The 44,129-nt window shown below is 41.7% G+C and carries 34 protein-coding genes; 12 read left to right on the top strand and 22 right to left on the bottom strand.

Annotated features, from left to right (window positions below):
* Positions 1 to 242 precede the first annotated feature (242 nt).
* The 9 genes from rtxA to QQK21_RS16340 all read right to left on the bottom strand — a co-directional run bounded on the left by rtxA (position 243) and on the right by QQK21_RS16340 (position 17,613).
* Entirely contained in the window at positions 243 to 10,997 is a 10,755-nt protein-coding gene (rtxA, locus tag QQK21_RS16380; RefSeq protein WP_284193263.1) for an MARTX multifunctional-autoprocessing repeats-in-toxin holotoxin RtxA, read from the bottom strand.
* A 22-nt stretch (positions 10,998 to 11,019) separates the two neighbouring features.
* Entirely contained in the window at positions 11,020 to 11,481 is a 462-nt protein-coding gene (gene rtxC, locus QQK21_RS16375; protein WP_284193265.1) for an RTX toxin-activating lysine-acyltransferase RtxC, read from the bottom strand.
* Positions 11,482 to 11,505: 24 nt separating this feature from the next.
* Positions 11,506 to 11,853 (bottom strand): protein RtxH, encoded by a 348-nt coding sequence (rtxH, locus tag QQK21_RS16370; RefSeq protein ID WP_284193262.1) that lies wholly within the window; start codon positions 11,851 to 11,853, stop codon positions 11,506 to 11,508.
* Positions 11,854 to 12,736: 883 nt separating this feature from the next.
* Positions 12,737 to 12,931 (bottom strand): hypothetical protein, encoded by a 195-nt coding sequence (locus tag QQK21_RS16365; protein WP_284193261.1) that lies wholly within the window; start codon positions 12,929 to 12,931, stop codon positions 12,737 to 12,739.
* Between the two features lie 182 nt (positions 12,932 to 13,113).
* Positions 13,114 to 13,590, bottom strand: coding sequence for a DUF2127 domain-containing protein (locus tag QQK21_RS16360; protein ID WP_284193260.1), 477 nt, complete (start codon positions 13,588 to 13,590; stop codon positions 13,114 to 13,116).
* Between the two features lie 129 nt (positions 13,591 to 13,719).
* Entirely contained in the window at positions 13,720 to 14,640 is a 921-nt protein-coding gene (locus QQK21_RS16355) for a VirK/YbjX family protein (protein WP_431313132.1), read from the bottom strand.
* Between the two features lie 75 nt (positions 14,641 to 14,715).
* Positions 14,716 to 15,489 carry an outer membrane protein OmpV gene (gene ompV, locus QQK21_RS16350; protein ID WP_284193259.1) on the bottom strand — a complete coding sequence of 258 codons (774 nt, stop codon included), beginning with the start codon at positions 15,487 to 15,489 and terminating at the stop codon, positions 14,716 to 14,718.
* An 83-nt stretch (positions 15,490 to 15,572) separates the two neighbouring features.
* Positions 15,573 to 16,880, bottom strand: a complete 1,308-nt coding sequence (locus QQK21_RS16345; protein ID WP_284193258.1) for an ATP-binding protein — start codon at positions 16,878 to 16,880, stop codon at positions 15,573 to 15,575.
* 16 nt (positions 16,881 to 16,896) lie between these two features.
* Positions 16,897 to 17,613, bottom strand: coding sequence for a response regulator (locus QQK21_RS16340; RefSeq protein WP_284193257.1), 717 nt, complete (start codon positions 17,611 to 17,613; stop codon positions 16,897 to 16,899).
* A 272-nt stretch (positions 17,614 to 17,885) separates the two neighbouring features.
* On the opposite strand from QQK21_RS16340, the gene QQK21_RS16335 reads away from it, so the two are divergent.
* The gene (locus QQK21_RS16335; RefSeq protein ID WP_284193256.1) at positions 17,886 to 18,062 is read left to right on the top strand and encodes a DUF2986 domain-containing protein; all 177 of its coding nucleotides are present in this window, start codon (positions 17,886 to 17,888) and stop codon (positions 18,060 to 18,062) included.
* Here the strand turns inward: QQK21_RS16335 and QQK21_RS16330 are convergent.
* Positions 18,045 to 18,527, bottom strand: a complete 483-nt coding sequence (locus QQK21_RS16330; protein WP_284193255.1) for a LabA-like NYN domain-containing protein — start codon at positions 18,525 to 18,527, stop codon at positions 18,045 to 18,047. The genes QQK21_RS16335 and QQK21_RS16330 overlap by 18 nt on opposite strands.
* Before the next feature lie 343 nt (positions 18,528 to 18,870).
* On the opposite strand from QQK21_RS16330, the gene QQK21_RS16325 reads away from it, so the two are divergent.
* Positions 18,871 to 19,914 carry a GGDEF domain-containing protein gene (locus QQK21_RS16325; RefSeq protein WP_284193254.1) on the top strand — a complete coding sequence of 348 codons (1,044 nt, stop codon included), beginning with the start codon at positions 18,871 to 18,873 and terminating at the stop codon, positions 19,912 to 19,914.
* Here QQK21_RS16325 and QQK21_RS16320 read toward each other — a convergent pair.
* The 4 genes from QQK21_RS16320 to QQK21_RS16305 form a co-directional block, all read right to left on the bottom strand.
* Positions 19,911 to 20,576, bottom strand: coding sequence for a DUF2726 domain-containing protein (locus tag QQK21_RS16320; RefSeq protein ID WP_284193253.1), 666 nt, complete (start codon positions 20,574 to 20,576; stop codon positions 19,911 to 19,913). The genes QQK21_RS16325 and QQK21_RS16320 overlap by 4 nt on opposite strands.
* Before the next feature lie 100 nt (positions 20,577 to 20,676).
* Complete coding sequence (locus QQK21_RS16315; RefSeq protein WP_284193252.1) at positions 20,677 to 21,480, bottom strand: hypothetical protein; 804 nt, start codon at positions 21,478 to 21,480, stop codon at positions 20,677 to 20,679.
* A 33-nt stretch (positions 21,481 to 21,513) separates the two neighbouring features.
* Positions 21,514 to 22,275 carry a substrate-binding periplasmic protein gene (locus QQK21_RS16310; RefSeq protein WP_284193251.1) on the bottom strand — a complete coding sequence of 254 codons (762 nt, stop codon included), beginning with the start codon at positions 22,273 to 22,275 and terminating at the stop codon, positions 21,514 to 21,516.
* Positions 22,276 to 22,410: 135 nt separating this feature from the next.
* Positions 22,411 to 28,002, bottom strand: a complete 5,592-nt coding sequence (locus tag QQK21_RS16305; protein ID WP_284193250.1) for an Ig-like domain-containing protein — start codon at positions 28,000 to 28,002, stop codon at positions 22,411 to 22,413.
* A 465-nt stretch (positions 28,003 to 28,467) separates the two neighbouring features.
* Here QQK21_RS16305 and QQK21_RS16300 point away from each other — a divergent pair, with 465 nt between their 5' ends.
* The gene (locus QQK21_RS16300) at positions 28,468 to 28,695 is read left to right on the top strand and encodes a hypothetical protein (RefSeq protein WP_284193249.1); all 228 of its coding nucleotides are present in this window, start codon (positions 28,468 to 28,470) and stop codon (positions 28,693 to 28,695) included.
* 31 nt (positions 28,696 to 28,726) lie between these two features.
* Here the strand turns inward: QQK21_RS16300 and QQK21_RS16295 are convergent, their stop codons facing one another.
* The 7 genes from QQK21_RS16295 to QQK21_RS16265 form a co-directional block, all read right to left on the bottom strand.
* A complete protein-coding gene (locus tag QQK21_RS16295; RefSeq protein WP_284193248.1) occupies positions 28,727 to 29,899 on the bottom strand; it encodes a tetratricopeptide repeat protein in 1,173 nt (390 codons plus the stop codon).
* Positions 29,892 to 30,509, bottom strand: a complete 618-nt coding sequence (locus QQK21_RS16290) for an energy transducer TonB (protein WP_284193247.1) — start codon at positions 30,507 to 30,509, stop codon at positions 29,892 to 29,894. The genes QQK21_RS16295 and QQK21_RS16290 overlap by 8 nt, the downstream gene beginning before the upstream one ends.
* Positions 30,509 to 30,913 carry an ExbD/TolR family protein gene (locus tag QQK21_RS16285; RefSeq protein WP_284193246.1) on the bottom strand — a complete coding sequence of 135 codons (405 nt, stop codon included), beginning with the start codon at positions 30,911 to 30,913 and terminating at the stop codon, positions 30,509 to 30,511. Before QQK21_RS16285 ends, QQK21_RS16290 begins: the two co-directional genes overlap by 1 nt.
* The gene (locus QQK21_RS16280) at positions 30,910 to 31,467 is read right to left on the bottom strand and encodes a MotA/TolQ/ExbB proton channel family protein (RefSeq protein ID WP_284193245.1); all 558 of its coding nucleotides are present in this window, start codon (positions 31,465 to 31,467) and stop codon (positions 30,910 to 30,912) included. The genes QQK21_RS16285 and QQK21_RS16280 overlap by 4 nt, the downstream gene beginning before the upstream one ends.
* On the bottom strand, positions 31,467 to 32,816 hold the full coding sequence (locus QQK21_RS16275; RefSeq protein WP_284193244.1) for a MotA/TolQ/ExbB proton channel family protein: 1,350 nt from the start codon (positions 32,814 to 32,816) through the stop codon (positions 31,467 to 31,469). The genes QQK21_RS16280 and QQK21_RS16275 overlap by 1 nt, the downstream gene beginning before the upstream one ends.
* Entirely contained in the window at positions 32,817 to 33,581 is a 765-nt protein-coding gene (locus QQK21_RS16270; protein ID WP_284193243.1) for a DUF3450 domain-containing protein, read from the bottom strand.
* A 220-nt stretch (positions 33,582 to 33,801) separates the two neighbouring features.
* Complete coding sequence (locus QQK21_RS16265) at positions 33,802 to 34,575, bottom strand: MBL fold metallo-hydrolase (protein ID WP_284193242.1); 774 nt, start codon at positions 34,573 to 34,575, stop codon at positions 33,802 to 33,804.
* A gap of 214 nt (positions 34,576 to 34,789) precedes the next feature.
* Here QQK21_RS16265 and QQK21_RS16260 point away from each other — a divergent pair, with 214 nt between their 5' ends.
* From QQK21_RS16260 to QQK21_RS16240, 5 genes are all read left to right on the top strand, one after another.
* On the top strand, positions 34,790 to 35,494 hold the full coding sequence (locus tag QQK21_RS16260; RefSeq protein WP_284193241.1) for a glycerophosphodiester phosphodiesterase family protein: 705 nt from the start codon (positions 34,790 to 34,792) through the stop codon (positions 35,492 to 35,494).
* Positions 35,495 to 35,726: 232 nt separating this feature from the next.
* The gene (locus QQK21_RS16255; RefSeq protein ID WP_284193240.1) at positions 35,727 to 36,101 is read left to right on the top strand and encodes a hypothetical protein; all 375 of its coding nucleotides are present in this window, start codon (positions 35,727 to 35,729) and stop codon (positions 36,099 to 36,101) included.
* 173 nt (positions 36,102 to 36,274) lie between these two features.
* Entirely contained in the window at positions 36,275 to 37,378 is a 1,104-nt protein-coding gene (locus QQK21_RS16250) for a phosphoribosylaminoimidazolesuccinocarboxamide synthase (protein ID WP_284193239.1), read from the top strand.
* Between the two features lie 198 nt (positions 37,379 to 37,576).
* Positions 37,577 to 38,242: a helix-turn-helix transcriptional regulator gene (locus QQK21_RS16245; RefSeq protein ID WP_284193238.1), complete on the top strand. Its 666-nt coding sequence runs from the start codon at positions 37,577 to 37,579 to the stop codon at positions 38,240 to 38,242.
* A 728-nt stretch (positions 38,243 to 38,970) separates the two neighbouring features.
* Positions 38,971 to 39,873, top strand: coding sequence for a hypothetical protein (locus QQK21_RS16240; RefSeq protein WP_284193237.1), 903 nt, complete (start codon positions 38,971 to 38,973; stop codon positions 39,871 to 39,873).
* 90 nt (positions 39,874 to 39,963) lie between these two features.
* Here the strand turns inward: QQK21_RS16240 and QQK21_RS16235 are convergent, their stop codons facing one another.
* Positions 39,964 to 40,620, bottom strand: a complete 657-nt coding sequence (locus QQK21_RS16235) for a hypothetical protein (RefSeq protein WP_284193236.1) — start codon at positions 40,618 to 40,620, stop codon at positions 39,964 to 39,966.
* 438 nt (positions 40,621 to 41,058) lie between these two features.
* Here QQK21_RS16235 and hxsD point away from each other — a divergent pair, with 438 nt between their 5' ends.
* From hxsD to QQK21_RS16215, 4 genes are read left to right on the top strand one after another with little or no spacing between them, the layout of a single operon-like run.
* Complete coding sequence (hxsD, locus tag QQK21_RS16230; protein WP_284193235.1) at positions 41,059 to 41,331, top strand: His-Xaa-Ser system protein HxsD; 273 nt, start codon at positions 41,059 to 41,061, stop codon at positions 41,329 to 41,331.
* Complete coding sequence (gene hxsB / locus QQK21_RS16225; protein WP_284193234.1) at positions 41,331 to 42,728, top strand: His-Xaa-Ser system radical SAM maturase HxsB; 1,398 nt, start codon at positions 41,331 to 41,333, stop codon at positions 42,726 to 42,728. Before hxsD ends, hxsB begins: the two co-directional genes overlap by 1 nt.
* Positions 42,721 to 43,839 (top strand): His-Xaa-Ser system radical SAM maturase HxsC, encoded by a 1,119-nt coding sequence (hxsC, locus tag QQK21_RS16220; protein ID WP_284193233.1) that lies wholly within the window; start codon positions 42,721 to 42,723, stop codon positions 43,837 to 43,839. Before hxsB ends, hxsC begins: the two co-directional genes overlap by 8 nt.
* Positions 43,836 to 44,072: a hypothetical protein gene (locus tag QQK21_RS16215; RefSeq protein ID WP_284193232.1), complete on the top strand. Its 237-nt coding sequence runs from the start codon at positions 43,836 to 43,838 to the stop codon at positions 44,070 to 44,072. Before hxsC ends, QQK21_RS16215 begins: the two co-directional genes overlap by 4 nt.
* Positions 44,073 to 44,129 lie beyond the last annotated feature (57 nt).

Below are 44,129 nucleotides of genomic sequence, written 5' to 3'. Positions count from 1 at the left end.
TTAAACCGAAATGGGTGATCGGATAATCCCGAAATAACTGATCGGAATGCTCCGAAATATGCATCTACGACGTTGAATATATCGAAACATATTTTCCTCTCATCGAATACTTATTTAGCCCGGTTGCTTTTCTTTCAAACACACTACAGCAGTTAGAAAAAGTAAGTCAAATAATGGCCCTTACATACACCCAAAGGCCGCCCAATTATGTGGGGCGGCTTTCGTTTATATGTTGGCAATGTTTACACTATGGTTCCTTTTTTGTGATTAACGCCCATCCAAGCCGTAGCTATCGTAACCTGTGACTGGCTGTCTAGACCATCAATAAAGCCATTCTCACCCACCTGAGGTTCAAAGCCACTCATGGCTTGGACCAGCACGTCAATCGAACCCTCTGACAATGCCGTATACTCTCGCTCACCGACCTCGTCTTTTTCCCCCATCGCAACCACAATCTCAGCACGGTTGCTATTGAAGTAGTCATTAAAGGTAACCGAGCCAATCTGCTCAAACTTGGATTGGTCGCTCTGCCCTACAGAATCACGTAAGATAGACAATTTAAGATCGTAGCCACTGCGCTCGAACCACAGTTTCTGCCAGTCGACGCCATCGAAAACAATATTGTCTTCGCTGCGAATATCTTGTACAAGGTTATCAATGATGTCCCCACTCACCATAAAAGTGTCCACACCTGTACCGCCTTTAAAAGTGTTTTGGTAGCCGCCAAGTACCAGTACGTCGTGAGCAGCACCTCCATCAAACTGGCTGAACTTAGAGATAGCAGCAGCAATGAGGTGATCGTCGCCATCATCTCCGTTCAATACGGCGTGATACCCCATGAGTTTGACAACATCATTGCCCCTGCTGGCATTAATACGGTTAGCATTGCCAAACACATTCGCAAAGTCGTTTCCAGCCCCCAGCTCCACTTGGTTATTGTTGCCAATGGTAACGGAATAATCTTGATCACTCCCCGTATCCACGCGATTAAAATTGCCTGTGGTGACAACATAATCAAGACCTGAGCCAGTTTCAATATCACCACCTTCGCCAAACACAAATGACTGATCATCACCCGCACCAAGGAAAACATGGTTGATGCGGCCTGCAACGACTGCCGTGTCGTGACCATCACCACCAAACATCATGTTTTCACGTCCCATTAGAACGCCTGTATCATTACCATTTCCACCCGTAAAGATATTTGACGTGCCCATGGCGTAGAAAACATCATCGCCTCGTCCAGCCCAAAAATTGTTATTGTCTCCTAGATATGCTCCCAAGTCTTTACCATCCCCACCCCAATTGAAGTTGTAATTACCAAGGGATACATTGATGTCACCATCATCTTGCAGATGTCCACTGCTACGAAAGAAGTCAAACGTTTTCTCCTCCATATTGAGAAGATCAGCAGTAAGGTTATTTTTAAGATCCGCCACCAACGATTGCATCTCGTTCTGCTTGTCAGAGCTAAAAATAGTCGCAAATACGTTCGGTAAATTAAGTGAATGGAAACCAAAAGCACGATCTTGTGTTGTTGGCGATTCAGTGACTTTGGTATCTGTACTGCCTTGCGCACTATCTGTGTTATCACCATTGATGAAAACTGAGGAGATGTTTTCATCTTCTGCTGATTTCTCTCTTAGTCCGAGAGTTTGGGCGAAAGACTTCATACCATCGGCGCCCATATCCAGACCCGATTTGAGACTATCTAGCAACTTGGCTGGATCAAAAAAAGCTTGCAGCTGATCGCCGCTGAACTCACCAATGACTTCCAACATTTCTTTGAGTATCGATACACCATCAACATCTTCCCCACTGCGAGAAACTATTTGGCCTGATGCGGTGTAATCGACATCGAAAATGTCGCCAAGTGTCGTCTCTGCACCCACACCAGACCATTTCCCCAACAACTTATTCTTGATCTGACGGGGCAAATCTTGGAGGTTATAAGTGAAGGTTGTTCTTGCTTGGCCTGTGGATGAGAACTGCTGCGTCATTAAGCCAAATAGCGAGCCAAGATTGGTATCCAAAATAGACTGAACATTGTCGCCGAACATAAAGTTCCAGTTCCCAGTGGTCACTTGAATGTCTGACCCTTGGCCTCCTACGGCAAAATTAAACGAAAGCTGCTGATTGGCATTACGAAACTTATCTGCACGAGTATGGTTCGCAGTGCTGTTATTGCCACTTAACCATTGATTATATCGCTTATTTAACGCAGCTTCCGTGTCATATTTCAAACCACGGCTACTAGGTTGGTTCTGGGAATCTAATTCGACCAAAGTGGTGTAATCCACACTACTGCTTAGGTCCAACCCCGACATATCTTTAACAAATTTCTTTGCTCCCGAGAGTGTCCATTGCTTTTGTTGGGCACTCAGCCAGTCATGGCCTTCTCCTGAGATTGCAATACTTTTCAGCACATCTGAAATACGCACAGCACCATCAAATGGATTGACTAGCGGCGGAGTAGGCATTGACTTTTCCATCATCACAACTAAATCATTGCTTTGGCCCAAGTTAAAGCTTACGTTGCGATTACCAATGAACATCTGCGCACCTTCTAGAGCTTTGTAGCCACCAATATCGACGCTGTGCTTACTCTCACCGTTACCTATGTGGAGCATGACATTATTATCACCAAACGCTAATGACTTAAAGCCACCAGTACCGACCTTAATGCCTAAATTGGAGGTCCCCCAGTTGACTGCCGTATACTCGCCATCGCCCACGTTGACTTGAATGTTACCTGAGTAGCTGAGTTTATTTTCGCCTTCGGAGCTGACCGGAGCTTTAGTGTTAACCTTGTGTCCCTTGGGCGCTTCAAATACTTGAATATTACTGCCAATGGCACCTCGCGCTGGCTGTTCAAGATGACTCGCTCCGATATGGGAAAGGTTGATGTCTCCTTCGGCGACGCCGCTGCGAATAAGCTCATCACTAGCGATAGCTTCACCTTGCTCATTCCAACGCAATACCACTTTGTGGTGCTTAGCTTTCCTCACCCATTTTTTATTCTCGGCCAGAGTGTGTTTTCTACCCGAGTCATCAACGGCAAGATCTGAACTACGTAAAGAGATATCGCTTTGAATACCATTGGTATCCATGGCCTTAATAAAGCGATGACCGAAACTTCTCTGACTGTCTTCTTCAACCAAGGAACAGCCCACTACGCTGATATAACTTGGCGTGACATTCAGATTTTCAGAACGGCCAAATTCTTGATTGAACTTGATCAGTGCACTAGCCAAAGCCTCGGGATTATAACCACTTAAGTGAGTATTCTGACTCCCTGAACGATTGCGGCCATGACCCACGAGTTGCCAACGTAGGTTGCCAGAAAGCTGTGAAACATCGCCATAGACGACGCGGTACCGACCCTCATCATCGAGTTGAACAATCACACTATTGTCAGGATGTTTGGCAGCAAGATTGGCTGCCGCATTACCCACAACGCGATCATTTTCCAACTGGATGATAAGTTGGGCCTCAAAACGTGTCGAACCACCCTCTGGTGCCGGCGTGACAGTATGCCTGCTCCATGTACTAACATCCTCGGTTTTTGCTGAAGCTGGATTGATGCCATCTCGGTCTTGCTGTGCCAGTTTCTGAAGACTTTTCTCGAACATAACGGCATCGGCTTGGTGATTCTTAAGCTGCTCGCCCGAACTCAGATCAACCGCACTCTCAAAGTCAATTGGCCAAAAACGCTGGCTCGCGGCATCATACATCACATTACCAAGATGAAGATCCTTGTGATAGATATTGGCTTCAGTCAGATCTGAGACCATTTTTAGGAACATTTCTCTCGCATTGTGAGGAATATCCTCAGGGGCAAGATCCGCGACCGGAACTCCTGGAACTTTCAACATTCGGAGAAAGACATCGCCATTTGCATCTCGGTAGACCTGTGAACTGTCCTCGCCATAGAATTGATTGAAATATTGGGATTCGGCTTGCGCGCCTTCCAACCCTTGTCCAACGTCTTTAATGAGAACACTGGCATCCTCTGGGTCTCGAATCACCAACCCAAATGATCCAGACGCGACAAGAAGTCCTTGTCTTTCATACTCAAACTTGCGCCTTTCAAGGGGAGTCATCGAACTATCAATATTGAGTTTTAGCTTAGGCCGACGTTTTGGACCCAGTGCTTCAAGGCGTTGCGATGTCTCCTTTGATAGCCGCCTAATTAGCTCATCTCTGGCATTGAGAAATTCATGGGACAATTTGCGTTTGGTCGTAAATAATGGCTCTTCCAAGCCATGATTCCACTTATCGTTGAATGAGGCTCGATAGCTTGCATTAATTGCGACCTGTTGGAAATTGGAAAACTCCTGCGGACTGCGAATAACGACCGCCCCCCACTCATTGACATGGAAGTAGTGTTGGATCGAGCCTTTACCTTCACCTAAGCCGTCCTGAGCAAAAAAACTTTTTGGGACAAAAAATGTCGCAGGGAAGTTGTCTGCCATAACCGCATAAGGATTTGAATCATCGGCTCCATGATGAACCATTTCTAGACCATTGGTTCTTTCCAACCCGGCATTGATTACGCTCTTGAGCCTTTTTAGGCGATTACTGACATTGCCAAGGCTTGGCCCATCTTTTTTGTTGTACAAGGCTTCATTATCGTATAGTTCTTTGTACTTGGGCGTTAAATCTTCGTATGTAACAGACTCTTTCCACTGTTCCCAATTTAATGGCTGTTTGACCTTATCCTGTGGACCTAAATCCCCATAAGGATACATCACAGTCAGCAAGTCGTAGTCTGCTGTCATTGGCTGTTTAGACACGGGATCGCCCATGACCTTAAATGGCGCTAACTCACCCTCTTTCATGTAGTGAACATGCCATAGGTCATCGCCATTTACCGTCACTTTATTCAACAAGAAAGTGACGACTTGTTCACCATTGATTGCGGTTGTTTTATACATACCGCTGTTTGGATCCAACTCCAATGGCGTTAAAGACTGGTATTTTGAAATCAACTCATCAACTCGTCCCTGATTGAGGTACAAATCGGCACTTACTGCATTGCCCGATTGAATAGATTGCTCAGCGTGTCGATTAAATTTCTCAATGTCTCTTCTTGCTGAAGCTTTGGCAAACGCCTGATCCACTGGAATAAATCCCGACATTGGCCCCCAATCAGAACTTTTTGCCTTAACAAATAGACCTTTACTGCTATACATCTTTGAAGCGATCAGCGATTTAGACTTGCCGTCAATAGGACGCACCCCAATGATCACATTTTCACGCTCTGCAACATCAGCTAGTGCTTTTTGGTCAATTTCTGGCATGCCTAATTCGATGGTTTCTGATTGCGAAATTGGCTCTAGAACGAGGTCTCGGGATTGGTAGTTCTTAGTGTGTGTTTGCGTACCATCACTTGCAATATCGCCATTTTCTCTCTGTTTGCCTCTCTCTGCGTACTGCTTTTCACCTAAGGCTTGCAGTTCCTTGTTTTCACTCGCTGACAAAATGGGAGTATCGGTCTTCACGCCTGACAAGTGGATATATTTGCGATTCTCACCCTGAGAGGCGCTAGTTGGCAGAACAATACTATCTGTGTTTATCTCAGTGAACATTGAGGTGATCGTACGACTACTGTATTTTTGGCGAATACCTGCGCTAATTTGCAAGCGATTAACAGCATTCATCGCCTCTTCAAAAGCGCCTTGTTCATCCTCGTTCAACCCCTCACTGAACCTGCCGTCTCCATAAACTTTGCTTTGTCCGTCAACATGACTGCCTGTTTCATTGCCTGCTTCTACGGTATAACCGTTAGCCGAAAGACCACTACCAATTGCGCCCTCGCGGTCAGGACGATCACCTTCGTTTTGTTTGGCTTGTTTCGCATCTGTCTGCGCTTGGGTCGCTTTATTTTCTGCATTCAAGACGTCTCGCTCACCACGAGACTGCGCCGCGTTTGATGCCTTGTACGCATCAGATTCGGCCTGTTTCGCTTCGTTACTTTTCGCAAAAGCATCAACTTTACGTCTTTCTATATCGTCTTTAGCATCAGCAATGTCTTGATCTGCTCCTGTTCGATTTTGCTCACCTTTTGCTACACCCGCTTCAGACTTTGCAACGGTAGCTTTGACTTTGCTGTTATTGTTCGCCTGAATCTGCTTCGCCCCAGCAATCTTGTCATTGGCTAACTGCTTAGCACCATCAAGCTTGCTTTGAATATTACCGAGTAGGCCGTCTGCGAAGAGATCGCGCCATTGGTCACCCGACTCGCCTGTGTATATAGCTTGACCATCGAGGGTATTGAGACCTTTCGCGACTTTTGTCAGCTCGGCAATCACCTCTTCCGATTCATCTTTCATCGCGTCGTATTGAACTTGGCCATTGCTTGCCAAAGCTTGTTGATCGGTTGATTCTAACTGACTTTGCGAACCCACAACGACATCGAGCTGCGCCTTCTTTTCTTGCTCTAGACGTTGGCTATCCGCTTGTGCGTGATCCCTATCCAACAGAGCATTTTGTGACGCCTCATTTTGTGCTGCATGTTTGCTTATTGCATTGGCTTGTGGCGATGATTTTATTGCTAATTCTGATTGCCGACCATAATCGCCTTGCTCAACATCGCCGTTAACAATTCGGTTAGATGTTTGACTTGATGATACATCAAGGTCTAGATCATGCTGCATCTTGTTAAGATCAGGCGTATCTACCTTTGTCACGCTGCCAGTTAAACGACGACCTAAGTCAGAACTCACTTCCTCAATGGCAGCCATTTGGAAGCCATCCAGTTTGGTAATTTCTGGTGTTGCAATAGCACCACGACCTTTGCGCGTACCAGAAGATGAGCCTTCGTCACCTTGCACTAAGTAATTAATTGCCTGACTACCACCAACTCCCAAGACCGTTTGTTTGATATTGTCAAACAAGCTAGCAAGTTTGTTACTGCTGGTATTACTTGATGCCACCGCCAAGCTGTAGAAATCACCATTACCGATTTTGATTGCTACATTATTTTGCGCATAAGAGGCATTAATGCTTAAGCCATCCCCAACATGAATATTGGCGTTCGCTTTCCCCTTCATCACTGTGACATTCAGACCATCACCCACTTTATTGGTAATGTTGTACTTGCCCCAGACAACATTAGCCGAAACACCGTCACCGACTTTGGTGTTGATATTGGTATCACCAGAGGCAACAATCACACCCAAACCATGGCCTACTGTGGTCGTAATATTGGCTTTGCCTTGTGCTGCGGTCACCTGTATACCATCACCAACTTTGGTAACAATATTGCCTTTACTCCATAGTGCGTTATAACTATCACCGTCTCCTACTTGAGTAACAACGTTAGCCTCACCTTTTGCTAGTAAAACATTGCGACCGTCACCCACTTTAGTAATAACGTTTGCCTTCCCCCAAGCGCCAGTGTAATCATCACCATCACCCACATGGGTAATAATATTAGCTTTACCTTGTACAACAGTGATTTCTTCGCCGTCACCCACTTTGGTAATAATGTTCGCATCACCTTTAGCAAAGTTGTAGCGATCGCCACTACCAATCTGAGTAAACACGTTGGCTTGCCCCCAACCGACATTAACACCTAAGCCATCGCCCACTTTAGTAATGATGTTAGCCTTACCTTTACTAATGCCAATAGTTTTACCATCCCCGACATGAGTCATCACGTTACCCACATCGGAAATCAGCAAACCCACAGTGGTGCCTTGACCAACTTTGGTCAGGATATTGCCTTTACCCGCTAACAAAGCGGCTGTTGTCGCATCACCAACATGAGTGACCACATTCGCTTTTGCAGCTGCCACAACACCCATGAAATCATCGCCTATCTTAGTGACAATATTGGCTTCGCCCAGTGCCAAAACACCGGTTAAGCCATCTCCAACATGAGTCATGATGTTGGATTTACCAAACATCGCTGCCAAGGTTGTACCGTTACCGACCTTGGTCATCACATTTGCTTCACCCGCAAATAATCCTATACTGGTACCATCACCGACATGGGTGTAGATATTTGCTTTACCGAGCATTAAGGCCGCCGTGAGATCATTACCCACTTTAGTCATGACATTCGCCTGACCAATCATGGCTCCGAATGTACTCCCACGGCCCACATGTGTATAGATATTCGCGTTACCGACCATTGCCGCGAGTGCAGGTCCGTTACCCACCTTTGTTGCGATGTTGCCTTTGGCTAACATTAAGGCCACCGACGTACCATCACCAATATGAGTAAACACATTGGCCTCTGCCACCATCAAGGCAAGAGCGTCGCCATCGCCGATTTTAGTAAAGACGTTACCAAAACCTCCCATCACAGCCAATGCATTGCCTTCCCCGACATGGGTAAAGATATTACCTGCACCAATCATGGCTGCAATTGAAGTACCATCGCCGATTTTAGTAAAAATATTTCCTGCGGCGCCCATAACTCCATGTGTTTGGCCACTACCGATATGGGTTAGAACGTTACCTATGCCAAACATAATACCAGTCGTATCACCATTGCCCACTTTGGTCAGAATATTCGCACCACCGACCATTACGCCAGTTGCAGTGCCATCACCAACGTGTGTAAGGACGTTTGCGCCACCACCCATGACAGCAAGGACATTCCCTTTTCCTGTTTTAGTCAGAAGATTAGCACCGCCCAACACCACAGCCGCAGTGTTAGACTCTACTTCATCACTACCAACATGAGTAATCACATTCGCGCCACCTAGTGCAGCTGCCGTTAGAGCACCATTACCCAATTTAGTAACCACATTTGCCCCCCCTGTAGCTACCGACGTCACATCACCTTTGCCCATTTGTGTCATGACGTTGAAGCCACCGGTAGCCACCCACAGCCCGTTACCAGATCCAATTTGAGTATGCGTATTGTAACCACCAAACATCACTATACGGCTACTACCATTGCCCTTGTGAACGGAAATGTTGCCGTAAGCCAGCAAATGCGCAAGGTATTGACCATCACCAATACGAACCAATACATTGACTGCTCCGGCTGCGTATACATCCATTTTCCCTTGCTGACTTTTGTGCACAAGGACATTAGCCGAGCCTGCACCACGAAAGTTGAGCTCGCCTTGTTCGCCACTTTTAATGATGACATTGGCTGCCCCACTGCCGTTAAATTCTGTATTCCCGTATCGAGAATTATGTAAGATGACGTTGGCAATACCGCTGCCATTAAAATAGACGTTACCGTGAGTGACGTCCGATTTGATGACATTGCCACCACCAGCACCATGAAAGCGCACATCACCCGAACTTTCACCGCTATCAGTCGCTGACTTAAACAAGGTTTGGTCACTATACTCATCGATATCCGCAACCGTTTCGCTAGTGCTTCTGACCACATTAACACTGTAATTAAGGTCACTTAACGAGTAGCCACCTTTGCCCATAGAGTGGAATCCATTGGCAGATGTTATATCCTCATTGGCTAGGTTGGCGGTGTGATCACCTTCTTTGTACCAAGAACGAGCTTGGTATTTAAGCGCGCCTGTTGCGGTATCATTGGCAAGCTCCACGACCACTATTTTTGTATAGGGCCCTAGGACTTTAGCGTAAACATAAGTGTTCGGTTTTCGGTGCGATTTTACCGCTTTAACGTCAACTACCGTGCCATCAGTGTAAATGGCGTGGCCACCCATTTTTGCATCCGACAATGCCACGTCTTTTGCATCAATTACTGCACCATTTGCGTAAGTCACCCACTCATATTCTGTGAGATTTTTTTCGACGGCATGGACAGTTACCGATTGCTGATGTTCGAGTTTGATATTAGACAGGGTGTAACCACCATTGATCGGATTTGACTCAAAACCTCCAGAAAACGAAACATCGGAATGTGCAAGATCGGATAAATGATTACCCTTTTTGAACCAAGCTTCTGAGTAGTACTTAAGCTCGTTAGTTTCTGTATCGTTATAGAGACGAATTTTGTTGATTTTGGTGTAAGTGCCGTCTGCAATAGCAAACAGGTAGGTATTCGGCTCTCGCTCTGATTTTACGGCGTTAACTGCATGGAAAGTGTTATTGTGATCAATCGATGTGCCATGCATCTGCCCGGAGGTGAGAACAATATCCTCGGCTCTAGCATATTCGACTCCTTGAGTGTCAAAGCCACTGCCACTCCCTTTACGAGTGATCGTGTTATAAGCGCCACCTCCAGAAAAATGGATATCACCATTCGCCACGTCGGAGTATATACTATTGTATGCCCCCATCCCTTCAAAACGAATATTTCCGTGTGTTGCGATATATATATCATCCACTTGACGAGTACGTTCAATACGATTTGATGTACCCGCACCTTGCAAGGTAATATCACCCTGCTTGCCTTTTCGTATTATGTGGTTGTCAGCTCCCGCACCACGAAAAATGATACTGCCGCTTTCTACGCGAGAACTAATACTGTTTGCAGCACCCGCACCGTCGAACGTCACGTCACCGCGTGAACCCTTATATTGGTTAAACCACGTTCGATCCAATTTATTCCCTGCACCCGCACCAGTGAAGGATAAGTTGCCTTGGTTAGTTTCATGCCAAAGAGCATTGTAACCACCCACACCTTTGTAAGAGACATTGCCACTGACTCCTTTCCTTTTAACGCCATTGTAAGCTGCAGTGCCATCATAACTTACATTTCCATGATGACCTAAGTGATCAATTGACACAGCACCAGCAGCGCCAGAAAATGACACATGACCATCACCGTTTTTGTCAATATTTGCATACCCAGCAGAGCCTTTCACAAAAAGCTGACCTGTAGTGTCTTCTACTCTTAAAACTGCGGAACCTCCGACGACCGTATCGTTGCCGCTCGCGGTATATACAATTGCATCGACCGATCCAACTGTAATATGATCATCACCACCAAGGGCATGAATTTTTCCACCAAAGCCAATGGCGACAATATTGTTATTCCCTTCATCGGCGGAATAGTTCCCTGAGAAGAAGTATTCAACACTTCTCCAGAATGGTTTTCCCATAAGCCAGCCTCTTGTTTAGGAGTTAAATAGAAAACCACTGTATTTTTCGTATACAGCAATCATTTTGAGTATCCACTTTGCCGCGAACAGTACAGACTTTCTGTCCCTTCCACGGAACGAAGATACGGCGCCGAAGATCGTTAACCACTTCGCGGCCATGGCCGAACGGCGCAATCATCTCTGGAATATAAATGCACTGGCCTGAACGCCAGTCCGATGGAGATATTTCACGTACGCCAGAGAGTAATTCTTCACGAATTTGCTCAGAGACGAATGCCCAATTACAAAATGCAATTGGACTCCCATGTTCATCTTCGTAATAGCAAAATTGGTTTAATGTCAACGCTGGCATAATACGTTGCTGCCACTCTGCAACGAGGTATCGGCGATGAAGTGGCGAATGCTGACTGAGCAGCATCACTCCACCTATCACTTGTTGTATCTGAGCTAAAGGAAGATCGATTGATTGATGTGTGATAGATATTTTGTCCATATCAACCCAAACGTGTTATTTTTTCGCTTGGGGTGCGCTATTTTTGGCGGTAGTGTTCTCTTCCCTAACTGATTCTTGTATGGTGCTTTCAGCGGCATCACCAGCGGGCAAAAAACCCGCCGCGACGAGTTTGTCAAATTCCTCCCCCATTCGGGGATCTTCTAACATATTCTTAATCATAGATACCATGTACATAAAACCGGATGCGGGCATATGTACGACTTGTTTAAGCTCAAGCTCATTATCACTTTCTGCCATCACACCATTTGCCATACTTTTCTGATCTTGACCTACAAAATAAAGAGAAAAAACACCTTTATTGTAGTTAACACTAGATATTGTCTGAACAAACTTCTCAGTCATAGCCTCTCCTTAATGTATTTATATGAACATGACCAAAATCTTTTCATTAAAAAATGACATCTCACCAGCACACTTAATCAGGTGATCAGGTACACGAAAATATTGTAATTTTTACTTTTAGAAGAAATACTACATCCAAAAATCATATCTATCAACTAAGATTAATAACCAACATTGATATTTATGTCATTTTTGTTTATTTCTGTTTGAATTTTATATTCACTATTAGGCTATATATCAAAAGTGCAATCAGTTTCACTACATAAGAAACACATTGAATATCATGGGAAAAAGTGAAAGATCTATAACATTCAAAAGGTTAAAAACCAAAGCTAACTATTAATAAATCTGGCATTTTATTATCTTTAGTCAAAAAATAACTTGATAATATATTTCATCACAAAAATTCAGCGAAATATGATGTGAGTCAATATAAATTTAAGTGTTATTTTTGGCAATATGAAAGTACAGGTAAATTTTTAAAATCAACAATGTCAAATACAATACAAGAAAAGTTGACTTAGCATCAAATTTTACTCATATAAAAATGATAACATATTTGCATTATTCGCCTTCAAACAGAACTATTATTTTAGCGAGCGCTAATAAAGATTATGATATTATAAGAATTCTCGTCGAAATTCATTAAATGATATCTATTCATAGATGTGACCTGATTTTCTAGTTTGAACCTTTGCAAAAATTCAAAATACAACTCAGTATTCATACAAGTTATATAGAATGCGGTCAACTGATACTTATATTCCGACAGCATAAAACAGATACCGCATTTTTCGAAAATTTTTCAACAGATTACTTATTGAGAGGATTAAAAAACACAAAGCCCGCTTATCGCGGGCTTTGTCCATCAGCATGTAGCATATCAAGCTTGAGCTGGAGTAGAACATTCTTTCTCGATTGTTTTATCAAAATCTACGATTGAATACTCATCATTATTTTGAGCTACGGCGTTTTTATACCCGTCATAAGAACACTCTCCAATATCATTTCTCGGGCATATAGAGATCTGGTTCTTATCAATCATCTCTATTCCACAATTCGGGCAATATCTATCCATGGTATTCTCCTGACGTTTTTTGCCTTTTACATACAAGCATAAGTCCTGCTTTTAAAACTCTAACTGTTTTCACCGATGAAGCCAGTCATAGCACACTCAGACTTACAACTTTTCACACCTAGTTACACTATTCCGTGTATTTTATATTGGTTTTACAACATAAATATGACACTTAGCACAAATCAATTTTGCACTGCGAAATCTGAGTCTGGCTTACTATAGAGTGTCCTTGCGATATAAGCAATGATTCCAAGGTTTATCACAAGCAATGTTACGCTGACTAGACTCGGATGATGGATGGAAGCATAAATTTCAAAAGGTACATAGATTGCGCAACTAATCAGTGCTAACCATTCAGTCCAGCGAAACTCATTCCAAAGGCCATAGGCTTCAATCCATCGAATCAGTGTATAGCCCCCTGCTACCCCCATGAGTACATTCATGTTTAGCTCAGGCACACGCCTTGACAGATCTATTATCATTTCAGATATTGGGTGCACTGGGTTAAGATGAAAATATTGTACAAGGAGCTCCGTCAATTGCCGTAAATCCTTACTGGGAAAAAAATAAATTCCCAACACAACCGCAAAAGAAAGAACACCTTTCAACGCTTCTAAAATCGCTATGACCCTCAAGCCTGAGTTTGTTTCAACTTGCATAACGCTCATACCTCATACAACATCTGTGAGCATAACTTCAATGACATTAACACGTAGATTCAATCTTAAGTGAAAACTGTGTAAAATCTTCACCAAGCATAAATGATGGTGATGATTGAGGCTTCATTACTAAGTGTTTGATGGCGATATCTCAGCTAATCTAGAGTGAATGTTTGCTCTTACTTCATCTAACCATGCATATCGCTTAGTATACAGACGGCGTTTGTTCTTATTTAAAGCTCTCGGGTCTTTGCGAACAGGGTCTAGTGGAATCTTATACATATATTTGGATACCTGAGTACCACCATACTCGCTCCAAAGCTCAGAATATTGATAGCTGACGCTAGAACGCTTTGAGCCCATATATCTTAGCGCCTGATACACATGTCCTTTATTGGTTACTCCATAGATAGACTCAATTCTCCACTCTTTTGCTAGCATGAGCAAAACTTCAAGCATCAATGCTTTGGGTCGTAAACCATGCATGCTTCTTGTCAAAGACTTAATGACTTCCCCTCGATCAACAACGTATTCACTCGGCCCTTGCAAAGCGCCTATTTCAATACCTCTTATTGGTGTGGTTGATATATTAAAAGCAAGAGTAAACAAATCACGATTACTCGAATCAACCAGCTTCAAAGCAAGCGAACCCTCTCTCTCAGGCCCAGGGCATAAGACCATAGCGCAATCTTGTATTTCAATTAATTGCCAACCTCCATTCTCATAAAAGAGATGGATATTGGCACCATACATCTGATACAAACTTTGGAAATGTTCATGAATCTTCACTGCCCTTTGTCGGGGACGCCAGTTGAGACATACGTAGGGTTTTAGCGGCTTCTCAAAGATTCTTGGGTTATTCTTTCTTATTGAGCTCAGTTCTGGTTGTTCAAACAAGTGTTGCATCGTTTTTAGAACCGAAGGTTTGAGCATTGACCAGAGGCAAAACCTCGCATTATAGCGAAGTTTTTTTGCTCCCTTTATATCTGGGTAGACGCTCTTTGCAACTTTGGGTAAAGACTGAATAAAATGAATGTAATTGATAAACATAATAATATTTTACTAAACTTGGCACAAAGCAAGAAGCCTGACCAAATGGTCAGGCTAAAAACGAAAAGATAAGCACTAGAAGCTGTATGAAACGGTCGCTCCGACAAGCCACTGATTGGCGCTATCCACAATAGGAGAATCTGCAATCTCATCGCCAAGACGGGTATAAGTCGTGGTTTGAGTCAACTGCCAGTTTTCGCTAAGCGGTAAGATAACCTTATAGCCTACGTTGTAAGACACATCACCACTGCCTTGATAAGCTTTGCGTGTTTGTGTCGCCTCTTTATCTTTTACTCCAAAGTAGTAATCAACATAATCTTTACTTTGGTATGAAATGCCTGCAAACGGAACAAAATCAGCTTTACCAATGGTCAAAGGTAGGAAATATTTAACCCCTGTTAAATAGCCATCGTAAGTATCTAAAACATCATGCTGGTAATAGGTTGAAATCGTTCCTTGAGAGAGGTGGAAATCAGCATTAATACCAAGATCTAAACTGAGTCGACGTTTATCCATGCCTTTTAGAAAATCTGAAGTATCCTTGTCGTACATAAGACCAGAAGTCCCCAGATAACCACTCATATTAAAGAGATCACCCGTCTTCCCTAGAAAGCGATAGTTAATACTTTGAAGTGTGGCGTTAAAGTCTTCACCTTGGTAACCAAAATTAGCGAGTGGAGCAAAGTTATGTTTCTGATCTTTATAAAGATCTGTCATACCGACGGCACCAAGCTCCGCAACCCAACTATTTTCTTTTGTGTAAATGTTACCATTGCGAATGTATGAATCGCCTGCATAAGCAGCATTTGCCGCGGTAAGTGCCGTGATTATCAGAGTGAGCTTTTTCATCAATTTTGTCCTCGTGTTAACTCATAATGAACACTGTACAAAATTATTAAAATTGTAAATATGATGACTTTGTCTAATAAATGTCACGATTTGTCAGGCGAAGCTGACAAATGAGGGATACGGAGAGTAAACTTAGCGCCACCAAGGGAGCTCACACCGACATGTATTTCCCCACCATGTCGGTCAATTATCAACTTCACTATGGCAAGCCCAAGACCAAAGCCTGTACTGGATTTATTTCTCGAAGGATCTGCACTATAGAATGGATCGAAAATAACATTCCAATGTTCAACGGGGATTCCTGGCCCATCGTCTTCGACAAAAATCAAAATATCGTTTAAGTCTTGCTGTGCAGACAAGCGAATTTTTCGCTCAACATAACGTAATGCATTCGACAAAAGGTTGCCTATTGCTCGTTTGATAAGCGCACTATCTCCTGTAATTACGATCGAATCTGAAACATCCACTTCAACAAGGTTGCCATGATTACTGGGCAATTTGCTGACCAAATCCGTCAGATAACTCTGAAGCTCAATAGACTCGATATTCAAAATACTATCTGGTCTCTCAACTTTAGCAAAATACAATAGCTCATCTGCCATCTGCTCCATTTCTTCGGTATCCTCGATGATACTGGCTATTTTATCATGCTGTGCTTGGGTTAATTCTTCATCTTGTAGCATCTCTGCTTGCCATTGAATTCTAAAAATGGGCGTTCTTAAATCATGAGCGATAGAATTCGTTAACGACCGGTTACTCGTAATGAGATCAGAAATCTTATCCGCCATGTAATTAAAGCTATCGTTCAAAGAGCCTACTCGATAACGGCTACCCGTAGGTGCACGTGAATTAAAGTCACCTTGTGCAAACTTTACCGTTGCTTCTTCAAGTACTCTGACTCTTCTGCTGAGAAACCAAATCAGTCCGGACGTATAGATAAAGAAACCACCTAGAATGAACCCCCAGAGCAAATCATCATCAAAGGCTATGGCTTTACGAAGACTAGATTCAACGTCAGGTTTTACTCGATAGATGATATCCGGAGAGGAAAGCATAAACCAAAATTCGCGCTCATCATCGTAATAAGTATACAAATGAGTTCTATCACCACTAAAGTATTTTCTAACCTCAGTAGGTGCTTTTGATATAGGGTAAACAGATAACGTTTTGGCGGTTTGGTTGATGAAATCACGCAGTACTGTCAGCGCCTCTTTCTCTCCTTGACTCTCAGAGATAGACATAAGAACCTCTCTAAATGCCGCTCCCTCTAGGTCTTCTAGAATGTAATCATAGTCAGTATTTATCTGGTAAACGAGAATCTCATAGGCTGTTAAACTGAGCGTGAATAACAGTAACAGTCCGGCAAAAGCTTCTATATAAATCCTTCGCATGCACCTCTACCTACCTTTACCAACTATCCGGCACAAACAAGTAACCTTTACCTCTGACGGTAATGATACGTTTGGGTGTTGTAGAGCTATCACCAAGCTTCTTGCGTAGAGTCACGACTTTATTGTCTATAGTGCGGTCCAAACCATCATACTCAATACCCCTAAGTGACTTGGTTAGCACATCACGAGAGAGCACTTGATCTGGTGAGCTTGCCAATATCCAAAGCAAATCAAAATCACTGTCTGACATACTTATCTGTGCATTATCCAACAAACAAGTTTTACGCGAATGATTCAGGCTAAGTCGTCCATAATTTAGGATGTTTATCTCACTCGTTTCACTGCCTAAAGAAGCCGAGGACTCTTCACCACGCCTCATTAACATTCTTATACGAGCAAGTAAAACACGAGGCTTAATGGGCTTACTAACAAAGTCATCTGCACCTATTTCCAATGCGGCGACATGATCAAAGTCATCATCACTTGCAGTAAGCATTAACACTTTACCCATGTACTTAGATCTTATTTGTCTACAAATAGTCAAACCATCATTGCCGGGTAGCATAAGGTCAAGTAACAAAATTGTCGGCTGTAGCTCGATAATAGCATCAACCGCACTATTTCCATCTTCAAAGGTCTTTACATCAAAGTCATGCTTAACGAAATATTCGGCAAGCATTGAGCGCAGTTTCGCGTCATCTTCAACAATAAATAAGGATTGCAATGAGCTCATCTACCAATTAGCCAGAGTTCTTAGTATGAAGTGACCTAATAGTAGCGCAAACATTGACAAAATACCGAATAAATTATGTGCGTGGCATGAATATTTTGAACACTATTCAATTACACGGATACCTCCTGATGCTATATTGACCTATGATAAGTTAGCGAGTCACTCATCCGCTTGATCATAACTTCAACGACAAGCGCATTGCTTCATTTTATTTGGATGAACTAAAATAAGATTTTTGTTATTATTCGCTCATAGAAAAAGAGGAACTAAGAATGAATCGAAAGAAAAAAATCAATCAAATATTAAAAGCGAAGCAAAAGAAAAAGAACTCGAAGTTACATAAGAGCAACAAACCTCGCTATATATCAAAGGCTGAGCGTACAGAAACACAAACCACGCCAATGAGTGACAGCACTAACCTACCTCACTCTTTAGACGTTTCCGAGTAACAGCTCTTTCTCAATTGGAATATAAGTATCGCATGCATCAATAAGCGATTGTGCACAAAGTCCTGGAACAGCGAACACATCAATTTTAGTACCAAATCTCTGCTGTACCCTTTGTACTAAAACGTCAAAATCGCCATCTCCTGACAGCAAAACCACACGATCAACTTTATCCGCGACCTCGTAGATATCCAACGCAATACCCACATCCCAGTCACCTTTTGAACTTCCATCTCGCCTTTGAATGAAAGGCTTCAGCTTAACGTTGAAGCCAATACCTCTAAGAATATGGTGAAATTGCCTTTGTTTAGGGTCTTGAGATGCAATGGCATAAGCATTCGCTTCTACTACTTTTCTCCCTTGAGTCGCTATGTACCACAATTGGTTATAGTCAAAATTTGCTTGGTACTTCTCTTTTGTTGTGTAGTAAATATTTTGAACGTCGACAAAAATAGCCACTTTTTCCACAAAGACCTCTGTACTCTTTTTGATAAGATTTACTGAATGTTATCATCGCTTTCAATACAAAAGCGAGACTAGGGAATGAGATATCAAAACTAAGTTTTACGTGAACTGAATTCCAATATGGAACAAATGCATTTCCCTTAGTGACACACTTATTTCCAAAAATTCAAAGATAATGGTATTTATTTTAAAGACTTACATTTATCAAATCTTAAATTGTCCTAAATAATATCACACGGAGTTACTAATGTGTGATCCTAGTTCAATATCTTGCTTGATTCCCCATGCGAAAAGCATACTATTATTCGATATTCACATAAACACATATTCATACAAGGCTGGTTTAATGGAGCTAGATATATTTAACCCTTCTAGACACTTGCGTCGAGCAGTCTTGTTCTGGCTAAGTACTTTACTTGGTTCTCTTTCAATAACTGGTATTATCATCAATGGATTTTTTGATAGCTACCCTCAAGTTGCTCTAGCACAAGGTTTTTTTTGTAGTTTCTCATGTTATGTCGCGTTCAAGAGCTACAAAAGTAGTACGTCTTTGATATTGTCAAATGGTTACATCTACTCCTTTATAGGTTTAATTTCCTTCAATACTTATATCTATACCATTGATAATGGCGTATTGGTGTGGAGCTTTCTCTATCCTGTATTGTCGTATTTAATATTGGGTAAACGATACGGTATGCTCGCGACCATGGTTGGCTTCGTCATTCAATTATGCTTAATCATTGACAAGTGTATCCTTAGTAGCTCTATCGTCGTTTGGGAGCTTCCACTTAATTTTGTCACTGCATTTCTGAGCGTCTGGTTAGCCAGTCACGTACTCGAAGTAAAAAGAAAAACATCTGAGGCCTCGCTAGGCCAACTGGCCTCTCGTGACGCACTAACAGGAGTGTATAACAGACATGCACTGATCCATAACTTCGAGCGCTTTCGCCAAGACAGCAAAAAACTGCCACTCTCACTCTTAGTGTTAGATCTCGACTATTTTAAGCAAGTCAATGACCAATACGGCCACGATGTTGGCGACAAAGTACTGATACAAACAGCGGCACTAATCGACTGCCTGTGTGGAGAACACCTTGTATATCGAATAGGAGGAGAAGAGTTCTGCATCGCATTAAATAATACCGACACTCAGAATGCACTCAATAAAGCTGAAGAGATCCGAAGTGCCATTGAAAGTTACAAATTTAACACTCCAGAACAACCCATTTCTCAAACAGCCAGTATTGGTATCTATCAATGTGATCACATTAACGATCTGAGTATCGTACTGAGAAATGCAGACAAAGAACTCTATAAAGCTAAAAATAATGGTCGAAATCAAGTCATGGTCTGCCATAAACAAGAGGAAAACTTAGCAGCTTGTAGCTAAGCCAAATCATCTTCTTCATCAAAAATGACATTATAGTTTTCCGTATAGGTGCATTGTGGCTGTCTGCTGCATGTAAAAAAACGTCGTCCCTTGAATTCCCCTTGTGTAGCCGTTTTTATCACCATTGGACTTCCACAGCGCTTACAGAATCGAACTTCTTTATCCGTTTCAATCAAATCGATATGTGTTGCCAGCAAACGCCTTAAACGACTCACTTGATAGCTATGCTTAACCGTCGTACCAATCAAAGGAATCCCCGATGATTTACAAACATGCATAAGCAGCTTTTGCCGCTCTACTTTTCCTTTATCGAGCTCTCGACCATCATCAAGTTCTATGGCCACCCTAACCTGAAGAGTTCTAGGGTCACACACAATATAATCGAAATAGCTCTTCGCAATCCGATTGTTGGCAATAAACCACTTTTTCTTATTGGTTTCCAAAGGGGCTACTACATTGGTCATGTTAACTTTAGACATCACAACGCCATGCTGCCCTACAGCACTTAACAAAGCGTTATAGAATGCGGTCTCTTTCATACTTAATAAAGCGCCCTTCTTTTTGTAGTGGCAGTCTTTTAACTCATCTTGCTTCGCATAACGTTTTTGAACGACTAAAAAGAAAAGCACGAGCAAAGCAACAATAATAAAAACACTTTCCATAATTCGTTATAAGTACTCCAGCTAATAAGGAATCGTATTTACATTTTCGAATTTATACGCCAACTTAGTCAATAAGTCAGTTTTTTATGACCACTCAACCCTATTTGTGGGAGCTCGCTTGAGGTAAACTCAGATTTATAACGACTCTCTGCTCAGGATTGATCATTTGATAAGTATCCTGCCAATATTTTTTGATGAGTTTATCCATTAATCCGCTTGCTTTTGCTTGCTTCAATGCTTTCTCGATAATGGGTTGATAATCAGCTGCCGCATCAGAAAGGTAAAAATAGAAATCTTTATCGTAAACAAGCATAAGGTTCTGCTCTACGGCAAGATGAGGGTTTTGCTTAGCTTCGCCGATAATCTCTGTCATCCCCCTAGGAAAGTAATTCACTTCGCCATCTGGTGCTAACTTGGAATACAGGGTTCTCCACTCTCCATCCTCCAAATAAACAGGCAATTTATTGGCTTTCCATACATCAACATCATACCAATCCACACCAAGCCCCGCAATCATGCCTGTCTGCTGAAGATCTATTAATTTTTTGACTTTGTTGAATTTAATCTGAAGCTCAGGTGGAATGAGCAAAATTCGTTTCCCTATCATCCCATCGGTTAATGGCACGTTTACCACAGTATATTTCTGATTTCTCTCCTGTGTACCAATCAACCAAGTTAAAGAAAGCTGCCCACTTTCAACCATTTTTATTGCGCGTTTTTGTGGAATGTGATCTTTAGGTATTTCAATTGTGACCGCGTAACCTAGATCAACTAACGAGCTATAAAGCAAGTCGTGATAAAACTTATGTCCTCCATCTTTCTGTGAAGGCAGTATGAGTGTTAATTTATCGTGTGAGAAAGCCGCATTACAAACAATCAAAAGACAAATTAATAAAGCGCGCATATTTTTGTTTCCTTGATGCAAAAGGAATAAATTCTAGCGATAGCGATCAACAATCTTTTGATATTCGGACACTCCTGATTCACCGACTGTCTCCCTGAGTTTATCGATTCCAAGCTGCAATTGCTCAACTAACTTTTCATCAACTTTTTTATTGAATGCAAAGTAAAGATCTGCCTCACTAAGAATAAATACTGGCTCAAAATCATCCGTGTTATAGCCCTTATTCTTTAACCACCACTTAGAAACATTTTCTTCGTAAGCCCAAATATCAATGCGTTCTTTGGCAAGCTGATCTGCTAACGTCTCTGGTAACGAAGTCTCTTGCATCGCCTCTCTAGGAACACCAAGCTCAAGCATTAACTGTTCTCCAACATCATCACGGATAACACCGATACGGTATTGAACAAAATCGAGCGCAGAATGAATTTTAATAGCATGAGACTTTTTGGCCATCGCCACGATACGAGTGCGGCTCAAAGGGCCAACCCAAGTAAAAAGGTGTTCTCGTAATCGCGTTCGTGTTGTGGAAAACAGTACAACATTAGGCTTGCTCAAGGCAGTGCGGTAAGCCCTAGCCCAGGGCTGAACTTCTATATCATCAAAAGAGATGTCGACACCTTGAGATTTTGCCGCTGCAATCAGAACATCGATTGAAATCCCTTTCTTCTTACCCTCTTGTGTATAGTTATATGGAGGATATTCTTCCGTTAGAAAGCGGAGTTCATTCAACTCCAATGCCCCTGCTGAAAACGGAAATATCAAAAAAGCTATCGTCAGTCTTAAGAATGATTTCATATCGGTCATCGTCTATTAAATGTACGTATATCAATAAAATGTAGAGCCCCATATACCATTCGTCTAGATCAACCAGTGCAATTATCTTGCTATATACACCGTATCGATAAAGCAAAAAGGGCCTTTCGGCCCTCCTTATTCATTAACCAGAATAAGCTCATGTAGAAGATTAGAAAGATCATGGCCTGTGATGCTACCACCACTGATATCCATACCAATGAGTTGATCGACAACATTTTCTAGTTGAATAGATTGCGAACACTGACCACCCTCTCTTTCTATAACCAGCTCAATCGTATTGTTGTCAACGCTTGCCGATATATCAGATAGAAGATCTTCCATACTTTCACCTCCGACAAGAAGGTCAGATAGGTTGATCTTATCTTCAGAGACTCTGAAATCACTAACAACATCAGTACCCTGATCTAAATCCTGATTTCTCCAGACAAATTGGTCATAGCCTATACCACCTGACAATATGTCATTACCTGACCCGCCAATTAGAATATCGTCTCCAGAGCCACCTAAAAGGATGTCACTACCAATCCCACCATCAAGTGTGTCGTTGCCACCTTGACCGAATAGAATATCATCGCCTTCTGCACCGGACATCATATCGTTGCGATCTCCATGGTGAGAGATATCAAAATCGTCGTAATTTTGGACAATAAAATGGTTCACATCTTTGGCTGAGATATCAGTTAATGGGCTATTAGTTTCAATGGCTACATATTTCTGAAGCGCTGAGACTCCTTGTCCATCAATATGCTCAAAGTTAATCAGATCTCCGAACAAAATATCATTGCCGATTCCTCCAGAAATACGGTCTTCACCCTGTTGTAAAGGTACCTCTTGACCAAGAATCGTCTCTGCCAGCGCATCAACATCAATATTGGGTGCGACAACAGCATCAGTATCATACTGGGATAGCGTCGCCGCATTAATACCATCACCGATACCAATCGCCTCAACAGATGATACTAACGCCAAGACTTGGTATGCGTGTCGGGTCTGAGTGGTAATAGAATTAATATCACTATATTCGAGGCCATTCGAATCCGTCAATTTACCTAGTCCTGCTCCCGTCAAAGGGGATATAACTATACCTGAACTGGATACTATCTCTTGACCTTTGTATGTCACCGACGTTCCAAACGTATAATCTAGTGGTAATACATCACGCAATGTTACGACATGTTTCGACAATGCATCATAGTCCAAAACAAGCTCATCAAATTGGCTCTCACCAACTTTGCTCTTTTGGATATAGTTCGGATACCCATCGGTGATAAAGTAAGTAATATTCTCAGCCTGAGTATTGGTGCTCGCATTGAACCATTCAACTACAGCGTCAAAGCTTGCTTCATAATTTGTATAACCATCGCCTTTGTTCTCTATTTTATCCAATTGCGTAATAAAATCAGAGCGTGCACTGGGTGAATTCAAGTCAACGGATATCGTTACCCCAGTATTCGTTGAAAATTCACTTAGAAGCATATTCACCTTGCCGGCGTTAGCACCCGAGTTTACTGTACTGTGTAACTGGTCAAACACCTGCAAAATTTCTGATTTCGCGTTTTCAACCGAGTCACCCATACTGCCGGATGTGTCAAGAACAAAAGCAAGATTGTAGTCTTGACCTGCAATGATCTGGATACCCTGAACATCTCCAACCATGATATCGTGCTCATCACTACCAGTAATGACATCATCACCATGTGAACCTGTAGTAAATTTATAGCTGTGAATATCATTGACTTTATTGACTGCAATCGTGGTGGTTGCTGTTTCAGAGCGTTGACCGTATGAATCGGTTACATATAGCTCTACTGAACGCTCGGTTTCATCAGGCCCAATACTCGTGTTTTCATATTGAATTCCTTTGAGAAAAGTTTCAAATTCAGCCGCCGATACACCATTAGGGTCATTAGTCGTGATAAGTAAGCCTAATCCCGTTGCTGTATTGATTTGAGTCACCGAGAAACCAGACATTGGTGTCCAAGTAAGCCTATCGCCTTCGTAGGCTGTTGTTAATAGCACTTGCATGGACAAAATAGAGTCTTTGTCATCAAATATGTCGACATCGGTATCCACAATTGAAATTGATCCAGTTCCCTCAGTAAACTCCGTGCTGTAGTCAACGTTAGTATCTTGCTTGGCAATTTTGATCACCAAATCGTCATAGTCGTTGTCATCATGAGCAATATTAACTTGGTCATCAAAGTTAATTATTGTATCCCCATTTTCGTTTACAGAGGTCCTCATAAGAGAGGCTTCATCATGGCTTAGCAATACTTGGACATGAGAGTGTAGATTACCGTTAATAATAAGCCTGCCATCATTATCAACCTCAAATCTTGCCCCTACGGGCGCTCTCTCCACTAAATGAGCACCATCAGCAATGAGGAAATATTCAACATTGTCTAAGTTGCCAAGTGTCGCGAGAACAGGGTCAAAACCATCTTGGCGAGAATCATGAGAATCTGACATCAAAATCTGCAGCTGTTGCGTGTCAGATTCTGGATCATAAACGTAATAGCCAAATACATTACGGTAACCCGCATCTTCACTAACAAACTCAATTTGATATTGGCTTCCATCCAAGTCTATTATTGGTTTTTCGTTGTCTTCAATCGTTGCTTTCGCGCTTACCTCACCAGACTGGTATTCCGTTTTTACTGCAAGCAGAAAAGTCTCATTATTTTCAGACACATCATCATCAACCGTTTTAACGACAACTGAAAAATGACTTTCACCAGATGGCAAATCAAATTCAAATAGACCATTTTGAATCGAAACAGTCTCGGTTTGTTCAGGATCACCATAGAGGATGGTCACTGTACTGCCATCAAAGTCCTCTGGTGACGATGCTTTTCTTTCTTTGAGCTCAAGTATCACATGTGTATCTGTTGTACTTTCACTAGACAGTTCAACATGAAAGACAGCATCATCCGCTTCCGCCACTGTTACTTCACTAATATGAGTAACAACTGGACGGTCATCATCCAAACCGAGACTGCCATCATCGATTATGGTTGAAATACTCGAATCATGGCCTTTAGCACCATCAACACCAGTTACGATGAGTTCGAATCGTTCTGCACCTTCATAAACGGGATGTGTATTGTCGTCTGCAGTTTGCACTGTCACTCGGAGCTGTGTTATTCCCGCAGGCACAACAAGGTCACCATTTTCTCCGAGCGACAGTGTTTGCCAACCTTGAGAATCTTGGTATGCCACTTCCATTTGAGTGATATCATCAGCATTGGTTTCTATGTGAGCGAGTGACAAATTTACTATCACTGGCTTATCGGTATTTTTACTCAGCGATACCATAAACTCTGAAGATAAACCTTCACCAATATTGTTGCCTTCAGAGATAGATACTAACGGGATATCAATATCTTCAATCGTACCTAAACCCGAATCAGTCAGATCAAAACTATCACCGCCGACTACCGCACTGGCTCTTACGTCAAGCGAAAAGGTTTCAGTACCTTCAAAACAACCATCGCTTGCAGTTTGTATGGATACTTGAATATTGCTTGCATTTCCGGGGAGTGTGTAACTGCCGTCACTATTGACCGCGGCTGTGTAATCGACACCTTCCACTTCATAACTCACCGTCATAGGATTGAGCACAAAGTCTTCCCACTCCGCACTATGACCATCTACATTCAGTGAAAACTCATAGGTTACATCGCCATCGACTTGATTGGATAGCTCAATATCGAACACTACCGACTCACCTTCGACCACAGCCTCTGAGCTGACTGTTAGATGAGGGGTGTCGGCGTTATTGATTCCATCCCGATCATCGCTAATGGTTCCCTCACCTGAATTGGTGACGTTAAAACTGTTCCCGCCAACCGTCGCCTTTGCTTTTGCTGTCAAGGTGAAGGTCTCTGAGCCCTCAAAAATACTGTCGTTAACTGTTTGTAGAGAAACTTGAATATTGCTTGCATTTCCGGGGAGTGTGTAACTGCCGTCACTATTGACCGCGGCTGTGTAATCGACACCTTCCACTTCATAACTCACCGTCATAGGATTGAGCACAAAGTCTTCCCACTCCGCACTATGACCATCTACATTCAGTGAAAACTCATAGGTTACATCGCCATCGACTTGATTGGATAGCTCAATATCGAACGATACGACACCACCTTCGACCACAGTCTCTGAGCTGACTGTTAGATGAGGAGTGTCGGCATTGTTCATTCCATCCCGATCATCGGTAATAGTGCCTGTTCCAGAGTCGGTCAGATCAAAGCTATTATCACCCACAGTCGCCGTTGCTCTCACATCTAAATTAAAGGTCTCAAGACCTTCAAAAATAGTGTCATTAAACGTCGGTAGCGACACCTGAATATTATTTGCATTACCGGGGAGTGTGTAACTGCCATCGCTGTTGGCCGCTGCCGTATAACCCACGCCATCGACCTCATAATTCACCGTCATAGAATTAAGTACAAAGTCTTCCTGCTCTGCACTATTGGCATCTAAGCTCAGTGAAAACTCATAGGTTACATCGCCATCGACTTGATTGGATAGTTCAATATCAAATACCGCTATACCTCCCTCAACCACATTTTCTGAGCTAACTGTCAGTATTGGAATATCATTGTCTTGAATGGTTGTCGTTAGCTCTCCACCACCCACCGTGCCAAAACCAGATGTCAGATCGAGCTGAAAATTTTCACTGCTTTCAAATACATTGTCATCGGTAGTGCCAACTGAAATGTTGAGGGATGTAACACCAGCAGGAACATTTACCGTTCCATCAGGTGAAACAATAAGTATTAAACCATCAGGTGTTGTCACTATCATCGATGAAAGATCGCCCGATTCGGCAGATGGGGTTGATAGAGATAGATTTATCTGAGTACCTTGTGTTGATGGTTTGTCAAAAGTAGCAACATATACCGCGGAATCACCTTCATTAACAACGCTTGGTCCAACTAGCGAGATTTCAGGTATCGGGGTGACCTGAAGGTTGACTGTGGCGGTATCTGTTCCACCATTTCCATCATCAACCGTGATCTCAAATGAATCTGCACCATCAAAATTGAAATTTGGTGTGTATATCCACACACCAGTGCTTGAGTCGATTGACACAACACCGTTTGCAGGACCCGATGTAATCACAAAAGACAATATGTCTTGAGAGTTAGGATCAGTTGCAAATACCTGACCACTCACCGGATTGTCTTCATCTGTAACAACAAAAAGATTATCGGCTAGGGGTGAATCATTTAAATCAGTCAAAGTAGGCGATTGTTGAAATGCGCGATATTGCTCGAAAAGCGTTAGACTTTGAGTTTCCGATAAACCTAACTCACTCAACAAACCTTGCGTATCAAAATTTGTACTTGGACGAGGCTCCCCAGCCAAGGGCTCAATAGTCCCCATTGACGAAATACTCGAGCTCAGTTGACTGCCTGCTGCAGTGGTAAATTCATCACCCAATCCTGCTGGGTCTTGCCCTTTCTCAACTGTGTTAATAATCTGGTCGACATCTTCGGTGATGTCTTGGATATCAGCATTTTCGTCAACCAGGCCAACCGAAAGACTATTGACAGAATTGACTTGAGAATTCGTTAATACAAGATCTCCAGGCGTGAGTTCTCGAAGATCATCCTTTACAATACGCGCATGACCATCACCGTTGATAATGACTCTTTCAGCCACTGACATAGTATTGCCAGCTACGGATAAACCAACACCCATGAGAACTCCTATTCATTTTTTTGACTTAGCGCATCACAATCAAGCTAATTAACTGACAAACGCGGCATATCCCCATGTACCAAACCAACTCTTGGGCACATGTATACAAGTGCGGATATTAGACAGCTTTCACCCATATGCAAGCAATTGAATATCAAGAGACTGCTATTTTTTCAATATCTTAAGCTCGCTCTCGAAAAACATTAGATCGCATTAACGGACTACAAAGCAGTCATTTGTCAGTGCAACCCGATCCAGACTTAGTGAAGTTATGCATTGCGGAGGAATATGACTGCAACAGGAGAAGACACAACTGAATTTGGAGAATACACTTAGCTAGAAGTCACTCATGCCTTTGAACAAAACTTAACCAAACACAATATTTGGTGTATAATTATTATGCAAACCAGCGCATTAAAAAATAATAACAACGCTGTTTAGTTAACAATGTCAGAGGGAAAGGCAATGAAACGGGATATGTTTGGTATTTGCGTGTCTAAATCTATGCTATCACACAACCTATCTAGCACATTTACACACGTTAGGGCTTATGAGAAATCTAAGCACAACGATAAAATCAAAGTCATGTGTTCGTACCCACAACTTTCAGGGCAAGAACTGCTTACCACAATTAGATCGTCGAGAAACCTATTATGGCGAGCTGAATTTATATGCCCAAGCAATAAACAATAAAAAAAGAGAGCGTTCCTCGCTCTCTATCTTTTTATACCGCTGTTGTTTTACGAGATGAAGCGATAAGCTCAGACAAAAAGGTTATCCACCTTTTAGCTTGATTTGACGGCTCAATCTGGTCTGCCTGTTTTGCTTCAAGCAAAGCGTTGTCGAGCTGATTAAGTTTATAAAACGCCAGACATTTGACCAAAGCAACATCCATTTCTCTCCCTTTTACTCTATCAAGTATTGGGATAGATTCGTCATAGAGGCCCTGCTGAACAAGCAGTTTGGCGAGGTTCCAATTGTATTTGGGGTCCTGTTGCGCTGCTTTGTTCCAGACTGAAATCGCCAAATCCCACTGCTTAGCCGTTTGCCAATAACTTGCCTGTTCAGCAAGCAGTTGGGAGCTGGTCTGAGCCCCCTCTAACTGACTGATTTCTATCGCGGCTCTCTCTGGAATTCCTTGTCTAGCATACATCTGAGCTAATAAGTGTCGATCGCTTTCACTTAGAGGCAATCCGTTCAGCTTAGCAAGCGATAGTGTACTAAGAGCCTGCCTTTGTTGCCCTAATTGCATCTGCAAAACCGATAGTTGCCTCCACCACTGCAACTTATCTGGTTCTATTTCTATGAGCAGAGCCAGTGTATCTATCGCATCATGGGAACGCTTCAAGGCTAACTGAGCTCCAAGCTTTATAGTAAGCGCTTGTCGTCGGTCCTTGATGTCAGTGTCTAAGTAGCGATCTATAGTGACAATAACATCTTCCCACTGCTCGAGCTGATAGTGAGATTGCGCAACCCGCAACCAAACATCTGGTTTTAATTGCGCTAGGGGAACCACTTTAATCAATTTATAATAGTGTTTTAGCGCTTGTTTAAATGCGCGTTCGTTGAGATAAAGGTCTGCCAGCATACGCTCACTAACCCAAGCTTGGTCATCTTTTAGCTGCTCACTAGACACAGCGTACTTCAACTGTTCAATCGCTTGCTGCGTTTGCCCATTTTGCCAGTAAAAAACACCCAACATTCTTGCAATGAAAGCTTTATCATAATCAAAAGAAGCCTCGGTTTTACGCAAGATATCAATCGCTTTTTTCAGGTTATCATCTTGAGCCAGCTGATTTGCTTGTTGTAACCGCCCCGCGACATAATGGCTGAGATCCCGAGAAGCTGCGACCGTTGAAACAAATAACATCACCAATAAAATAAAGTGTTTAATCATCTAAATTAAACTCCAATGTGGCCGTATGTCCTACTTGAGAAACGGCTTGTCCATCGACAATCTTTGGCTGATATTTCCACTTTTTAATCGCATAAATTGCTTCACGATCAAAGATATATTTGGGCTGTGATTCCTGAATCTGAATATCAATAGGTTTACCCGTTGGATCAATTGTAAACCGGACCATCACATAGCCTTCCACTTTCCTTCTGATAGCCTTAGGAGGGTAACGAGGATCGACACGATAGATAGGCATAGCTTGCTGCTGAATACCAAAATCACCAAATGTCGGTGCATTGATTGATAAACCATCAATACTAGTATCTAGAGCAAGCGAAGACATCTGCATCGCAGCAACTTCCGCTATATGGTTGTCGATACGCTCCGCAGGGGCTGACGTCGGCATTTTAGGGGGCTTAGGCTGCTCAGGAACACTTCGCTGACGGTGTTGTGGATCAGACTCATTTTCAACAACAAGCATATCAAATTGCAGTGGTGCTTTATCGACTAGATCAGGCCGATTAGCAAAATTGACCATCCATGCCATTACAGTGAAAACGGTTAGAGTACATATCCCTGCGATTGGAATTGCCATTAACCAACGCACCATCACTTTTTCTCCGCAGCCAGCGCAATACTTTTAACTCCCGCTGATTTGGCAGCGTCCATCACTTTCACGACGGTTCCACTATAGGCCTGTTCATCGGCTTGAATAACAAGTGCAGCGTCAGGCTTATCAAGAAGTAAGTGTTCCAAAGCAGCTTGTACGCGCTCTACATCAATCACTCTCTTATCAACATAGATTTCATTTGCAGAAGTAACAGCGACAAAAATACCCGCGTCTTTCTGACTTGCTGCATGACTTGCCTGAGGCCGATTAACCTCAACACCTGATTCTCTAACAAAGGAACTAGTGACAATAAAGAAAATCAGCATGATAAACACAATATCCAGCATTGATGTCAGATCAACCTGAGCTTCTTCTTGCTTATGGTGACGTCGACCCAGCCTCATCGCTGACTCCTTAATGATTTTTCCAATTTTATTTCTCTTACTTGGCAAGCTTTGAGTAGGCGAGCATGACAAAACATCCCAAATAAGGCTGCCACCATGCCACCCATAGTCGGTAAAGTGGCTAATGATATACCAGACGCCATAAGCTTGGGATTGCTGCTCCCTTGCTGTGCCATGACATCAAATACCGATATCATCCCCGTCACTGTCCCCAAAAGTCCAAGCATTGGGCATATTGCAACCAAGACTTTAATAATGGGTACATTTTGGTATAACTTGGCATGTGCTTGTGCCAACCATCCTTCACGAATTGAACGGGCATACCATGAATGTTGCTCATGTCTTTCGTGCCAAGCCTGAATCCAACGTTTTCTTTGCTTAGGAAATTCGACAAACAGGTAAATCAATCGCTCTATCATCAACAGCCAACACACAGCAACCACGCCAAATAACCACCAAAGTAACTGACCGCCCTGTTGCATAAAGCTGTTAAAGGACGCTAACCACTGGTTCCCTGCAATAATATCGGGCAATATTGCAATGAATGAATCCATTAGGCGACTCTCTCTAGAGAGGCCTCATTGCCAATAGAGTCTTTCTCTGCCTGCTGTGCAACCAAAGAAATACCCTGTTTTTCCAAAGTGTTGCGAATAAGCTCTGCTTGTGAACTGAGTACATTATGAGCGAGCAAAAGAGGCATAGCGGCAATGAGTCCAAGCACGGTTGTGACCAACGCCATTGAGATTCCACCAGCCATGACTTTAGGATCACCGTTACCAAATTGGGTGATTATTTGAAATGTCTCAATCATACCAATGACTGTGCCTAGTAGTCCTAACATAGGTGCTAAAGCAGCCAATAATTTGAGCATAGATAAGCCCTTTTCAAGCAGAGCTTGCTCATCAACAACAGCCTCCAGCAAACGTAACTCAAGCGCTTCAACATTTAATCGTTTATCTTTGCTATACACAGACAGAATGCGACCCAATGGATTATTGCCCAGAATATGAGGTGATTTAAGTTGGGATCGAATCTTTTGCCGAGTCATCGATAAGCTCACTCCTCGAACAGTCGCAATGACAAGACCAACCAAAAGTAAGCCAATAATAACTTGCCCAACAACTCCACCAGCTTTTACCCGATCCATGATACTAGGACGCTGTGCTAGCTGCTCCAACAGTTGACCTCGAGTGGGATCTAATATTAGAGAAGCACCCTGCTCCGATCTCAGTGTAGAAATTGACGTCATATTGTCAGGTTGCTTGGAATAAAGCTGAGCTTCTCTTTCCTGTGCATCCCACTTCAAATATCCGTGCTGTGAAATTAATCCTAGCGAGCCGATTCTAAAAGCTTCTTGTGGCTGAACTTCTCCGGCACCATTTACGAAATTTAATTTAACTGGTACAAGCTGGCTACTTGCTTGTACTTGTTCTTCAAATGCTCGCCATAAGCCGGTGAGTTGCTGCATCGATGGTAATTCCGTGGCGGCGGCTACATTATTGACAATATGGTTATAATTTTGTGCATCAACCGACGTTACAGAGTTAACCAGCTCAGATTCTAATTGCTTAGCGGTTTGCCTAACGACACCAAAGACCTCACCAAGACTACCTGTCTCTAAACGAAGCTTTTCTTCAAGCTTAGCCAGTTTTTTTTCATTCTCGGTGAACTGAGTCACCAGTTTATCATTACGTTTTTGTGTTTGTTCGCGCTTCTCAAGCAAAGAAGCCCTAAGTAAATTAAGCTCCTTTTCTGTTTGTTTGAACTTAGATTCTCGCTCTAAATTATGCTGCTCTTGTAGAGCACTTTCCGCTTTCGCTTTAATGACAAGATTATCGTCGGAGTGAGCCTCATGTGACAAAACAGATAAAGCCAACAAACAAAGGATTAATTGATATTTCATTTATTTAACCTCTGTTACATGTTGTGAAAGAGGTAACGTCAATAGACTTGGAGTCACTTGCTTTTGGGCAACATTGAAAGCGATATCCAGTTCTGGTTTTATCGAATGATCAAGAAGCTGCCATTGCTTCTGTGGCTGATTCCATGACCACGCTGTATTTCCATCTAAACTACGGGCCACCAAAGACACTCGCCCAAGGTGAAGGATTTGCACGTTACGCGCATTCTCACCCACGGTGATCTTTCCTTGGTACGCACCAAGCTTTACACCATACTCAAGTTCTATCTGATACGCTTCAAGAATACGGCGATACTTCTCAGCGTCGCTGACATCAGCACGAATCATCGTTTTTTCAAGTTTGGCAATACGCTCTAAACGCGCTTCACGTTTTATTGGCAGGTCTTGTTCAATAAAGGTTTTTAGTCCAGAGATCATTTGATACATCAAAGGCACAATACCCCGACGTGTGTTGTTTATTTCTTTTATCTGAGCTTCTATGTTCGATGCTTCTTTGGACTGGCTGTCTATCAAAGCAGTAAGATGGTTTTGGTAGACCTGTAGATTTTTGATCTCTTCCTCAAGCTGTTCTATTTCCTTTTGCAGAACGAGAGAGTTCTCAGCAACTTTATCTATTTGCTTTTGACTCGATGCCGAAGAAGCGTTCGTACTTTGTTGAATGGACTGCGCACTACCAAAGTTTGTCGCAACAGTATTTGTGCTTAGTGATACGATAAGCAACGCGAAGCAGGGTTTAATTAGATTCATAACGGGTCAATTTTAAAGCAGCTCATTGGATTATTGAGACGCAATCTCATTTACATTCAGTGCATATTAACGTGATTACAAAAAAATTCAATTATCTATCTGCTTATTACTTAACATAAACGCTCAAAGATGATGGATTTTACCTCAACTTTTGGCTAACACATAAAATAACAACATTTACTACACGTTGAATAGGCTTCTACTCGGTTAGCAAATCCAGCTATTTATCGGCAACGCCAAAAAGCCACACTGAGTTCAAAAGACTGCGAAGTTTTATTTTGGTCGCTCTCCAATGCGTGGTTGGCGTGCAAGGTGCGACGCTGACAAGATGCTGATATGAATGTTGATCCAATATCACTTCTCCTCCATGCGCAAGTAATAACGTTTTAGGTTCCAAGCTATAAATACGCTCTAATGATTGGCGATATTTATTTGGGTGAAATATCGGAAAAGGTGCGATTAAGCGCTGCTTTACTTTAACGATTAAGTCAGCAACATAGAGAATACCTTGCTGCTGATGATAAACAGACAAATCTCGGTCTGTATGGCCCGGCGTTTCTAATACCACCCAATCTTCAAATTGTGGAATCGACTGACCATCTTTCAACTTAACATCAGGCTGCAAATACCTTGGATACCAAAGATTTCTTTTGGGTTTTCGCAATCGTCCCGCTACCCACCGAGCAAGTATTAAATCGGTAAAATGCATCAGCATACCGTCAAACCCACCATACCACTGCGTACTTTTATCTGCTGACACTATGGTACAACCCGTTAAATCCCTCAATTTGTGAGCTGCCCCAGCATGATCCGGATGCATATGCGTGACAACCACCACTTTTAAGTTAGAAAAAGGCTGGCCAATGACATCGGTAATATAGCTTTCTATGTTGGGGATATCGGCGCGGCTTGCACCATCCAAAAGCATGAGTTTATTCTCATATTCAACGAGATATATTTTTTGGATGTAACCACGGATGTCATGCAATTTCATTTCTTAACACAATAGTAACAATTTCTGATTGGTTTAATTTAGCAACCTATGCTTAATTAAGAAGCTGACAAGCTTAATATCGTGAAGTCTGACCAGTTATTTATCTGTCCATCCCAAGCAAAAAATGAATTTTGTTAGAGTTGAATCTAACTTTTGCATATATACATATAAACTTGAGCTTAAAGTAGCTTGATATCGAAATAGAGAGGGGAAAATGAACATTATCGGCCATCGTGGTGTGGCAGGACACTACCCAGAAAATACCAAAGTAAGCATAGAAGCCGCTGCCAGACTCGGACTAGAATGGGTCGAAGTAGACGTCCAACCCACTAAAGACAACATTCTTGTTATTTGTCACGATCACACTATTGACCGCTGTAGTGACGGTACTGGACGCGTCGATCAACATACTCTGACTGAGCTAAGGCAATTTGATTTTGGTGCCAAATTTGGAGACTCTCCTCTTGAGCAACCAATAATGACATTAGCCGAACTTCTCTTATTGGCTCACAATCTAAAACTCAAACTTAACTTAGAACTAAAGATAGACCGACACAACAAGACCAAGGTAGCTGAGCTTTTAAAACATGATCTTGAATCTTCTAGGTTAGATAATGAGTCCATCCTGCTTTCAAGTTTTGACCATGATACCCTAATCGAACTTAATGCTGCATTACCCAACCATCGAATTTCAGTCCTAACAGAAAAACTACGGACGAAAGATATCCAGTTGCTGGAACAGATTTCAGCGTTCGGCTGCAATCTCAACTACCGATTTGCGACCCAAAGAGACATCACTAGGTTACAAAATACCGGCTATCGAGTTTGGTGTTATACCGTCAACAAGCCTGAAGATATTCACCATCTTAACGGGTTGGATGGCATTTTTAGTGATTTCCCCGAGCGATTTTTAGGCTAATAGTCTCTCGATAACTTAGATTCACGGCTTCTCGATACGGGATAGAATCACTTAGTTTCTTTATCACCCCATCCAAAATAAGATCATAATTATCGCTATTATTCAACGCCTTATAGTAACCAAACTAGAGTTCCTTCACGACCATTATGTCAATAGCAGAAATTTTTCCTTGAAACACAGCAATAAAACAACTACTGTATACTTATACAGCATGTATATAAGGACAGTGCTTATGTTTCATTTACACACAACCGATCACTCAGCCGCTACATATTCCCATAGCGCCAATCAGACCGAATCAATTAGGCGCTTAGCGGGGCTATCTCGCCAAAATCAATGGATTTTGTTTACCGCAGAGTGCCCTAGGCCAAGTTTAGAGTTATTTGTGGCTTATAAAGTAAGCTGCAACAACATTGTTCATATGAAACCCTCAAAAACTCTGCCAGAGATGGCGATTGTAGAAAAAGCGATTAAATCAGGTAACGCGAGTGCGGTTGTGGCTTCAGGTAACATCAGCTTAGCGGATCAACAATTGCTCACTAGCTTGGCCAATCAGCATCACTGTGAAGTGTTCTTTATTGACAAAGAATATGGCCACTATCATTAGTCAAATAACCAGATCTCTTCACCATGATGTCAATCCATGATGTGCTCATTTAAATACAAAATGCAAACGTTTGCTTTTTTGTGGCAGCTTGTAAGATTTCTGGTATGATTCAGTGAAAATCGGTGGTAACTCATATACAACCGTAAATTCATGACACAGATAGGATTATCCAGATGACTCTTGCGGATCAAGTTCTTGCTACAAATGATGACCTTCCCATTCGTACTGACAAACCAGTTCATAGCGGTAAAGTTCGTTCTGTTTATTGGCTAACCGAGCAAGATAGCCGACGTCTTATTCAAGAAAAAGGCTATGATGTCGCTCCCGATGCACCTCTAGCCATTATGGTGATCAGCGACCGCATTTCAGCCTTTGATTGCATTTGGCACGGGAAAGGTGGATTGAAAGGCGTTCCGGGCAAAGGTGCTGCACTTAATGCTATTTCGAATCATTGGTTTAGTTTGTTCAAACAAAATGGCCTTGCCGATAGCCATATACTTGATATCCCCCACCCACTCGTCTGGATAGTACAAAAAGCCAAACCGATCATGATCGAAGCCATTTGTCGACAATATATCACTGGTTCAATGTGGCGAGCTTATGAAAAAGGTGAACGTAACTTCTGTGGTATCGAGCTCCCAGAGGGGCTTGGAAAAGATACTCGCCTCCCTGAACTACTGATGACACCATCAACCAAGGGGGTTCTAAAAAACATTCCTGGGGTACCAGAAGCGGATGATGTAAATATTACTCGGCAAAATATCGAACAAAACTACAGTGCGTTTAATTTCTCTAGTATCAAGGATATTCAGTTATACGAAAAACTGCTCAGCGAAGGGTTTAACGTGATCAGTAAAGCGCTAGCAGAAGTTAAACAAATCTTCGTAGATACCAAGTTTGAGTTTGGCTATGTTCTAGACGCATCCGGACATGAGAAGCTGATTTACATGGATGAAGTCGGCACTCCAGATTCTTCTCGTATTTGGGACGAATGCGAATATAACAATGGTCGCATCGTCGAAAACTCTAAAGAAGGTTTCCGCCAGTTTCTGCTCAATTATTTTCCTGACCCCGATATTCTACTGAACAAAGAACGGATGGCGGAAAGAGAAGCGTTGGCTAGAAATAATGAACTGCCCTCTGAAGCTTTAATGGATATTTCTAGGACTTATATCAATATCGCGGAAAAGATAACCGGCAAAGAAATTCAGTTATCCAGTAATCCAAAACAAGAAATTATAAATATTCTGAACAATGATTATGGTCTGATTGACTAATAAGTTATTATTATTCGCCATAAAAGCGCTTTAGAACTGAATACGATTCTGACTCTTGAAGTAAATCCTATTTAAACTAAAGTGCTTTTGACTCTGCAAACTTCATTCAAATTTTTTATCTCTCGTGTCCTCATAATAATTAGCTTTCAATTGTTAACTTAGTTGCATAATGATAGCATTCTCCAAAAGGAGGAAGCTATGACATTATCATCCGATTTGATTGCATTTTGGGAGAGCTTTGATTGGCCATGTGGATTGAAAGATCCAAATTATCGCTTCGTTTACATTAATCCTGCATATCGAAGAATGCAGAACTTATCCAAATCTTATGATATTGAAGGACGTTTGGATGGTGAACTGCCAACTGAAACACATGAGTTTCAAGACGCTTTCCAAGCTCATGATCAACTGGTTATTGATACCAATGAAACCAAAAGCTCAATTGAAATTCATCCTTTTGGCAAAAACAAAATACTTGAGGGTTGGATCTTTCACAAAAAGCCTTTCTATATAAAGGATAAATTTATCGGCGTATTTTTTTGGGCTGAGCCAGCAAGAAAATTTGATACTGATATATACACAACTTTTGGTGCTAAACCGATTTCTATTACATTAAACCCTCCCACATCAACACTAACTAAGCGCGAATGGGAAGTACTATACTTCCTGCTAAAAGGTGAAAATACCAAAACTATTGCCACCCAACTGGCGCTGCAAGTTAACACGGTAAGAAAATACTTAGAGGGCATACGCTCAAAACTAGGCGTTTTTTCTCAAAAGCAGACCGTCGATTACTGTAAATCTAATGGATGGGATAGATATGTACCTTCAAAATACATAATTAGACACAAAATACTCAATTAAAGAAGTTGAGTATTTTGTATATTAATGGTGACAAGTTTTGATATTGCCACCACTAATATTGAATAAAAAAGTGGCACTCACACTAATATACGCCACAAAAATTGCAGTTATTCTTGGCAAGGAGAACTGCAACTGAAATTGGTAATATTTGTCACTTCTAATCCGATACTTGGAGCATGATCAAACTATTTCCATCAACTGAGTATGGCGTATTAAGCATATATAACTACATGCAAATTGCCCATTGTGCGTTTACTTGATTTGAGAGATACTTATAGATCTTTAAAAGAAAAATATTGTTAGTCTTGATAATATTATGGAAGTTAACTAGCAAGGTCATCACTTCCAATAAGCTAATCTCTTCATCAATTGAACGGATTAAGTTCCTCAACTTTAGCGAGCTCTCGTATGAGTATCACCTCCACTGCCTTTCATGTGATTATGGGAACACCAGCAGCCACATCACTGCCCTTAAAATCCTGATTTGGACTCACACAGACCAATACTTTATCTGACTCTCGATAATTAAATGTTGATTTTGATGCTATAATTTACTCTATAATAAACCCAGAATAGATAATAAAAAGTTAATTTAAAGCCATAATATTTGAGCGTAAAATCTATATTTTAAAATATTAAAATTAATTTGATTTAATTTTGGACAGATATTGAGAATGTAATCTTTATTTTGGATACAATCGGCACCATTCATACATGGTAGGAAATAAATGATGCCATTACATACAAGCCAAACAGTCAATACTTATAATACAAAAAATCAAAATATCTCTGCTAGCACAAATGACTTTGAAAGCTTTTCTCGCAATATAAAGCGGATAACTAATGTTCCAACAGGTGTAATATATAGCCCATTTAATAACCAGGATATGGTGGCTCAAGCATTAGGCATTAATACCGCAAGAGTGTTAAACGGCAAAGAGCCCTTCCCGATCATATGCTGCCCTCTCAAGCGTGATGCATTGAAAAATGCAATAAAAGAATTCAAAGAAAAGGAGCTACAAGGTCGTTTGAAAGAAGGCAGAATTTATGAGAAAAAGCTCACCTCATCGATTAAACAAAGCGGCATTAAAGCGGTACACAGCACTTTCCCTGTGGAAACGAAAATACTCGGTGAATATCAGACTATTAACCGCCTCTCACTGGTAGAACCCAAAAACTTACCTGATCGAACGCTCGAAAATATTTACGTGATTGGTCATGGTGCAGCGGGATTACCTCGCTTATATCAAACAACCCAGTCCGAAGATGGCTGCCGGCCAATCTCTGACGTGATAAAAGAGATCACTCAACTCGTCGGAAAAAAGGTCAAACCCGATGTTAAAATTAAACTCACCTCCTGTGAAAGTGCGGATAGGGAAACGCTACAATCTTTTGATCAGATAGGCGACATATCAGAAAGCAAACGAGGTACTGAACCACTCGCTAAAACGGCAAAAACCGAAGCAAATAAACACCTTCCTCAATCTCGAGTATTTGGATATCACGGTCTAGGTGTCACTCGCGGAAGTGGGTACATATCACAAGCCAGATGTCTAGAATCAGATTTTGATAAAACCGTCGGCAAAAGCCACAACTGGAAAAAAGCGAGCACAGTGAGAGAAGAGTTTTAGGCACTATGTGTTAGCAAAAATTAAAGGGCCTCTGCTAAAGCATGCCCTTTGTTGTAAGTTTTGAAGCGCTTGGCGTACAAAAACATCAGGTTAGAAAGCAAAATTCGGTGTATTAAAGCCAAAGTATTTCAACTCATCTTGAGTTAAATAGTGCATATCTTCCGAAGATGCAGAGTATACAGTAAACCAATAAAACTCTTCTGGCTTAGTCAGCTCAACCTCTTGGTAATACTTGATGTATTCTTGATGCTGAGGATCGTCAACGGGAACATCGGCACCCTCGACAATATGGCTATTGCCGTCATCACTTGCCCACGAATGCACCCCAACTTTCGCACCTTGCTCAACTTTACGCTCCGTACCCGACAAAAATAAGTCCGTACCACCAGACTCCACTCTACTGTCACTTTCTAGCAAAGTACTGATTCCCAAATCATGGACCTTAGTCGCCAAGCGCAGATTCACTTCATCATCCAGAGAGCCTGGCACATTTTGCAAGCGGAGAAGTTGAATGTCAGGATAAAACTCCATCATTGACTGGAAAGCTTGATACGATCCCGAGCATATCTCACCGTTGACATTGGCTTGAGACAAATTTCTATCGACAACAAAGGTCAATGGCATCACATTGCCCTCCCTCGCTTCTTGGCAATCGGATTGAAATACGTAAGGCTTCTGATAGTCAGGGTTAGACTGGCAACCTATCAAGGCCACGACTGAGAAAAGGGCTGGAAATAAAAGCTTCAAGGTAACTCCAAAACACATAGATTCTAGGAGCATCTTATTGTAAAGCGATAATTTTTATATATAGTCCTTGTCAGCAATTGTCATTTTTCTGTTATTCGCTCTTTGGTTGGTACAAGGCGTTTACCCTTTCCCAGCGTTCAGTGAAAACTTACTTGCGTGTTATGTCAGTAACTTTGCTCAAATCATGATAATGAAAGATAACGAGTTAGAGCCCAGCCCTAACTCGGCAATGCCCCGAACCTTTCTAGCACAGGAATCTTGACTCATTTCGTTTGTCATAAATTGGCCTATTTTTGGTAATGCTAAAAATGCCAACGTACTGGTGACCATTAGCATGATTTAAATAGAAACCAGACAATTTTATTTCTTATTATAGTTACTTAGTTGCACATGCTGATTACTTGTTACTACTATGTAATAAAAAATAAAAGGTGCAGTGTGCTAGAACTTAAGTTTAACAAACGCAGTTATTCAGAAAACGTTGTCAGACAGGCACTATATTGGATGTCACACATCTCATCATGGCAACTAACTGACAATGAAGCAGAATGGATTATCGAATTTAACAAAAACAGTACCGATGTCGTTCATGAGTTTAATCGACTATTGAACGATTATTTATTGAGAGAAAAGCTGGATAAAAAAACAAGAATCATTAGAGAAAGCATAACGTTAGCTGTACTTGAATCAGTTGAACGGAAGTTGTCCTAATGAACGTACTTCCTTTTAACTTTGAATATATTGGGGAAGATTTAGTTTTTCTAAGTAACCAAGCGGGGTTCTTCGATTACCTGACCAAGTCTCAACTTGAAACGCTAATTGTATCAGATTCATCTGGTTCTCCTGATAAAGATAGGCTACTTGAATCAAAACTCTTCATAGCATCTTCTGACAACGAAAAGATTTCGATAAGTGCTATTGCATCAGCAATGTCAAAGCGGTTGATGAAAGCACTAAATTCTACTCCCATTTTCATGATTGTCCCTACTTTAAGGTGTGATCATACATGCCGTTATTGCCAAGTAAGCCGAGCATCCATTCATGCTAAAGAGTTTGATATGGATGAAAACAACATCATACCAATGCTTAAACAGATTAAGTCTTTATCTTCAGCACCATATAAGTTGGAAATACAGGGTGGAGAACCGCTTTTAAGATTTGACCTTGTTCAAAAAATTTACGATAAAGCAGTAATCATTTTGGGTGAAGGGCAATTTGAGTTTGTTATCGCAACAAGTCTTTCATTATTGAAAGACGAAATGTTAGTTTGGGCACGTTCTAAATCTGTTCATTTTTCTACGTCTATTGACGGTAGTCATGTTATTCACAATTCTCATCGTATACTGCGGGGTGGCGATTCATTTGAACTGGCGAAGCGTGGTATCGAAAAGATTAGGCAATGTTTAGGTGATAGTTCCGTAGCAACTGTTACTACAGTGACAAATGCACTACTTTCATATCCAGAGGACATTGTTGCAACTCATATTCAATTAGGATTAAAGGATATCTTTGTCCGACCTGTTAGTCCGTATGGTTTTGCAAATAATAACGGAACTGATGAATATGACATTACTGAATTCATGTCGTTTTATGAAAGGCTTCTAACCATCCTGAGTAAGTACCATCGGTACGGTAATAAATTGGTGGAACATTCAGCGCTTATCCATATCAAAAGAATCTTAAATGCTGAGTATAGCGGCTACGCTGACCTTAAGTCACCGAGTGGTGTGGTATTGAACTCTCTAGTTTTCAACTATGATGGTAGAATTTACGGAAGTGATGAAGCTCGGATGCTGCAAAAGTCAAACCCAAAAATTGATTTTTCCCTAGGTACAATTCAATCTCCACAATTTAAGAATAGCCAATTTCATCAATCTGTTATTTCTCAGTCTTTCTCCTTGTCACACCCTGGCTGTTATCACTGTGCTTTTCAGCCATATTGCGGTGCTGATCCCTGCCAAAACATAAGCGTATTTGGTGAGCCTGTAGGAGATAAAAGTCTGTCTCGTTTTTGTCAGTATCATAAATCCATGTTCAAGTTAATCCTAAATCATCTACACAAAGAAGATGATGTTGGGCTTATGTTGAAGGAGTGGGTGTATGGATGAAGTTTTAAGACCCGATATGTTTGAATTGAAAGAGTGCGATTTTAACCAAATTGGATTCTATCAATTAAGAAAATCAATCGTTGATATAGATGAGTGCTATTTAGAACAAGTTCTTATAGTTGAATCTAATGATCGCACTTTGTCTAGCGTTCCCAAGGGTTACGCTGGTGTAATTTACAGTAAAGCTTTGTTTCTTGCCATCTGTGAAGGAGATATTGCTACGATTAATTCGTTATCACAATTGAGAGTGATCCTGTCGCGAAATGCAAATCACAATACACTTTTAGTAACGGAGCGGTGCAATAATCTGTGCTTGTTTTGCTCTCAGCCTCCAAAGAAAGATCAAGACCAATGGCTTTTAACCTATGCGGCACAATCTCTTGCCGCATTTGATTTTGATGGTGAGATTGGTATTAGTGGTGGTGAACCTCTAATTTATGGTTCGGACTTTATACGTTTTCTTGATTTTGTATCTGTATATGCTCCCCGCACTCGGCTACATATTCTCACGAATGGCAGATCATTTTCCGATTTGTGCTTCACTAAACAGATATCCCTTCGCAGCGAAACTATGAAATTAGTGTTCGGAATTCCTCTTTATTCGAGCCGAGCACATGTCCATGATGAGCTTGTCGGGGCCAGTGGAGCATTCGCAGAAACAGTTACAGGTATGATTAATGCCGGTAACTTAGGTATTAACATGGAAGTAAGGTTCATTCCGACCAAAGTAAATGCAGATGATTTACCTTTGGTAGTTGAGTACATAAGTCGAGTGTTTTCTAGTGTTGTACAGCTATCGATTATGAATTTGGAAGCCACTGGGTGGGCAAAAAAAAACTGGGCTATTTTATATCATTATGTAGATGACTACATTGAATCGCTTCGACAAGGTATCAGCGTTGCTGAAGAATCTGGTTTGAATCCGACTCTATTTAATTTCCCTTTATGCCATTTGCCTGAACAAGTTCGTCCTTATGCCGTTAAATCGATATCTGATTGGAAAAACTACTATCCCAAAGAGTGTGAACAATGCCAGTTGTTGGAAAGTTGTGGTGGATACTTTGTTTCATCTAGGGGGAAATATCATCAGAATGCTAGGAGAATCATATGAAAAATAAATGGAATTTGGTCGCACTGCTACCGGGGTTTTTAGCGATGAGCACCTCATCGAAAGCGCAGGATGCCGTATTAAGTCATAATGAAAATAATTATGATTTAGACCTCGACAATATTGCGCTCGCACCACTTAACGTTGACATCCCGCTCTATCTCGCTGCTCACCGAAGTCATAGTAGCCATAGAAGTCATAGTTCACATCGTTCTTCTTCTGGCGGCTCTTATTAGAAGTGGACCCCAATGGTTGGACACATAAACTAATTCCTTAAGTGGTTGATCCAGCTT

This window comes from Vibrio zhanjiangensis, assembly GCF_030161235.1.
In the GTDB taxonomy this organism is placed as follows: Bacteria; Pseudomonadota; Gammaproteobacteria; order Enterobacterales; family Vibrionaceae; genus Vibrio; species Vibrio zhanjiangensis.
The sequence above is the reverse complement of the archived record's forward strand: the minus strand, read 5'-3'. Positions and strand labels throughout refer to the sequence as shown.

Bases quoted from the DNA above. Each gene is read 5' to 3' on its own strand.
- QQK21_RS16325 (WP_284193254.1), top strand. From the start codon at position 18,871: ATGGAGCTAGATATATTTAACCCTTCTAGACACTTGCGTCGAGCAGTC.
- QQK21_RS16250 (WP_284193239.1), top strand. From the start codon at position 36,275: ATGACTCTTGCGGATCAAGTTCTTGCTACAAATGATGACCTTCCCATT.
- QQK21_RS16310 (WP_284193251.1), bottom strand. From the start codon at position 22,275: ATGAAATCATTCTTAAGACTGACGATAGCTTTTTTGATATTTCCGTTT.
- QQK21_RS16240 (WP_284193237.1), top strand. From the start codon at position 38,971: ATGATGCCATTACATACAAGCCAAACAGTCAATACTTATAATACAAAA.
- QQK21_RS16315 (WP_284193252.1), bottom strand. From the start codon at position 21,480: ATGCGCGCTTTATTAATTTGTCTTTTGATTGTTTGTAATGCGGCTTTC.
- QQK21_RS16265 (WP_284193242.1), bottom strand. From the start codon at position 34,575: ATGAAATTGCATGACATCCGTGGTTACATCCAAAAAATATATCTCGTT.
- QQK21_RS16320 (WP_284193253.1), bottom strand. From the start codon at position 20,576: ATGGAAAGTGTTTTTATTATTGTTGCTTTGCTCGTGCTTTTCTTTTTA.
- QQK21_RS16285 (WP_284193246.1), bottom strand. From the start codon at position 30,913: ATGAGGCTGGGTCGACGTCACCATAAGCAAGAAGAAGCTCAGGTTGAT.
- QQK21_RS16280 (WP_284193245.1), bottom strand. From the start codon at position 31,467: ATGGATTCATTCATTGCAATATTGCCCGATATTATTGCAGGGAACCAG.
- hxsC (WP_284193233.1), top strand. From the start codon at position 42,721: ATGGATGAAGTTTTAAGACCCGATATGTTTGAATTGAAAGAGTGCGAT.
- QQK21_RS16295 (WP_284193248.1), bottom strand. From the start codon at position 29,899: ATGATTAAACACTTTATTTTATTGGTGATGTTATTTGTTTCAACGGTC.
- rtxH (WP_284193262.1), bottom strand. From the start codon at position 11,853: ATGACTGAGAAGTTTGTTCAGACAATATCTAGTGTTAACTACAATAAA.
- QQK21_RS16275 (WP_284193244.1), bottom strand. From the start codon at position 32,816: ATGAAATATCAATTAATCCTTTGTTTGTTGGCTTTATCTGTTTTGTCA.
- QQK21_RS16365 (WP_284193261.1), bottom strand. From the start codon at position 12,931: ATGGATAGATATTGCCCGAATTGTGGAATAGAGATGATTGATAAGAAC.
- QQK21_RS16290 (WP_284193247.1), bottom strand. From the start codon at position 30,509: ATGGTGCGTTGGTTAATGGCAATTCCAATCGCAGGGATATGTACTCTA.
- QQK21_RS16355 (WP_431313132.1), bottom strand. From the start codon at position 14,640: ATGTTTATCAATTACATTCATTTTATTCAGTCTTTACCCAAAGTTGCA.
- QQK21_RS16335 (WP_284193256.1), top strand. From the start codon at position 17,886: ATGAATCGAAAGAAAAAAATCAATCAAATATTAAAAGCGAAGCAAAAG.
- QQK21_RS16360 (WP_284193260.1), bottom strand. From the start codon at position 13,590: ATGCAAGTTGAAACAAACTCAGGCTTGAGGGTCATAGCGATTTTAGAA.
- QQK21_RS16255 (WP_284193240.1), top strand. From the start codon at position 35,727: ATGTTTCATTTACACACAACCGATCACTCAGCCGCTACATATTCCCAT.
- rtxA (WP_284193263.1), bottom strand. From the start codon at position 10,997: ATGGGAAAACCATTCTGGAGAAGTGTTGAATACTTCTTCTCAGGGAAC.
- ompV (WP_284193259.1), bottom strand. From the start codon at position 15,489: ATGAAAAAGCTCACTCTGATAATCACGGCACTTACCGCGGCAAATGCT.
- QQK21_RS16260 (WP_284193241.1), top strand. From the start codon at position 34,790: ATGAACATTATCGGCCATCGTGGTGTGGCAGGACACTACCCAGAAAAT.
- QQK21_RS16245 (WP_284193238.1), top strand. From the start codon at position 37,577: ATGACATTATCATCCGATTTGATTGCATTTTGGGAGAGCTTTGATTGG.
- QQK21_RS16345 (WP_284193258.1), bottom strand. From the start codon at position 16,880: ATGCGAAGGATTTATATAGAAGCTTTTGCCGGACTGTTACTGTTATTC.
- QQK21_RS16215 (WP_284193232.1), top strand. From the start codon at position 43,836: ATGAAAAATAAATGGAATTTGGTCGCACTGCTACCGGGGTTTTTAGCG.
- QQK21_RS16270 (WP_284193243.1), bottom strand. From the start codon at position 33,581: ATGAATCTAATTAAACCCTGCTTCGCGTTGCTTATCGTATCACTAAGC.
- hxsB (WP_284193234.1), top strand. From the start codon at position 41,331: ATGAACGTACTTCCTTTTAACTTTGAATATATTGGGGAAGATTTAGTT.
- QQK21_RS16300 (WP_284193249.1), top strand. From the start codon at position 28,468: ATGAAACGGGATATGTTTGGTATTTGCGTGTCTAAATCTATGCTATCA.
- QQK21_RS16305 (WP_284193250.1), bottom strand. From the start codon at position 28,002: ATGGGTGTTGGTTTATCCGTAGCTGGCAATACTATGTCAGTGGCTGAA.
- QQK21_RS16340 (WP_284193257.1), bottom strand. From the start codon at position 17,613: ATGAGCTCATTGCAATCCTTATTTATTGTTGAAGATGACGCGAAACTG.